Consider the following 51,621-nt stretch of genomic DNA (forward strand, 5'->3'; position numbering starts at 1 on the left):
TTTCTCGGGTGAGTTTTGTGGAAATATTGGTGTCTTTGGGTAAAACATCGGATTCCTGCGGTATAAGCAGAATGTCATCAAAGGTTAGAGCTTCCTTAATTTCTATATCTGTTTTTAGTTCCTGCATTTCTATCTCCTTTATAAGAGAAAACCCCTGCGCACAGGAGCCTTCTAGTTATTATTTTCTTTCAATGCCTCATTGTCAAAAAGCTCGTTGTAAACAGTATCAAACCGTTTATCTTCCATTGATTCCATAAACTCATCAATGGTTTTTATTTTGTTGAGTGCAAAGCCGACTTCAGCAATCAAAACGCAGTCGTTGCAGAGCCTGTAATCTTCATAAATCATCGATCCTGCAAATGTCTTTATTGCAGCGCAACAATCACACTGAAATTCTTCGTTGGCAATTTCAGGGTTTTCTTCCAGATCATCCTGAGTCATTTGCCTTACGGATTCCTGTATTTCTTCTATTTGTTTAAATAATTGATCTTTGTTCATTGATTTAAGCTTTTATTTGTTTGGAAAAACCGTAAAAAAATATTGCTATTCTGACCGCTATAAAATTTATTTTATCAGGAATATTAAATAATTAGTAATCTAAAAAAATAGAAATATAAAATCTGCTTGCGGAAAAATGTCCTAAATCTCTTTGATTACGCAATTATTCTTGAAAAATATTAAAAATTTGTTGATAAAATTCGATCAAATAATTTTTATTAAAAAAATAGTCTGTTGTCCTCTAATAATGCTAAAATAAAACAGGAAAGACTTATTGAGGATTTAGATTATTAAAGTTTTTGGCAAATTAACCGGTTTAAAAAAGCAGCAAATTGCTCGTCTTGAAAGATTATACAGAAAAAAAGTTCCTGTTAATCAGATAATTTCTTTTGAGCTGGCGGAATTGGTTGCAGAAATCAGCCATGAAATAAATAAAGAAATTGCGCTTTTAATCAACAGGCGCGGGCAAATTGTTAATATCAACGTTGGTGATCATAACAGCGTAGATATCGAAAAATTCAAAAACACAAGAGAAAGCCAGGCAAGGCTTTGCGGGTTAAGGTGCGTCCATACTCATCCGGGAGGGATTCAATTTCTAAGTAAGGCCGATTTAACTTCGCTTTCGTTATATAGATTTGATGCAGTTGCCTGTATAGGAGTAGATTCTACAGGATTATACAGCAAAAGCAGGGGTGATACGGTAAAATTTGCTGATTCAATGCAGATAGCTTTTCTTACCTCAAAGCAGGAATCGTGGCGGGTACTTGAATCAACCACCGTCAGAAAGGCTTGTGAAGAAAATTTTATAGAACTTCTGGAAGAAATCGAAAGAGAATTTGCATCGAATAAAGATGTAATAATTTTGGACAACAAAGAAAAAGCCATACTTGTCAGTTTGCAAACAGATAATTTTGGAGAAAATTCAGCGAAGGAATCAGTTTCAGAACTTGAACAGCTTACAGATACAGCAGGAGCGGAAGTTATAGGCTTATTATCTCAAAAAAGGCATTCTCCTGATTCTTCTACTTATTTAGGAAGCGGTAAAGCACAAGATCTGGCGCTTATGGTTCAAGTAAAAGGTGCAAATATTGTAATAGTGGATGCAGAACTTTCTGCCCGCCAGCAAAAAAATCTTGAGGCTGTTTCCGGGGTAAAAACAATAGACAGAACAGAATTAATTCTTGATATTTTTGCTCAGAGGGCAAAAACAAAGGAAGGAAAGCTTCAGGTTGAGCTTGCACAGCTTAAATATCTTTATCCGCGTCTTGTGGGATCAGGCTTGTCTCTTAGCCGTCAGGGCGGAGGAGGAACTGGCGGCGGAATAGCCACAAGAGGTCCCGGTGAAACAAAGCTTGAAATTGACAGGCGAAGAATCAAAGATAGAATTAACGCGCTGGAAAGCGAAGTTGACGAAATAAAAAGCCATAGGGCTCAACAGAGAAAACTTAGAGCATCAAACAACATCCCTGTTGTTGCAATTGTAGGATATACTAACACAGGAAAATCTACGCTCCTGAATGCACTGTCAAATTCTGATGTGCTTGCGGAAAACAAACTTTTTGCAACATTAGACCCTACAACAAGAAAAATAAAACTTCCTGAAATGTCTGATATTTTGTTGACAGACACAGTCGGATTTATTCAAAGGCTTCCTACTGCTCTGGTTAAAGCTTTTAGGGCAACTCTTGAAGAAGTTACTCAGGCTGATGTTATTTTGCATGTAATTGACCCGATACATCCTAATTGTGATGAGCATATTGGTACTGTTTATGATATTTTGAAGCAGCTTGATTCTGATAAAAAGCCTATCATTACTGTTATAAACAAGATTGATGCTGTTGAAGATGAATATTTGCTTGAAAAATTTATGCATGAACTTCCAAATCCGGTTAAAATTTCTGCTCTTCAAAGGAAAAGATTTGGGGATTTGCTGGTTAAAATTGAAGAAGTCATAAAAACCAGAGAACCAGTAGCTTAATAAATCTTTATTTTTCTTATTTTCTTGTTTATTATTAATTGAAATAAAGCATAAATGATTTTTTTAGGAGTTGGTAATGCGTATAATTTTTACAAGATTTTTAATTTTAATGTGTTTTTTATTATCTTTTTCCGCATCGGTTTTTGCAGAGCAGTTAAAGTTTGTGCAGGTAACGGATGTCCATTTGTCTTTAAACGGTTCGAATTATCAAGGCAGAGACCTTGAACATTCATTAAAAATTTTGCAAACCGCCATTGAGTCTATAAATAAACTTCAGGATATTAATTTCGTTGTATTTTCCGGGGACAATATAGATATTTCAAATGAAGATGATTTAGTAAAGTTTTTAGAAACGGTAAAAACCTTGAATAAACCTTACTATATTAGTGTTGGTGATCATGACATATTCAAATCAGGCGGTTTAACAAAAAGTGGATATATTGAAACAGTAAAAAAATATAATAAAAACCAGAAAAGTAATGATACCTACTATTATTTTTCCCCGAATAAAGACTTTGTAGTTATAGTTATGGATGGAGTTTTAAGCGGAACGATCACAAGTTCTCATGGCGGCTATTCGGAAGAAGCTATGGCATGGCTGGATGAAGTACTGACAAAAAATAACAACAAAAAGGCCATAATTGTACAGCACTTTCCTTTAATCGAGCCTTATGAAAGCAAAACCCACAGAGTCAGAAATCCTGAAGAATATTTTAATTTGTTATCTAATCATAAAAACGTAATTGCGTTAATTTCCGGTCATTATCATGGTGGCGATAAAGTTACTTTACAGGATGAAATTTATCATATAAGTTCGCCTGCACTGGTAAATTCTCCGGATAACAAATACAGAATTATTGAAATAAATTATGATCATGATTCTTTATTTCAGGAAACCCCTAAATTCGACTTGAAAACCGATATCATTCTTCTCAAGCCATAAAAACCTAATCAAATAAATTAAAACTTATTTTAGAGTGCGGATTTCTTTCGAAAGATACAAAATTTTTTACATTTATTTGAAAAATAATTGCCAGATAAGTGTAAACTACAATAATTGCTATTAAATAAAATTCTTTTTTAGTCAATTTCACCACCCGCCACTTCCTCTGTTTTTTGGGTTTTAAAAGAAAACAGCAAAGCTCTGCTCCAACCTTTATAGAGGAACAGAACTTTCTCTCATCCCTCACAATTTTACTTTTCTGTATGTAGGAAAGTTATGCTGTTTCGCGCCTTAACGTATATTATATTGGACATTGTTTAAATTCATTACCTTGAAAGATAATAAATCAGTCTTGTACTGGTATAATAATTTTTATGAATGATTATGATATAAAATTTATGAAAACTGCGCTGCGAGAAGCCAAGAACTCTGACAAAGATGTTCCTGTCGGGGCTGTACTTGTTTTTAATGATGAAATTATTGCAAAAGCACATAACTGTAAGGAATTTCAAAACGATGCCACTTTGCATGCAGAAATTATTGTCATAAAAGAAGCCTCTAAAAAAATCAAAAACTGGAGGCTGAATAATACTATTCTTTATGTTACTCTTGAACCATGCCCGATGTGTGCGGCTGCAATTTTATACAGCAGGATTCCAAAAATTGTTTTTGGTGCGTACGATTCATTATATGGTGCTTTCGGGTCTACTATAAATATGTGCGATTTGATTAAATTTAATCCCGAGATAAGCGGTGGAATTCTTGAGGAAGATTGTTCAAATCTTCTTAAGGATTTTTTCAAGAATCAGAGAAACTCAAAAGGCTAAAAAATGTTTCCATCTTATATAATTTTAAGACTCCTGATTATTCTATCTTCACTTATGATCTTTGGCACAGTGGGGTTTATGCTTATAGAAAAATGGAGTTTTCTTGATTCATTGTTTATGAGCGTGGAAACTCTTGCTACCGTGGGTTATGGTATCGTAAAACCGCTTTCCGAAACAGGAAAAATCTTCACTATTATCTACATATTATTTGGAGTAATATTGTTTTTGTATATTGCTGCTGAATTTGCAAACACCGTCGTTAATGTTAATTTTCAAAAAATACTTGGCAGGAAAAAAATGGAAAGCAAACTTAAAAATCTTAAAAATCATTTAATTCTTTGCGGTTATGGAAGAACCGGATTAGAAATAGCCAGCCAGCTCAAAAATAATAAACTTCCTTATGTCGTAATTGATAAAGATCACTCCATAGAAGAAATTGCGCTTGAGGAAGATTTTTTGTTCATTGCGGGAGATTCTACGGATGATCATATTTTGCAAAGAGCAGGTATCGAGAGGGCAAATGGTGTATTTTGTGCCTTAAGCGATGATGTGGACAATCTTTATCTTACATTGTCAGCAAAAAACCTTAATCCTGATTTGAAAATAGTTGCCAGATGCATTAAAGCCGCAAACGAAAAAAAATTCAAAAAAGCGGGCGCTACAACGATAATACTTCCTTATGAAATTAGCGGAAGAAGGATGGTTTCTTCAATTATAAAACCTGATGTGGTTGATTTTCTTGATGTTGTAATGCATAGTCAGGGCATAGACCTTGAGCTTAAGATGGAACAGTTTTCTGTGCCGGAAAATTGCTGTTTGGAAAACAAAACTATCTATTCATCAGAAATAAGACAAAAAAGCGGCGTTATCATTGTTGCAATAAAAAGAAACGGTAAATTCATTACAAATCCTGAATCGGATACTATCCTAAAAGCTCACGATTATTTAATAACTCTTGGAACAACTCAGCAATTGCAAAGTTTTGAAAAGTTTGTAAAATAAGGAATATTTGATAAATATATTTTAGGGAGATGAGGCGTTTATGAAGACAAAAATTATTTCAATTTCTATAATAACCCTTTGTTTTTTAAGTATTATTGTCGGAATTATAAATACTTCAGTAAAAACAAGGGAAGTTGAAAAAAAATCAGAGCAAAGATCTTCGAATTTTTTTAACAGTTTCTCTTCCGAAGGAAATAAAATAGCACTCATATCACTACAGGGACCTATTTCTGCCGATACATCAAGCAGTTTGATAGGCGAGCCCGATTCTGCGGAAGGGGCTTTAAAAGCTCTTGAAAGAGCTTCTGATGATGATTTCGTAAAGGGCGTAATCTTTAGAATAAATTCTCCCGGCGGAACAGTTGCGATGTCGCAGGAAATTTATGAAACCATAATAAGACTCAGGGAGAAAAAACCTGTTGCTGTCTCAATGGCAGATGTTGCAGCAAGCGGAGGTTATTATATTGCCAGCGCTGCAGATAGAATTTATGCTGATCCAGGCACTCTTACAGGAAGTATCGGTGTAATAATGGGGACTTTGAACGTACAGGAACTTATGACCCAAAAACTCGGAGTTAAATCTGTTGTTATAAAAAGCGGGAAATTTAAAGATACAGGCTCAATGTACAGACCAATGACCACAGAAGAGCAAAAACTTCTTCAAGATCTCGTGAATTCTGCTTATCACCAGTTTTTAAATGCGATTATAGATGGCAGAGTGAAGAGAAAAGACAATTATAAAACAGAAAAAGTTGCTCTTAGTGAAGATATTTTAAAAAAATATGCAGATGGACGAGTTTTGACGGGGGAACAGGCTAAAGATCTTGGCTTTGTTGATAATCTCGGGGGACTTTATAAAGTTAAAACAGATATACGCAAGATGGCAAAAAATAAATTCCCGTCAATAAATGAAGATATTCCGGTAACTTCTTATAATAAACCCACAGGTTTTGGCGAAATGTTATTTGGCGCGACAGAATCGATTATGCCGCATAAAAATATCGAATCATATATGCCGCTTAGCTTAAGTTACCCTCGCCAGCCTTTATTTATGTGGGAGTAACTATATGAATAAATTTATTGATAATTTTTACGGAGTTTTGTTTCATCCCGCTGAAACTTTTAATGAATTAAAAGAAAATCCTCGCATGATTCAGGGGTTTATAATAGTTGTTGTTATAAGTATTTTAAGCCCTGTTTTGAAATTTTCTATAAATTCAGGACAAAACCCTTTTCTGCAAGGATTTGAATTGATTAATGCTTCTTTTTGGGGGCTTTTAAGCTGGTTATTTTTTGCGTTATTCCTTGAAATAGTAGCAAGTATTTTTAAAAAAGGCGGTAAAACAAAGATTTTTTTGTGTTTATCCGCATTTGCTCTTATCCCGTGGCTGTTTTTAGCTCCTGCCTGTTTGTTTAAAACTGGAGGACTTTTATTTAAAGCTGTTGGGATTCTTATAGGTCTTGCGTGCTGGTTGTGGAGTACTGTTCTTATGGCTTTTGCGATTATGAAAACTTATGAAATATCTCCTCAAAGGGTTATTACTTTTATTCTTATTCCTTTTCTGGGTGGAATTTTAGGATTTTACTGGTTTTTCGGATTTTTCTCAACTTTAATTCAAATAATTCAATAAATTTTGACAGTTTGTTTTATAATTCAGATAAAGACTGAAACAGGGTAAAAGTTGAGAGAAAAAAGCTTATGATAAAAGAGTTGATTTTAAATCAAATTGAAGAAGCAATAAAAAAAGCTTACGATGAAGATAAAATGGGGCAACTTCAAGATACGGATATTTTAAATATATTAATAGTTGAAAAAACTAAAAATCCTGAATTTGGTGATTATGCCGTAAATATTTCGCCACTTTCGCGGCATGCCAGAATGGCACCTGCTCAAATAGCGGAAGCAATAAAACCTTACATAAATATAGACGATGTTGAAGTATCAATAATTCAGGGATTTATAAATTTCAAACTGGGAAAAAGCGTATTAAATGACGGAATTGCTCAAATAATATTAAAAAACAAAGATTTTGGCAGAAATAATCTCGGTAATTCTGAAAAAGTGCTTCTTGAATATGTTTCTGCAAATCCTACAGGACCTCTTCATATTGGTCATGGAAGATGGGCGGCTGTAGGAAGTACTCTTGCGAATTTACTGAAATTTTCCGGCTATGATGTTTCTCAGGAATTTTATATCAATGATGCCGGAAATCAAATAAATAATCTCGGAAAATCTTTATGGCTTAGAGTTTTGCAGGAACTGGGTATTGAGGCAAGTTTCCCTCAAACAGAAGAAGAGGGCTCAAAAAATTATTATTCCGGTGAATTCCTTATTGAACCAGCAAAAGAATATTTGAAAACCAATAAAGTAAAAGCTGAAGAGCTTTATAAAAATAACCCTGATCCTTTAAATCCTTCTGAGGAAATAATAAAAGAGTTGTCAGATTTTGCAAAAGCTTTAATGCTGCAAAGCCAGAAAGAACTTCTTGCAAAATTCAGGACTAATTTTGATATTTATTACAGCGAAACATCTCTTCATCAAAGAGGCGAAGTTGAAAAGACTATCGAAAAACTGAAAAGCTTCGATAAACTTTATGAAAAAGAGGGTGCTTTATGGTTTAAATCCTCTGAATACGGTGATGATCAGGATAGAGTTATTAAAAAGGGCGATGGTTCTTATACCTATTTGACAGCGGATATCGCTTATCATTACGATAAAATTGAAAGAGGCTTTGAGAGGCTAATAAATATCTGGGGTGCAGATCATCATGGATATGTAGCAAGAATAAAAGCTTCGATAGAAGCGATGGGGAAAAATCCGGACTGCCTTGAAGTCCTTCTGGGACAGCTTGTTAATTTAATTATATCCGGAGAACAGGTAAGAATGGGCAAAAGAAGGAAAATGCTCACTCTTGAAGATCTTATAGACGAAGTTGGTGTTGACGGAACCCGATTCTGGATGATTATGAGAAGTATTGATACAACTCTTGATTTTGATGTTGATCTTGCAAAGTCATGCTCTGATGAAAATCCTGTTTTTTATGTTCAATATGCACATGCACGGGTTTGCAGTATTTTAAGAACAGCAACGGCAGAAAAATTCGATCAGGACAATAAAACACAGCTTCCTTCTTTTATCACGAAAGAAGAACTTAAAGAGATTATAAATCCCGAAAAATTTAATAAAAACTTACTGGAATCCTTGTGGAAGACAAATAGTGAAAAAGAAATTGAAGCAACAAAATCATTGATTTTGAAGCTGGAATCTTTTGAAGATTTAGTTCAAACATCGGCAAAAATCAGGGCGCCTTATATGATAGCGAGATATACACTCGAACTGGCAAAAGATTTTCATTATTTTTACACTTTTACAAGAGTATTGAATGTTGAAAATGATTTAATGAAAGCAAGATTGTGCCTTATCAATGCGGTTAAACAGGTTTTTGCAAATGCTCTTGACCTTCTTGGAGTTTTGGCGCCTGAATCCATGTAATTTCAAATAAAATTTATTTTTCTTCCGTAAAATTTTAAAAACAGGTAAAATATAGAACAGAGCATTTTTGTTCGGGTTAAAAAATAATTGGAGAAAAAAATGGAAAATGAAATAAATCCTCTTGAAGACACTGGTTTGCCAAGATTTGAAATTCATTCATTTTTAGCCTTGTCAGTAAAACAAGGGGTTTCAGATATTCATTTAAGAGTAAATTCTGTTCCTGTTGTGCGGAAAGACGGAGTTATCCTTAAAACAAAATATAATCCGATTACAGAACAGGATATGGATGATATTGTAAAGGTGATAGTTCCTCAAAAGCATTATCATAAAGTAAAGACTACTTATGACTTTGATTTTTCAATGGAAATGGCTAATATAGCAAGATTTAGAGTTAATTTACTTCATGATTTGGGCAATGTCGGTCTTGTATTAAGAATAATTCCTCTGGAAGTTCCGTCTATAGAAAATTTATACCTGCCTCCTTCACTAAAAGAATTTACAAATTATAATAATGGTCTTGTTTTAATAACCGGACCGACAGGAAGCGGTAAATCGACCACACTTGCTACTATACTCAGTTATTTGAATAACAATACACAGAAACACGTTGTTACTCTTGAAGATCCTATAGAGTTTATTCATACTAACAAGAAAAGTATTTTTACTCAGAGACAGCTTAATGTTGATACTGATACTTTTCCCAATGGAATAAAATATGCGCTAAGACAGGATCCCGATGTCATTTTGATTGGTGAAATGCGTGATATGGATACAATATTTAGTGCGTTAAAGGCTGCGGAAACAGGACACCTCGTGTTTTCAACACTTCACACCACTGATGCCGTTCAAACAATAAACAGGGTTATTAATGCTTTTCAGCCTTATGAAAGAGATGCTGTAAGAATGCAGATAGCCTCTGTTTTGAGAGGAACTGTTGCACAAAAACTTGTTAAGAAGCGTGACGGCAAAGGGCGAGTGCCTGCAACAGAAGTTTTAGTTGTTACTCCGGCAGCAAAAGATTACATAGAAAGAAATGAAATTGACAGAATTTATGATTTAATAAATAAAGGCAGTTTTAATAATATGATGAGCATGAATATGTCTTTGTTAAAGCTTGTAAAAGCGGATTTGATTTCAGAAGAAGCTGCTATAGAACAGTCTAATAATCCAAATGAAATGCAGCAAATGATAAAAGGCATGTTCCACGGCGCGCAGAACATGCAATAGCATGTTTTTAAAGCCCGTTTAAAATTTTTAAAATTGCAGTACTCAAAACCGGTCTTTATTAAAATTATTTTATTTTGTCAAACCTGACGCTTAGATTATTTATAAATATTACAGGATTTTAATATTTCTGCAAATGTTAAAAATACAAGAACTGTAAGCCTCTTGGAAAAAATTTAAAAAATAATAAAAAATATTTTGAATTTACTATCAATTTTTTTTTTCAGTAAACTTAAAGTAAGTGAGAAGAAAAATAGGAAGCAGTAAAAACAGTATGGTTCAAAAATCTGATATAAATATACCTGTAGTTGATGCAGTCAGTGAAATTAAGAACAGGCTTGATATTGTTGATGTAATTTCAGGACATATTGCCTTGAAAAAATCAGGCAAAAATTACTGGGGCTGCTGTCCTTTTCATAAAGAAAAAACCCCGTCTTTTTCTGTAAGCCCTGATAAAGGCATTTTTAAATGTTTTGGCTGCGGTGCCGGCGGTGATTCCATAAGTTTTCTGATGAAGATTAACAATAATACTTTTTATGAAGTAATTGTTGAAATGGCGCAGAAATTTGGTATACCGATTCAAAAACAAAATTTTTCTTCAGAAAAAACGGAAATCAAAAATCGAATATTGGAAGTGAATCAAGAGGCAGTGAGGTTTTTCAACAAACTTCTTCTGAATGCCCCTGAAGCCGCAAAAGCAAGAGAATATCTTTTTAAAAGGAATATATCAGAAGATGTTATTGAAAAATTTAATATCGGTTACTCCATGAACAGCTTCGACAGCTTGATAAATCATTTTCAAAGCGGCAAAACACAAAACGAAGATTTAGCTTCAACCACAAGTGAACTGCTTTATCAGGCAGGACTTGTTTCAGAAAAAACTTCGGGTAACGGTCATGTTGATCGTTTTAGAAACAGGATAATGATTCCTATTCAAGATGAAAAAGGTGACTTTATAGCATTTGGAGCAAGATCACTGGAAAATAACCAGAATCCGAAATATCTGAATTCTCCGGATACATTGCTTTTTAACAAAAGCAGAAGCTTGTTTGCTCTCCATCAGGCAAAACAGTCCATAAAAGAGCAGGATAGCGTAATAATAATGGAAGGCTTTTTTGATGTAATTTCAGCGCACACTAACGGTCTTACGAATGTGGTTGCCACGTTGGGTACGGCATTGACAGAACAACATATAAAAATCCTCGCCAGATATTCTGATTCCAGAAGAATATACCTGGCATTTGATTCGGACGAGGCAGGAATTAATGCAACAGACCGTGGTGCTGAGATTATCAAATCAGTTTTTTCAGGACTGGGCGATATAAAACAGTTTGATGAAAATTTCTCTGAAATTTCCGATAAAAACAATCGTTCAGTTTGCGAAATAAGAGTTATATCAAATACTACAGGAAAAGACCCCGATGAATTTATAAGAACAGAAGGGCTTGACGCGTATAAAAAAGTTATAAACGATGCGCCGCTTTTGATAGATTATCAGATAAACAGGATAATGAAATCAAAAGAAAAAATTGAAACTCCTCAGGAAAAATCAAAAATCATACAGGAATTAATTCCAATACTTTCGGATATAAGAAATTCCATCATAAGAAACGAATACATCAAACTTGTTTCCGAAAAGCTAATGATAGATGAAGAATCACTTAATATTGAAGTCAAAAAGAGTTTACAAAATGTAATAAAAAAGGAGAAAAATTTAAATCAGGAAAAAAGGCAAAATTTAGAAGAAAATCACATTTCTGCACAGAAAAATTTACTGAGTTTGTATTTTCTGAATAGTGAAAAACTGTCACCTTTGTGTATTAATAATTACTTAAAGGAGGTTAATTTCACTGAGGAAAATATCTCGTTAATTCAAAACGAAATTAATAAATCATTAAATGAAATTACAAATCCTGAAAAATTGTCAGATGAGCTATTCACCAAATTAGCTGAGAACGAAGAAGCAAAAAAAATATTAGTGGATGTAATATGCTCAGTTGACGAGAAAAAAGGAATGAACACCAGTTTACTGGAACAATATATCAGAGATCACATAGCGTTTTTAAAACGATGCGCTTTATCAGAGCAACAAAACAAGTTGAAAATGCAATATTACGCATCCAATAAAGATGACAGCTCTTCTCTTAAACAGCAGCAATTGGTTAAGGAATTGATTTTGCAAAACAGATTAGAAGTTTGAGAATAATAATTAGTGTTGAAGATAATTTAAATAAGAGGATACATTTTTGGTTATGATTGATAAAGAATACAGTAAAAAACGCGGCGGCGCTGCTATTGATGAACTTCTCAGGGAAGAAGACAGTATTGACAGTGATCAGATAAATACTTTGTTTGGAAGACCTGATCCTGTAGGTCTTATCGATCAGGATGAAGATGATATTGATGTTAAAGATCAAACTGATGATGAAGTTGATGAGGTAGATATTACACCACCTAAAGGTGTGCCTCTTGATGATCCTGTCAGAATGTATTTAAGAGAGATTGGAAGAATTCAACTGCTTACAGCAGATGAAGAAATTGATCTTGCCAGAAAAATCGTAACAGGCGGAAATATCGGTCAAATAGCAAAACGCAAGCTGGTACAGGCAAATCTTAGACTGGTTGTCAGTATTGCCAAAAAATATGTCGGAAGAGGCATGTTGTTTCTTGACCTTATTCAGGAAGGAAACCTTGGACTTATCAGAGCAGCAGAAAAATTTGACCATGAAAGAGGCTATAAATTTAGTACCTATGCAACATGGTGGATTAGACAGGCTATTACAAGAGCAATTGCGGATCAAGCCCGTACTATAAGAATCCCTGTTCACATGGTGGAAACAATCAACAAGCTTAAAAAAATTACACGTAAACTGGCACAGGATTTGAGCCGTAAACCTACCGAAGAAGAAATTTCTCAAGCTATGGGGATTACAATAAACAAACTAAGAGAAATTATCAAAGTAGCACAGGAACCGCTTTCTCTTGAGACACCAATCGGAAAAGAAGAAGACAGCAGGTTGGGCGATTTTATCGAAGATAAAGATGCAGATGCGCCTGTAATGACAGTAGCACATGAGCTTCTAAGAGAAGACCTTGCCGAAGTTTTAAGAAGTTTATCTCCTAGAGAAAGAGATGTCTTAAGATTAAGATTCGGCATGGATGATGGAAGACAAAGAACTCTCGAAGAAGTTGGACAACTTTTCGGAGTAACGAGAGAAAGAATAAGACAAATCGAGGCAAAAGCTCTCAGAAAGCTTCGCCACCCTAACAGAAGTAAAAAACTTAAAGAATATATAGAATCATAGCTATTTACGTAAAGCGTGGTGCAAAATACCATTCAGCTTGAGTAAAAGCTTGTAAGACCGATACTATTAAGTATCGGTTTTTTTATTTAAAATTCATGATATTTTAAATAATATAAATATCTGACATCAGGCTTAATAAAATGAATAATCACGAAAATATCAGACAAATAGCTTTATACGGCAAAGGCGGCATAGGAAAATCCACTATTTCCAGTAATTTAACCGCTGCTTTGACATGCAAAAATATAAAACCGGCCCAAATTGGTTGCGATCCAAAGGCAGATTCGGTAAATACTTTAATGGACGGCAAATTTATAGAAACGATTTCCGATATAACAAGAGAATACGGGAATTCAAAAGAGGCGCTTCAGAAAGCTATTTACAAAGGATTTAACGACATTCTTTGTATGGAGGCGGGAGGACCTTTTCCCGGGCAGGGATGCGCAGGTAGAGGGGTTCTGGTTGCACTTGATTTGATTAGGCAGTATAAAATTTTTGAACAAAATAATATTGATCTGGTTGTTTATGATGTGCTTGGGGATATTGTATGCGGTGGTTTTGCCCAGCCTATCAGGCATGGATTTGCGGAAGAAGTTTACATTGTTACAAGCGGGGAGTATATGGCTCTTTATGCGGCTAATAATATTGCTTTTAGTATAAAACAATTTGCTCAGCAGGGATTAAAAGTAAGAGTCGGAGGAATTATAGGAAATCTCAGAAATATTCAAAACGAAAATGAAATTATTAATAATTTCGCTGAAAAGTTAAAATTACCTGTGATTCAAATGATTCCACGATCTGATTATGTACAAAAAGCAGAGATTAAAGGCAAAACAGTCGTTGAAGTCTTTCCTGATTCAGAGCAAGCTGAAGTTTATTTTGAACTTGCTTCTAAAATACTTGGTAATAAAAATAAATTTATACCTGAAGCTCTTTCTAAACAGGAACTTTTAGGAATAATAAATATTGAAAATAAGGTTCTGGCTAATTAAATGGAATTAAAAACTTCAAAATTGCAAAAAGCAGGATATAAATGGGTAAAAGTTTCTGAAATGTTTGATGAAACTCCTCCTGTAACTGCTAGTTGTGAAATTAATAAAAGATTTCCGGGCTACGAAGGGCTTTGGTGCAAGCTGATTATGGCTGTAACAAGTTATGCCATGACTAAAAATTCTATAGCAGTTATACATGGACCTACTAATTGTGCGTGGGCAGTAAGGAATTTTTGTTCTACAAATTATTCTCTTTATTATGGAAATCCCTTTTTACATATGCCTGTTACAAATATAGACCAGAATTCAGTAATTTATGGCGGGAATCAGGAGTTAATAAAAACGCTGTTAGAGGTTGATAAGGATTATAAGCCCGAACATATATGTGTTTTTGACACTTGCTCAACCGCACTTATAGCTGATGACATTGAAAGGGCTATACAAACTGCCCGAAAAGATTGCCATGCAAAGATTGATTATATTCCATCAGCAGGTTTTACGTCTATTCCTCTTGGCAAATCTATAGAAGAAATAGCAGTAAAATATGCAGATATGATGGAAGAACCTTCTGAAATATTTAAAAGTACCGTAAATATTCTCGGACAGTACAAAGAGCAACAGGATAGCTCACCTGTAAAATGCACTGGGAAGAGAGACGGAAGCGGAATGGGCTGCGGAAAAGGACGGGGGAAATATCCTGATGACGCTTCTGAATTATCGAGAATAGTTGAATCAATAGGTTTAAAAATTCACCGAATTTTAATTTCAGGGAATTATGATTATATAAAAACCGCACCACAGGCAGCCGTTAATGTAATTAGCTGCCCTACTTGGGGCGTGCCGCTTGCTGAAAAAATGAAAGAAAAGTTTAATACTCCCTATTTAAGACATTGTATTCCCGTAGGGATTGGACCAACTTCAAAATGGATAAGGGATTTGGCAGTTTTTACAGGTAAACAGTCAGAAGCTGAAGATTTTATAAATAAAGAAATTTTGCCATTGCAGGAAGTATTTGATAAAACGAAAAATCTTGTTAAAGGCAAAGCCGCCCTGATAGAATGTGGAAGAAACTCTCAAACAGCTTTTGCAAGACCGATGGCTTTAGCAAGAGCATTGCAGGAATTAGGCATGAATATATATTTATTTGGGCTTCATCCCGTAGAGTTGAAAGCAAAAGAAGTTGATGTGGATTATTTCTTATGGGATGGCTTTAATCCTATGATTCTTTCTGGCAATTATCCTAATCAACAGCCTTTAGATATAACAGAAGTTGCGAAAACACTTGATTTGGAAGAGAATCAATATATTTATTTTACTCAGGATGTTTTCCCAATGGCAAAAGCAGGAACTTTTGATGCGGAAAATATTCCAAGAGTTGAAACAGGTGTACATTTACGGCGTGTTATAAATGCACCTGCAAGAGGAGTAGGTTTCAGAGGGGCAAAAGCACTTTATGAAAGCATAATTGAAGCATCAATGTTCTCTTCAGGAAGTAAAAAAGCGACTTTATATGGAAGAGTGCATGGAGAATTTTATGAATTTGGGCGAAAACAATGAACATAATTAAATCAGATAGACAATATAAGGATTTAATGAAGCCGGGAAGCTTCATAGGTAGTACCTTGACAGCTTCCGGAATAAAAAACGCGCTTATAATATTTCATGGAATATCAGGATGCAACATTGAAGCAACGCACTTCCGCTCTGACCAGATACCGGGAGGAAGTTATGTCCCTGTGATTCCAACTGGATTAAATGAAGCAGACTGTATTCAGGGAGGAAATGAAAAACTTTTATTAACCCTGAGAAATTCCATAAATCAGGCTATTTCAAGAAAAAAACCCCCTGAAGTTGTTTTTATTTTGACAAGTGATGCAACTGCTATTGTCGGTGATGATATAAAAGTAGCTGCAAAAGTTGTGGAAGAAGAAACAGGAGTGAAAATAATCGGGTTAGATACACCGGGATTTGCAGGAGGATTAGTTCATGGAACAGATATTGCTTTGTCTGCATTGTTGGAGTGCCATTCTGAGAGCATAAGTCGAAATGGTAAATCAAACAATAAAAAATCAATAAATCTTATAGCGCCTCATTTGTTGGGTTCTAAAAACTGGACAAACGACACTGATGAAATTATAAGGCTGATACAGGAAACAGATATTCTGGTCAATTTAAATATGACCAGAAACTTTGATTTAAAAGATATTTCCGAATTTGCAAAAGCTGAATTTAACTATATTCTTTCTTCAGAAGAATTGACAAATTTTGAAAAAATATGTTCTGATTTAAACTCAAAAATTTTAAAAGAAAATTTACCTTTGCCTATAGGTGTTGCAAATACAGAAGAATGGCTGTTAAAAATTGCCGAAAAGTTCGGTAATATTGAGAAAGCAAAAGAAGTACTGGTCAAAGACCAGAAATTTGTTCAAAATCAGCTTAGATTAAATTATAATTTCAGTTGGATGTCGACTTTGATGTACGGAAAGCACTGCGGTATCCTTGCGCATGCAAAATTTGGGGCGTCTCTTGCACGCTGTTTGCTTTGGGATTTTGGGATTATTCCCAAAGTTATAGGGCTTGTTGCAGAAACCGACAGAGCTATGGATGAAGCGCTTGAGCTTCTTAAAGCAATTAAAAATCAGGCAAAATTCACTGTTTTGATTAATCCGTCATATTTTGACTATATAAATCATTTAAAAACAGCTGAAGTGGACTTTGCTATAGGCTCTATACAGGACAAACCGCTGTGCATAGGGCAAAAAATACCTCATTTGTCGCTGGCAGGGTTTAATTTTTTCAATCAATACAATTTTATTCCATGGCCAAATTTTGGAATAAGAGGGACTTTGGGGCTTTTAACAGAGCTCTCAGGTATTATGGAAGAAGCTTTTTACTTAAAAAACATGATTTCTTCAAATAATTATGAATTTAAAAAATAAACAAAATTATTATTTTGAAAATTTATCAAGTTCTTCTTTTAGTAAATAAATATTCTGGAATTTTGAATTATCGATCTGAATTTTTTTGTTTTTCTTAACAAGAAATAAAGACGGATATGATTGTATATTGAAATTTCTTACAATGCGTTCGTTTTTTGGATCTTCGCAGTTGATAAAAACAAAGCTGTATTTTGAGCCGGTTTGTTGTCTTAATTTATCAAGAATAGGAGCAAATCCCTGACAGAAATGGCACCAGTCTGCATAAAAATTAACGACTATGGGTTTATTAAGCTTTTGAGCTTTTTCCCAGGTTAGTCCTGTTGTGTAATCAGATGGTGTTAAATTTATTTTGGGAGGAACAGCAGATGCAAATTGGAAATTTGAAAATATTGCCGCGAAAGTTGCAGCTATTATTAAAATTGATATTAATTTTTTGTGCAGAATTCTCATAAAATTGCTCCTTTTGGTACTACAGTAATTCCAGAGTCAGTAACTTCAAAGCCTCTGGCAATATCATCTTCTCTATTATAACCTATTTCAGCATAAGGAGGAACAAATACTCCTTTATCTATAATAGCCTTGCTTATTTTAGCGTATCTTCCAATGTTAACGTCTTCCATTAATATAGATTCTTCAACATGGGCAAAGCTGTTAACCCTTACGCTAAATGAAAGAACGCATCGATTAATCTGACCGCCGCTTATTACACAACCTTCTGAAACAAGCGAATTGGTTGCCATACCTATACGTTCTGATTCATTCCAAATAAATTTAGCAGGAGGCAGGTTATGGTTTTCTGTTCTAAGAGGCCAGGCTTGATTATATAAGTCAAATTCGGGAAGTGCTTCTAATAAATCCATATTTGCTTGCCAGTAAGCATCTATTGAACCGACATCTTTCCAGTAACCTTTTTCTGTTTCGGTCATTCCTTGTATATGATTTCGGCTAAAGTCGTATGCATAGATATTAGCCCTCGTGTACATGTTGTTAATTATGTCATGTCCGAAGTCATGACTTGTTTCAGGATTTTGCGCATTAGTTTCAAGTTCTCTAAGAAGGACGTCTGTATTGAAAATATAATTACCCATTGACGCAAGAACCATATCAGGTCTTCCCGGAATTGTCGCAGGATTTTCTTTAGGTTTTTCCTGAAAGCCTATAAGTTTCCAATCTTCATCAATAACCATAACCCCGAAATCTTTTGCCATTTCAACAGGAACAGGAATAGCGGAAATTGTAAGGTCTGCATTTTTTTTCCTGTGATATTTCTGCATATGCCGAACATCCATCTTATAGATATGATCTCCGCCAAAGATACAAATATATTTTGGCTCGATATCATAAATTATATTCAGGTTTTGATAAATTGCATCAGCTGTTCCCTGATACCATTCGCCACCGGTTCTCATTTGTGCAGGAACAAGGTCAATAAATTGTCCGTAAATCGGTGTAGCAGGCCAAGTACGAGAAATATGTTTATTTAAAGAATCAGATTTAAATTGTGTCAGGACTTTTATTTTGTAAAATCCTGAATTGATAAAGTTATTCATTACAAAGTCGATAATTCGATAGCGTCCGCCAAAAGGCACCGCTGGTTTTGCTCTGTCTTTAGTTAGCGGATAAAGTCTTTTGCCTTCTCCACCGGCCATAATCATTACCAAAGTATCATCTGTATGCATGTTTTTATTCCTCTAAGCTTAAAACAGCCATAAATGCTTCCTGCGGAACTTCAACTTTGCCTACTGCTTTCATTCTTTTTTTACCGGCTTTTTGTTTTTCAAGCAGTTTTTTCTTTCTTGTAATATCGCCGCCGTAGCATTTGTCAAGAACGTTTTTGCGCATCGCTTTTACGTTTGTTCTTGCGATTACTTTTCCGCCAATTGATGCCTGAATTGGGACTTCAAACATTTGCCTCGGAATTATTTCTTTGAGCTTGCTTGTAAGTTTTTGTCCGATATAAGACGAATTATCTCTGTGTACAATTGTACTTAAGGCATCAACAATATCACCTGCGAGCAGGATATCAAGTTTTATCAGATCAGATCTTTTGTATTCGCTGAATTCATAATCCATGCTTGCATAGCCCTTTGAACGGGATTTCAGTTGGTCATAAAAGTCTGTAACAAGCTCGTTTAAAGGCATTTCGTATTCAATATCAACTCTTGTGTCATCAATATAGCGCATGTTTTTGAAGATAGCGCGTTTCCCTTGTGCTAAATCCATTAAAGCGCCAACATAGTCATTAGGTGTGAAGATATTTAACTTAACGTAAGGCTCTTCAATATGATCTAAGTATTGCGGCAACGGTAAATTTGCAGGGTTGTCAATCTGAATCATTGTCCCGTCAGTTTTATAAATATTATAAATAACGCTGGGCGCAGTAGTTATAAGTGAAAGGTTATATTCTCTTTCAAGACGTTCCTGTGCAATTTCCATGTGCAAAAGTCCGAGAAATCCGCATCTAAAACCAAATCCAAGAGCAGAAGACGTTTCCGGCTCAAAAGTAATACTTGAATCATTAAGTCGGAGTTTTTCAAGGGAATCTTTAAGTTCATGGTACTGGTCATTGTCTACGGGATACATTCCGCAAAAAACCATAGGAACTGCCTTTTTATAGCCTGGAAGAGCTTCTTTTGCAGGATTTTCGACTAATGTAACCGTATCTCCGACAAACTGACAAATTTCTTTTATCGATGCGGCAAGATAACCTACTTCTCCTGTTTTAAGTTCGTTTGCAGGGCATCTTTGCGGTTTCATATAGCCAAGTTCAATGATTTCAAAGTCTTTTTTGTTCGCCATAAATCTTATTTTATCGCCATTTTTGATATTTCCGTCCATGACTTTGAAGTAGGCGATTGTTCCTAAGAATGGATCGTAATAACTGTCAAAAACAAGCCCTCTTAGAGGTTTTTTTGATGTATCTTTAGGAGCAGGAACGTATTTTACGATTGCTTCAAGTACATCTTCTATTCCAACACCTGATTTTGCACTTACAAGAACAGCATTAGAAGTGTCAATACCTAATATCTCTTCTATTTCATGCTTAACCCTTTCAGTATCGGCACTTGGAAGGTCAATTTTATTTATAACAGGAATTATCTCAAGATTTTGTTCTATCGCAAGATAAACATTCGCCATTGTTTGGGCTTCTACACCTTGAGTTGCATCAACAACAAGAAGAGCTCCTTCGCATGCTGCAAGACTTCTTGAAACTTCATAACTGAAATCGACATGCCCGGGTGTGTCTATAAGGTTAAAAATATATTCATTTCCATCTTGAGCTTTGTAATTCATGCGAGCTGCCTGAAGCTTGATGGTAATTCCTCTCTCCCTCTCGATATCCATTGTATCAAGAAGCTGTTCCATCATATCTCTTTTTGCAATGGTGCCTGTTTTTTCAAGCAAACGGTCAGCCAGGGTTGATTTGCCGTGGTCTATATGTGCTATTATGCAGAAATTTCTAATATTTTTTATCATAGTCTCTTCTATTTACGAATAATTACTACCTTTCCCTTGTAGTATACAAGGAAAGAATAACTTTGACCATATTATTCTGTTTTAAGTGATTTTGAAACTGCATCTAAAGCATGTATTTGCAAAGTATTAAATAAAGGAATTGATGCGGATTTAATCAAAAGAGGAATTTCCGTACATCCTAAAATAACACCTTGGGCACCTTGCCCTTTCAGTTTATTTATTATTTGTAAATATTTTTCTTTGGAAGAGTTTTTTATAATTCCCTGACATAACTCTTCGTATATTATTCGGCTTATTTCTTCTCTATCCTCTTTTTCGGGAATTATAGTTTCAATGTTGTAATCTTTTAAAAGTTTTTTGCTGTAGAAGTCTTCTTCCATTGTAAATATAGTGCCAAGAAGCCCAACTTTATTGAAAGTATAATTATTAATTTCTTGAGCAACACTATCAACAATATGAATTATGGGAATGTCAATATTTTTTTGAATTTCCGGAGCAATTTTATGCATTAAATTTGTGCAAATTACAATATAGTCAGCATTGCATTTTTCAAGATTTTGAGCTGCTTTGGATAATTTTTTTGTTAATTCATCCCAATTATTTTGAAATTGTAAATCTTCTATTTCCTTGAAATTAAAACTTTCCATAATGATTTTAGCTGAAGATGTTTTACCTAAAATTTCTCTGACTTTTTGATTTATAATTTTATAATACTCAACGGTTGATTCACAGTTCATTCCGCCAAGTAAGCCTATTTTTTTCATCTTTAAGCCTTTTTGTCTTTTATAAAGCTATTCTTTGCTAATCATTGCTATAATTGAATCGCATTTGCCTAATTCAGCAAGTTTTTCTTCGTAAATACTTTGCAGTTTCTCATCATCAAGGAAACCCCATTCGATATGTCCGCCCGGTTTCCCTTTAGCCAGCCAATGAATATGATTTGCAAACGAGTATCTCTGGTACTGTTTTATATAATCGATTTTATAAGGTGTTTTTTCCAGTAAAGTTTTGAGAGTCTCATTATTAAACAAATATAAATGGCAGCTCCAGTAAGTAAAGTTAGAAAAGGGATCATTATCATACAGACTTAATAGGGCATCATCGCAGTTTGGAATTTCGATAATGATTTTTCCATGCTCATCCAACTTGTTATAGAGCGCCTGTAGTATTTCCAAAGGGTTTTTAAGATGTTCCATTACGTGAAACATCGTTATAAAATCAAGACTTTTGTCCGGAATTTCATCTATTGATTTATAAAGAGTAAAATTTGAATTTAAAAAGTTAAAATGCTTTTGATTAGGTTCAAGAGCATATAATTGAGAGGAAATATTTTCTTTTTTTATCCGAGAAAGAAAACTTCCGCTTCCGCACCCAAAATCCAGTACTCGCTTGTTTATAAGTTTTTTCTGATAAAGATTAATGCGTTTTTGTGTATCAACAGAATCTGTTTGAGCAAAATTACAGTTTAAGTTAATTGTTTTTTCCATGCCGTTATTTTCATAAAATTTATCGTCAATATGGCTGGAATCGTCAAGAAAAACAAGACCGCAAGAGCTGCATTTTCTGATTTTTATATCAAAGTTATCTCTAACTTGCCCTTTTACATATAAATGTTCAGTGTTTCCACACAAATAACATTTCATTAATACTGAACCATTGAAACCAATTTAACGTTTTTATTTTCTGTAAGTCTTTCTCTGCCGTTCAGAAAAGTTAATTCTACTGCAAAAGCAATGCCAACAGGGATTCCACCTATTTTTTCTATAAGATGATAAGAAGCTGCTGCGGTTCCTCCTGTTGCAAGAAGATCGTCTATAAGAAGAACTTTTTTGCCCGGTTCAATGGCATCTTTGTGGATTTCTACGCAATCTGTGCCGTACTCAAGTGCATATTCAACCTGTTCAACTTCGGATGGAAGTTTACCGGGTTTTCTTACTATTACAAGCCCTGCTCCAAGATTGTAAGCAACAGGTCCTCCAAAAATAAACCCTCTTGACTCGATACCGGCAACATAATCTATTCCTGCATCTTTAAATTCTGCTGTTATAAAGTCAATAATTCTCTTAAAAGCCTCAGGATCTTTAATAGCGGTAGTTATATCCTTAAAAACTATTCCAGGTTTTGGAAAATCAGGTATGTCTCTGATACAAGCTTTTACTAATTCCGGCATTAATTAATTCTCCTTAAGGTATTATTTTATTCTAAGAATAATATTTTACCTGAAAAACAATTTTTAGGGTTGTAAAGTTAAATGATTTTTTAAGTTTGTTCTTGTTTTTTATTAATGAAAATTGCTAAATAGTCAAAATCGTCATTGCGAGCATAGCGAAGCAATCTATAAAAAACAAAATGGATTGCCGCATCGAGTCTAAAGCCTCTCCTCGTGATGACGCATAAACTTAATCAACGATTCGAGTTAATTAATTCAAAAGATGACATTTTGCTATGTGATTATCCGAAATTTTAGTGTATTCAGGATTAATTTTAGTACAAATATCCATAACATAAGGACATCTTGTATGAAATTTGCAGCCTGAAGGCATGTTCACAGAGCTGGGAAGATCGCCTTTTAGAATAACTCTTAATGAGAGGTCTTTATCGGGATTAGGAACAGGAACGGAATTTAATAATGCCTGCGTGTAAGGATGTTTCGGATTTGAAAATAATTCCTGTGTCGTTGCTATTTCTACAATTTCACCGAGATACATAACCACGACCCTGTCGCACATATATCTTATGACGCTTAAGTCATGAGATATAAATAAATAAGTTAGCCCTAATTCGTTCTTGAGTTTTTGCATAAGATTTATTATTTGTGCTTGAATACTTATGTCAAGAGCGCTCACAGGCTCATCAGCTACGATAAATTCAGGATTAAGAGTCAAAGCTCTTGCTATTCCGATTCTTTGTCTTTGACCGCCGGAAAATTCGTGAGGGTACCTATTAAGCACGCTTTCGTTCATTCCTACCATATCAAGAAGTTCGTTTATTCTTTTATCTGTATCTTTTTTAGAAAGCGTTTTTTCATGTATTATAAAAGGCTCTCTCAGAATTTCTTTTACTGTCATTCTTGGATTAAGACTTGAGTAAGGGTTTTGAAAAATTATTTGCATCTTTTTTCTAAGATGCTGAAGTGTTTTTGAGTCTGCTGAAGTTATTTCCAGATTGTTTATTTTTACAGAACCGCTTGTAGGCGGTATCAAACCGAGAATACATCTGCCTGTGGTTGATTTTCCGCAGCCTGATTCTCCTACAAGACCTAAAGTTTCTCCTTTAAAAATATCGAAACTTATATTGTTTATGGCATGTACAGCGCCTGTTTGTTTATTAAAAAAGCCTTTTTTTATAGGAAATTCTTTGATTAAGTTCTTAACTTCTATAAATTTGTTCATTTTATTTTTATCTTTAAATTAAGTGTTCTCAATTTTATTATATCGTATTTATCGATTACTTTTTTAGTGCAATAGATAAATACCCCCTTAATTGACTTCTGCTTATTGATAATTAATATTATTTGTATACAACTTTTTTTGGAATTGTAACAAATAATTAACATTGGCATATATTTTTTAAATATATTAGCAATATTTTTTATCTCAATGACTTTATATAAGTATAAAGAACAGTTAATTAAAATTAATAACAAGGAGAAATAATCTAATGAAATCAAAAATGTTACTCGAAAAGATAATGCGTATGGATAATATTGTAGAAGCTAAAATTTATCACATTAATGAAAATTCTTATGATCTTAATACTCACCAAATTGGTTTAAACTCTTATATAAAAGAAACAATAAATAATAATCTCAAAACAGACAAAGCAAATTTTCTCTTTATATAATAAATGATTAAATTAAAATTTCTTATAATAAGGACTTAAATTAATAGAGCTTGAGTCCGAATAAAGTACACTAATCGGAAGTATATTTATTATGCTTCCGATTAGTTCTTGTTTGACCGAATTAAAAGACGTTTCGGACAGACATATTTCACTATTTTGTTTGTTTTCGGAATCAGCGGATTCGGAATTAAAATCATAAAAAGTTTTACCTGTAAAAATATCTTTAAAATTTCTGTAATTAACAGGCAAAATAATTCTGGTGTCTTTCCAAACTTCTTCTCCGATCGCAAAAGGTTTTTCCTCGGAAATCATGTGGAAAACAAGTCTGGGAACGACAGTTATAATTGTTTCATTTTCAAAACTTCTTGCAAAAGCAATTATATTTTCAGATTTTGCGCCTCTAACTTCAAGAGGAATATAATTTCCTTTTTTGAATAAATTAGAATGTGTTTGTCTAAAGTTTAAAAGTACTGAAGATATAAAAAGTTTTAATTTCCCCGATTCAAGAGGAAAAAGAAAAGAAAAATCTTCATTAGAATTGCGCAAAAAAGGTTTGATTTTTTTAAAAAGTTTCTGAAATTTGTTAAAGTCTACAGGGTTTCTGTTATCCGGATCGACAAGATTATATTTCCACAATTCGTTTCCCTGATAAATATCAGGCACTCCGGGACTGGTAAATTTAAGTGTTATCTGTGATATAGAATTGTTATAACCTCCTAACGCAATTTCTTTTTGAAAAGGCAAAAACTCTTTCCAGAAAGGATGGCTTTCTGAGGAGCTTAAAACTCTTCTTATAAATTCACTTAAAGCATTTTCATATTGAGTATTTATATTAATCCAGCTGGTGTGGGTTTTGGCTTCCCTAACAGCTTTAAGCATATAATTTTTAATTCTTTCAATAATTTTTTTGATTTTTTCATTATTAAAGTCTTCATCCGTCCAAAGTCCCGTTAAAATTTGATAAAACAGGTATTCATCGTTTTTGTCAGGGATAAATAAGTTATCAATTCTGGTTTTTTTTGATTTATTTATTCGGCTCCATTTATTGATTTTTTTTCTCCATACCTCAGGAATTTCTGAAATGGATGATATTCTTGCCCTGACATCTTCTGAAAGTTTTGTATCATGGGTGGAAGTTGCAAGAAGCCCATGAGGAGTTGCATTTAGTCTGTACATATTTCCATTATGAAAGTCATTGACTGATATTCCAAAAGTTGCAGGGTTTCCGCCTACTTCGTTCAGGGAAATAAGCCTGTTGTAATTATAAAAACTTGTATCTTCAAGTCCTTTTGCCATTAAAGGACCTGTGTATTGCTGAAATTTCATAGTGAAATTTAAAATTTCACCATAAATATCCGATTCTTTATTTGATTCAAATTCACAAAGCAGGATTTTTTCTATAAAATCATAAATAGACGGATCTGTTGACATACTCCTCTTTTTTGCCATTCTGACAGCCCATTTGATATAATCTATATCTTTATTGTTTTTTTCTTCCTGCGAAATATAAGTCCTGTAAACAGGAAAGCAGGCGATAATTTCAGTAAGTGCTTCTCTGAGGCTGTTTAGCGTATAATCTCTTGCGCTGTAATATTTTTCGGAGAGCAGGCTCAAATGATTTGAAAGAGTGCTTAATTCGCTGGTTAAGGCTGTTCTCATTATTGTTTTTTTGCATTTGATTACTAACTCATTGAAATCAATTTCTTTGTTTATGAATTTATGATAAGTTCTTGAAATTTTTTTTAAATTTTTATTATCCAGAAAAAGGTTATTTACGTTGTTCAAAAATTCATACCCGATAGTGCCGTGAATTGCCCAGTTTTGCGGAAGTTTTTCAAAAGGAGCAATAATTTTTTCGGCGACTACATAAAATGGCAGCAGCTCGGAAGACAAGTGCTTTTCGTTTGAACTATCAAAGTCTATTCCGAGTCGTTTACCTGCTTCTTTTTGAAGAGTTATGAAATAACCTAATGGGTCTAAAAGTCCGTCAGGATGGTCTATTCTCAACCCTTGAATTTTTTTCTGTTCTATTAAGTCAAGAATTACAGAATGAGTTTCATTAAACACATCATTATTTTCAGCACGTAATCCTATAAGCGCATTTATATCAAAAAATCTCCTGTAATTTATTATGTCAGAGGAAACTCTCCAATATGCAAGTCTATAAGCCTGATTTTCGAGAACTTCATGTACTCTTTGACATGCTGTAACATCATCTGGGCTGCATCTAAAGTCTAATAGATTTTCTTCTATAAAATTTGCGATAAAATTTTTTCTTTTACAAAGCTCAGAAAATCTTTTGTAGGCAATTTCTTTTTCTCTGTTTCTTTCTTTTATTTTTTCAAAGTCTGTTTCATTTATTTTCGGCAGATTTTTAAACACTGTCATTATGCTCTGGTATTCAAGAAAGTCATTATGAGCAGAACCAAGTGTAGATTCCAGTTTATCAATCCTGTGTTCCATTATTATGGTGTAGGAAGATGGATTTATCGGGAATTCATGGTCGAAATAAATCAGCTTTAGCTTGCCATTATCCCTGTCAAAATTTATTTTAAATTCGCCGCCGGCAAGAATATTCCCGTAATGATCGTGAAGAACAGGGACAAGTATTTTGCCGTAAAGCTCTTTTTTAATAGGTTTCCAGTCAATATCAAAGAAATTTGCGTATTGAGAGGCTTGACCGTTTTCCAAAACATCAACCCACCACTTGTTTTTGCGGCATATACCCATGTGGTTAGGCACAATATCAAGTATTATACCCATTTTGTTTTTTTGAATTATTTTCACAAGTTCATCAAAATCTTTAGATGAGCCAATTTCCGGGTTAAGTTTGCTGTGGTCGATTATGTCATAACCATGAAGGCTTCCGGTTTTTGCCCATAGGATTGGAGATGAGTAGCAATGAGAAATCCCTATATCTCTCAGATAAGGAATGATTTTTTGAGCATCTTTGAATGTAAAATGCTTGTTAAATTGCAATCTATAAGTAGAAATTGGAATTTTAGTATTATCTTGCTGTTTTTTTGAAGTTTTCATTTTATCCAACTCTAATTTGTGTTTGTGAATCAGGAGTAGAAATCAGCATAGGCACCAGTAAACCCCCCAAGGTGTAATGATTTTCTGTTCTTTAAAAAGCCGCAAACTGTTTTCTTGTGATTCAGCTATTAATAGTGAGTTGCCAAAATTATTCCCGCAAAAACCGGACAGATTATTATTACTTTGTGCTTCTTCGTAATGAAAATCATAAGATTGGTCGCTTAAATTTGCTAAAAGCTCTAAAGATTTTCCGTTACGTCCTTTCCATCTGACATGAAACAAAGCGTTGCCAAGAATTTCAAATTTTGTCTTAGAATGATAAAGTTTAGGAATAAGCGGAATTATGTATTTTTTTCGAATGGCCAGCATTTTTTTGTAAAAATAAAAAAGCTCTCTATGGTGGCTTGTTTCAGTTTTGCTCCAGTCAATTTTGGATTCATTAAAAGCTTCTTGCGAAGTTGCATCAGGAATTTTGGTTAAAATATTTGTGTCAAATAATTTTGAAAATTCTTTTATTCTTTCTTCTTTTACAGACTTTGCAAGGTTGTCTTCAAAGTTGCAAAAGAAAAAGAATGGTTGTTCACATCCGAATTCTTCTCCCATAAAAATCATAGGGATTGCAGGAGAAAGAAGATATATGCAGGCAGCGGCTTTAATGGCTTTAGGAGATGCAAGCCGATTTACTCTTTCGGCTAAAAAGCGGTTTCCTATCTGATCATGATTTTGCAGAAAGTTTATAAAGCTTGTAGTAAAAAGAGTTTTGCTGTCTTCTCCATGAGCTTTTCCGCCCCTGTAAGCGGAACTTTCTCCCTGATAGGCAAAACCCTCTGCCAGGGTTCTCGCAAGATAATAAACAGGTTTATGCGGTGATTTTTCGCCGGAAAAATCTTCATAATAATCTGATTTTTCTCCCGTTAAAAGTACATGCATTGAATGGTGAAACCCGTCATTCCATTGAGCCGTAAAATTATTTTTTAAATATTTCGCATCATTATTATCGTTTTCGAGAATCAGATGCACATTTCTATCTTTGATCTGTTCTTTTACTTTTGTTGCAATTTCTTCCAAGATATGAATCTTGGAAGAATCTTTTATGGTATGTACCGCATCAAATCTCAATCCGTCAAAATGGTATTCTTCGAGCCAGAAGAGGGCATTTTGAATAAAAAAATTCCGAACATTTTTATTTTTAAAGTTTAAGGAATCGCCCCATGGTGTTTTTTCTTTGGAATTAAAGAATTTTGACTTTGCATAAACATGTAAATAATTTCCTTCCGGTCCAAAGTGATTGAAAACGACATCCAGAAAAACCATTAAGCCTTTTTGGTGAGCGGTTTTTATAAGTTCTTTAAGATCATCAGGTGTTCCGTAAGTATTATCTGGAGCAAACGGCAAAACTCCGTCATAACCCCAGTTTCTTTTTCCCGGAAAATCTGATACAGGCATAAGTTCTATAGCAGTTATACCAAGGGATACAAGATAATCAAGTTTTTCTGTAACGGCGTTAAAAGAGCCTTCTTTGGAAAAAGTCCCTGTGTGAAGCTCATAAATTACAGCTTCATTCCATGGACGGCCTTTCCATTTATAATCATCTTCCCAGTTAAATTCTGCGGGATTTATTACAACGCTTGATTCATGCACATCCTGCGCCTGATAACGGGAAGCAGGATCTGGAACTAACAGTCCTTCGTCCAGTCGAAACTGATAAGTGGCTCCGGATTTTACATGGTCTGTAATTAACTGAAACCAACCGTCTTTTTTTTGTTTCATCGGAATTTCAAAATTCAGGTGAACATTAGGATTTTTTACACATAAAGCTACTGTTTTTGAGTCAGGAGCCCAAAAATTAAATTCTATTCTGTTATCAGGCAGAAATTTCGTTCCAAAATCCATAATATTTTTTAACTCAGACCTTTTTTGGCTTGTTTTTTTATTTTTTAATTCTTCGAAGTCAGATTATACAGAACTGGCAGAATTTAAAAAATTACACGGCAAGTTAAAAAAAATATTTTATCAGCTAATTTTTTTGACCATATCCGGAACAAGAATTTATCTTATCGGCTAGTTGATATTTAATTGTTAACTAATGTTTCAATTTTTATTAATATCTTCTAAAAAACCTAAAGTAAAAATAAAATTGAACCGATTAAGTTTATGTGGGATATAAAAACAAAACTGATAGATAATCAAACAAGGGAGTATATAAAAATGGAGTACAATAAATTAGTTCCAAATACAAATGTTTCAGATGCAGTTTTATTTTTGCTTAGAGGTGCTAAAAAAAGAAGATCAATGGCAGTTGCAAAAGCAAAAATGATACAAGGCCAGTTAGGAGTTATTCCCCGTATGGTTGCGGTTAAATAATTTAAAATAGGGAAAAAGCAAGCAAGATTTGGGAAAGTTGTTTATCTCGTCTAAAAAATTTAATCTGCCTGTCAGGCAGATTTTTTTTTATTAATTAATCCCGGTCGCCAATTAATTTATTTTTACAAATTGTCATTCTGAGGGTTTTAACCCGAAGAATCTGTCCGGTAAGCATTTTTAGCTAAAATCATAAATTGGACAGATCCTTCGCTTTGCTCAGGATGACATTCTCAAAAATCAATATTTGCAATAATTTTAGCTAATTAGAGATTCGGGTTAATTATTCACACCGGCAGGCTGGTTTTTTATAAGAACCAAAATTTCGTCTTTGCCGACCATTTTAAGGTTATTTCTGGCTAATTCCTCTATTCCCCGGCAAGAAGAGTATATTTTAAGCTGCTCTCTCAGTTGGATATTTTTTTTGGTAGCATCCTGATTTAACTCTCTAAGTTCATGAATCTGTTTATTCAGAGTTATAAATCTTGTTATGTTTATACCTGTTCCGCATATAAGCTGAAGAAAACACACCATTATAATAAAAGAAAGAAAAACGTGGTAAATTCGTTCTTTATAGATTTTTCTGACTTGTTTTTTATCAAGAGCCGCTTTTTTAGGTTTCATGTTAAAACATCCGCTTTGAGTAAAACTATTTTTTATTTTAAAGAATAAATATTTTTGTGTCTATTAATTTTTATTAATATCGAGATTTTTAGTATTATATAATTATAAATATTAAGTTGGCTCGTGGATGTGAAAATGTTAAGTATTATACTTTTTATAATATCTTTCTGTCTGGTAATATCCTCTTCTTATTTTATTACAGCTATTATAAAAAGCAAAAGATCTGAAAATTCAGTCATATTTTTTGTTCTAAATCTGGCAGCACAGATTATTATCAGTTTTGAGTTTCTTTCACTTTTAAAAGCAATAGATTTATATAATGTTTTGAAAGTGAACATTGTTGTTTTTATTTTTGCTCTTGTGCTTTGGAACGCAAAAAACAAGCCGAAATTGAAATCAGGAGAATTTGAACTATCATTTGAAAAAATAAAAACAGCGCTAAAACAAGACAAAGTGCTTTTCGTATTGAGTATTTTCTTTTTATTTTCAGTTGCGGTAAGTTTTTATCTTGCTTTTTATGCACCGGTAAACTTGTGGGATTCAATGACATACCACACGGCAAGAATTGCTTTTTGGATACAGAACAGAAGTTTTGAACATTTTGAAACCAGCTCTGTAAGACAGGTAATGTTTCCGCCGAATTCCGAAATTTTTTATCTCTGGCCGTTGGTTTTCATAAAAAAAGATTTTTTTGCCGGCATGGTTCAATTTATATCTTTTTGCGGGAGTTTATGGATTTTATCCGGTTTTTTATCTTATATAAAAATTTCTAATAAAAGGATTTTGTGGGCTGTATTTGTTTTTGCATCACTGCCGGAAATAATTCTTCAATCGTCAAGTACACAAAATGACCTTGTATTGGGATTTTTTCTTTTTGCTTCTTTGTATCTTTTTATATACGGTGTAAGAGAAAAAGAAAAAAAATCGCTTATTTTTTCAGCAATGGCAATGGGAATTTCTGTAGGCATAAAAGGGTCTGTTTTTATGTTTTTGCCTGCTCTTGGCTTGATTTGTACCGTAATTGCAATCAGGAGCGAAAAAAGGCAATTTTATAAGCCGTTATTATTGCTTGGAAGTTGGACAGTATTATTTTTTATTTTGCTGAGTTCTTATAATTACATATTAAATTATCTGGATTTTCATAATCCGCTTGGTCTTGAGTCTTATATGAACTTTTATATGCCTCCTGATAAAAGCATAAAGTCTTTTATTGCAAATTTAATAAGATATAATCTTATTTTTATTGATTTTACAGGTTTTGAAATTGCAAAAATATTATGCTTGCCGTTTTTATTTTTGAAAACCCTATTGTTTGGGATTTTCAGATTAAGCGAAAATCAGGGTTTAACTTATGCGGATATAAGTTTTTTAAATACAAAAATTCACGAAAATTTTGCAACTTACGGACCTGTGGGCTTTCTTGTTTTTATCCCGTTGGTTTTGAGGAATGGACTGAAAGGTATTTTTTCAAAAACGGATAAAATAAAGACAATCGCGCTTTTTGCGTTAATTCCACTGGTATTTATTCCTATTTTAGCTACATTATTGGGATTTACGTTGTGGAATATGAGGTATTTTGTTACTGCAATGGTTCTTTGCTCTCCTGTATTTGCGTTAAGCTACAGCTACAAGCTAAAGCCATTAAAATTAATTATATCAGTTATTGTTATTGGTTGTTTTATAAATATTTCACTCTGTAATTCTCTGCGGCCGGTTCTGCCTGTAAATAATAAAAGTTTGCTTGCTTCTCCAAGAGAGGATATAAGGTATGAAGTCGGTTCTGTTTGGGATGATGCTTTTCGGCAACAGGTTGATTATTTGAATCAAAAGGCGAAGAATAATTCAAAAATAGGACTTATTTTCTCGGATAAAATGTGGTATTACAATTTTTTTAATCAAAATCCGGGCTGGAAAATTTTCCCTTTAAGATACGAGCTTTTAACAGAGAAAAAACTTAAAACCCTTGATTATATAGTCATTTGCAACAATAGCCAGAAGGTTTTTAATCTTGATAAATCAAAAAACTATATTAGAACAAGTAAAATAAATTTCAAATTGTTTAAAGACTTTGAACTTGTATACAAAAAAGGCGTAAATTATTCTATTCAAAGCGATTATCCATCAGAGAATCCGGAATGTTTTTATATATTTAGAAACAAAAAAATCTTGAATAACTGATTTTATTTTATAGATTGCTTCGCTCTTTTTACAATGACGCTTTTGGTGATTTAGCAATTCGAGTTAATCAATGAATATTATTAATATTTTATTATTTGTTTCAATTTTATAATAATCTTGCTCCTAAGAAGTTATTACTATAAAATTGTTATTTAAATAGTATAAATTTAGGTCATTGTGGAGATAATAATGCAAACTAAAATAAATATAACCCCGTCAAAAAAACTTTTAAGCCTGCCTACTTATGTTTTTGCCGAACTTGATGAATGGAAGGAAGAAGCAAGAGCAAAAGGCATGGACTTAATTGATTTAGGCATAGGAAATCCTGATGGGGCAACACCTCAGCCTGTAGTAGAGGCTGCTATAAAAAGTTTACAGAATGTAAAAAATCATGGTTATCCTGATTTCAAAGGAAAACTGGAATTAAGGCAGGGAATTTCCGAATGGCTGTTTAACAGGTATGGGATTAATATAGACCCGAAAGATGAAATTCAAACACTTATCGGTGCTAAAGAAGGGCTTGCTCATTTGGCACTTGCTTTTACAGATCCGGGAGATATAAATATCGTTCCTGATCCTTATTATCCTGTACTTTCAAGAGGAAGCTGGATTGCGAGCGCCGATGTTTATCATGTAAAATTAGAAGAAAAAAACGATTTTCTTCCTGATTTATCTTCTATACCGGAAGAAATAGCGCAGAAAGCAAAAATTTTCTTTATTAATTATCCTAACAATCCCACAGCAGGCGTGGCAACATTAGAATTTTTCAAAAAAATGGTGGATTACTGTAAAAAATATAATATTTTGCTTTGCAGTGATCTTGCCTACACAGAAATATCATTTGAAGGCTATAAACCGCCGAGTGTGTTCCAGGTAGAAGGAGCAAAAGATGTAGCTATAGAGTTTTATTCTTTTTCAAAAACTTATAACATGGCAGGGTGGAGAATAGGCTTTGCTGTAGGAAACAAAGATATCATCAAAACTTTATACAATGTCAAAACTAATATGGATTACGGCACATGTTCCGTGATTCAGGATGCAGCTCTTGCTGCATTAAAGATGCCGTCTTCTTATTCAAAAGAAATTACCGGCAATTATCAAAGAAGACGCGATTTTATGATAGAAGGTTTTAACAAGCTCGGATGGGATCTTAAAAAAACCAAATCTACCATGTATCTCTGGCTTCAAGTGCCTGAGGGTTATGATTCAAAAGGCTGGTGTAAAACAGTTTTAGAAAAAACAGGGGTGGTCTTTACTCCTGGTGTTGCTTTCGGGAAGTACAGCGATAATTATTTCAGGGTTTCAATCGTACAGCCTGATGAAAAATTATACGAAGCACTTGGTAGGCTTGAAAAAGCAGATATAAGATTTGTATAATTAATTATTTAAAGCCTTATGTGTGAGTATTAAAAAATCACCCTTAAAAGTGATTATCAAATTTTTAAATTAAGTTATAATTAAATAGTAATGTTAAAAGAATTTAATTAACAGGAGTTTAAGTGAGTAATGAGAAGAATCTGTAAAAATAGAAAAAGCAAAGGACAAAGTCTTGTTGAGTATGGTCTTATCTTGGCGTTAGTTTCTGTAGTTGCTATTACAGTATTACAAACAATGGGCGGACAAATTAAAACAACAGTTAGCGGTTTGACAGCTAAACTGCAACAGGCTAACCAGATATCGCAACAGGCTTCAACATAGTATAATTAAGTATGAAACAATTTAATATAATGAAAAAAAAGGCTCAATCTATAGCTGAATGGGGCGTAGTTGTTGCATTGATTTCAGTTTTTTCCATGTATGTATTATTCATTATGGGAGATAAATTGAAAGAACTTCAGCAACGGATAGGAATTGCCTTAAATCAATCTGATCAAGTGTCAAATACCACTCTTAGTCCCACTCCTAGTGCGGGTTCTGCTCATACACCTGTTTCCAGTCCTTGTCCTCCGTAGTTAAACAGGATATTTAAACATTTTTTATTTCATATAAAGCATTTACTATTGCCGGATCCCACTTGATTCCGGCTTCTTTTTTGAGAATATCGAGAATTTCTTTTTGAGAAAGAGGTGTTCTGTACGATCTCTGTGCGTTCATTGCTTGATACGCATCAGCCACAGCTATTATGCGCGCACCAAGAGGGATACTCATTCCGGAAAGACCTTCTGGAGTTCCTTTTCCATCCCATCTTTCTTTGTGATAATGAACATAAGGAATAACTTCGGATAGGAAATTTATTTTCATCAGTACATTTACACCGATGTTAGGGTGATTTTGAAGTTTTTCCCATGTTTCTTGAGAAGGTTTTTCTGTACTGGAAAAGATTTCTTCAGGTAAACTTATTTGACCGATATTGTGCAGCAAACCTGCATAATATATTAAGTCCAAAGTTTTTTCATTTAAGTTGATATGCTCAGAGATATCTCTTGCAAGTTCAGCAACATTTTTTGAATGTGCATGTGATTGGCTTTTAATATCTACAGCACATGCAAGTGCCTCAACAAATTGCTGTTGTTCATCTCCGAGATCACCTATACTTGCAGTCAAGTCTGTTCTTAGTTGTCTTAATTCAACAGGGCTTGCCTCTTCATCTTTCAAGGCAGCAGCAGTTTGTTCCGTCAATTTTTGCAGTCTCATTGAAGTTACGAATAAGCTTGCAGTTATTTCAAGAAGATTAATATATTCTTGAGAAATGTTTTTTAATTCTTTATTTTCAACACAAACAACGCCGACATTACCCCAGTTATTAGCCATAGGAACGGCTAATAAAGTTGAAACGTCTTCTTTATAATTTTTAATGTAAATAGTCTCACATGTTAAAAAAGATTGAATAATGGGATTATTTTCTTTGCTTAAGAAGCATCCGATAGTGCTGTCATCTATGCAGGAAGCCCCCATTGTAACGAGCAAACCTTTTTCTTTTGATGTTTTTATAAAGTCAGGGGTTAAATAAATACGACAACTGTCTACATCCAACATTTGTGCCATTGTTTTTGCAATAGAGTTGTACACGATACATTCATCTTCACTGTTAAATCCCAGCAGGGTAAGTGTATTGTCGAGAGAATAAATAGAAATCAGTTCGCTCAATTGTTTTTTAAGTCGATCAATTTTCCCTTTGACGGAAGTATCTATTTTTTTTAATAAATCCTGTGAAATTAAGTGTTCTGTTAAAAAATCGCCCATGTTTAAGGCGAAAATAGCCTCGATAGGGTCGTTATCTATTGTAATTCTTTGACTCTGACTCAACTTCAATAACTCCTTAAATTCTTTGTAGCCCTAGAATGAGTTCAGCTTGCACAGTCTGTTTGCAACAGCCGTTATTGCCTTCATTCCCTTCTCTTTCTGAATACTTACCAAATTTTGTACGTTTTTAAAACAGGATTAAAATTTGGATACTTTTAATAACTTTTTTTCTTATTACTAATATCGGACGTTTTTAAAAAAACTTTGATAAAATTTCAAATTATTTACAAAAAGAATTACAGTGATAGTTTTTAAATTTCAATAAGGTTGTTTTCCATAGTCCAAATGCCGCATGGGCAAATCCCCGAGCATATACCGCAGCCGATGCATTTATCAGGATTGCTAATATATTCAAAAGCACCGTCAGAATTTATATTTCTGGTAATAGCCTGCTCAGGGCAAATTTCTTTGCAGTATTCACAATCTCTGCAAAAACCGCAACTCATACAACGATCAGTTTCTTTTTCAGGCTCCATTCCAATAATTTTTTGTGGGTTTATAGGGTTATAGTACTCGTCTTTTATTCGATTTTTCGGAATCATAGGCGATTTCTCGAATTTATCCGGAGGTTGCCCGGAAAGCATTTTATCGATATTAATTGCGACTTTTCTGCCATCCGCAAGCGCGTTAGTAAACAAACCGAGCTTTACAGCATCTCCAAGAACGAATATTTTAGAGTTATTTATTGTTTGCATATATTCGTTAACTTTTATAAGTCCTTTTTCATCAAGATAATCTCTTTCTGTGAATGAAAAATCGGGTCTGTCACCTACAGAAATTATTACTGTATCCGCTTCTAAAGTTCTTCCGTCTTTAAGATGCACTCTTTTATCGGTGATTTTTTCCGTAAAACATGGCCAGAGGATTTTTGCGCCTAACGCCTCGACATGTTTTATTTCTTTATCAAAAGCAGCCGGTTTTTGAATATCTATTGCGGTAACTTCTTTTGCGCCCAGATTGTAAGCACCGATTACAACGTCCATTGCAGCATTTCCTGCTCCAATTACAACAACTTTTTTGCCGATGGGAGGTTTTTCGCCTTTGTTTACGGCTTTCAAGAAATCCAGACCTTTTATAAATCTTTCATGACCTTCAAAAGGAATAACTACAGGGTTATGAGCGCCTATCGCCACAACAACGGCATCATAATCTTTTTCCAGCTTGATGAAAAGCTCTTTATTTACTTTAGTATTTGTTTTTACATTAATTCCTGAGTCAATAATTCTTTGAAGTTCGGTATCCAGAATATTTCTTTCAAGCCTATCTTCAGGAATAACCTGTTTTAGCTTTCCGCCAAAAACAGCATCCTGTTCTAAAATATCTACTTTGTAACCCGATTTTCTTAAATGCCAGGCAGCTCCAAGACCTGCTGCACCTGAACCTATAACAGCAATCTTTTTGTTTTTTTCTTTAACAGAGAAGTTTATTTTGATGTCTTTGGAAAGTTTTCCTAACTCAGCCATTTTTATTGGCTGGTCTATGTATTTTCTGCTGCATTCGTTAATACATAAGTTTGGGCATACTTGTCCGCAAACAGAGGCCGGAAACGGACTGTATTCAAGTACAAGCTCAAGAGCTTTTGAAATTTCTCCTTGCCTGAGAAGAGAAATTCTCTTTTGTGTCGGAATTCCTATAGGGCAGTTGTATTCGCAAGGTGCGCTGTAAAGAGCATTTTTCCATACAGGGTATTTAAGTCTTAAATCCCCTGTTGAAACTAAATCCGAGATTGCATAATCATCTTCAATCAAGTCGCCAAAGATTCCGCCTTCAACCCATTTGCCTAACCTGAATTGTTTTAAAGGCATTAATGATTTAGTTTTGTTTTCTTCATAAGTTTTTGCGACTATTTTGTGCCATTGCGAAGCCGGTGAAGAGAAAGATGAGCTTTGATTCTCATTATTTATTTGAAGCTCTTTGCTTAATTCGTTTATTAATTCCGTCTTGCCTATTTTATTTAGAAAAACAGGAAGTCCTTTAAGTAAAAAATCTTTATCGCCATCGTTTAAGTCCATAAGCCAGACTTGACTGGAAAGGTCTTTTACGTTTCCGCGAACGTATACAGTTCCTCCTACCATACCGACACAGCTTCTGTATCCAAGAACAGAATTCGAGTTTTCACAGCCGTAACCGCAAATTACTGCGGTACCACCGCCCATAAATTCAAAACTGAATGACCCCGTGTTTTTAAGAACCCAGAATTCCGGCGGTGGAAACTTAGGATCGTGTTTCATAAGAGCACCGGAGCGTGTTCCTGTTCTTCCTGCTATATAAATTTTTCCACTGGCGGCGCAGTGTGCTGTTGTGTCGCCACCATCGCCTATCACCGTGATTTCTGCACCGTCATTAAGCCAGCCAACATCGGCAGGAGCAGAGCCTTCGACTAAAATTTCTGTTCCGGTCATTCCCATAGAGCCTACGCGTTGGCCTGGGTTTGTAACTTTAAATTTTAAAGGGTGATTTTCTTTATCCCATAAAGGACCGCCAATATTATGATGCCCTGAGGCGTTAATTTCAAATTCTTTATAGCCTTCTTCAAGTTTATTATATAATTCCTGTAATAACTGTTGCGTAGATATTCTCTGTCCGTCAACAATACCATTTATTACAGCTATTTTATCCGTTTTTATGTTCTGTTCAGGCACGATTTGTTTCCTTGATGCAATGTAATAATTGTTAAAGCTCAACCAGTAAACACAGATATTATAATACAAATTAAGTTAAATAAATATTTTTTAAATTATTAAGAAATATTAAAATAAAATATTTCCAATAATAACAGGTTTGTATTTTATGTTTTAAAAAACAGGAATCAGCAAAAGTATCAATTTTTTTTGAGGGTTTTTAAGTATATGTAAAACAAATTAACAAATTTGAAATAATTTAACAAAAAAAGGAAGGTTGAAAATGACAAACAGTATTCAGTCAAATTACAGAAATCGGCAAATTGGCTTTGGGATGTCTCAATTCAGGGATTTGGAAGTATTGGCTAAAAATCCCGAAATAACAACAGGAGCAGCAGAAGCTATTGCTAAGTACATAAAAGAAGAAGCGCCTATAGACGGGAAAAATATTCTTCTTTATCTGGTACCTTCAAGAAGATTATATAATGACATAAGTGCTTCTGTTAAAAGAAAGCCTGTTGGATTATGGCAAAGTGTAAAATCATTATTCAGTGGTGGTAAAATTTTATCAGTAAAATATAATTCGTCAAATCCTGTCGCGTCATTTAAAGACTTGACTGATAATGCTTTAAAGTTCTTTGAAGAAAAAGAAGCAAAAGAAATTGATACAAATGATAAAGCAAAAATTTTTAATGTAAGGTTATGATAACAACTAAATTCCTATATCAGCAAAGCTTTTACCATTTGTCTTTAAAGCTCTTTCAAGCCTTAAACAGGATTCGCACTTGCCGCAATGTTTTTCTTCATCCGTATAGCAGCTTCTTACGAGATTCAAAGGGGCTTCAATCTCAATGGCAAGCTTTATAATCTCTGTTTTATCCAGATTTATAAGAGGAGCAAATACTTTTGGCTTTGCAAGGGTTGAAAATTCAAAAGCTGCATTAATTTTATCGATAAAGTCCTGTGTATTGTCCGGAAATGTAGTTCCTTCTTCTTTGTTTGCTCCAAAAATTATATGAGAAAAATCCATGCTGTCAGCGAAGCATGCCGCGATATTTAAAAATACCCCGTTTCTGTTTGGAACCCAGACATTTTTTGCAGAATTTAATGTTAATTCAGGATTGTCCAGTTCTTCTGAGTCAAGCTCAGGTAAATCCTGATCAGTGTTAACAAGTGAAGTCTCTGTTATTTCCTGTAACCATGGCGTTTTTATAACTTTATGTTCAATATTAAAATAATCAGCGATAGTTTTCGCTGCTGCAATTTCTTTTTTTACAGATCTTTGACCATAGTCAAAAGTTAAGGCAAGCTGAATATTATATTCATCTTTTGCATAAGCAAGACTAATAAACGAATCAAGCCCGCCTGAGAGCAAAACAATACTTTTATTCATCTTCATCCTCTTCGTCTTCTTCAAGAATTTCGTGTATTTCGTTTCTGCAGCAATCGAGAAGGTCTTTTTTCTGCAGTAAATTAATGACATAATCTCTTCCCGCAATATTATAAAGAGCGTTAACAGCACTTATTGCAACATTTTCGTCTTTGTCATAAATCATAGGTTCAATTAAAGACAGGACTATTTCGTCATCAATTTCGCAAAGAGCCTCCATAGCACTGATTCTGACTTGAGGTGATTCATCCACAAGAGTATTTTTAAGGGCTCTAAGTTTTTTATCTTGATTGAATCCTAATTTAGCGAGTGCTTCAATAGTTTTTTCCTTTAAGAAGGTAAATTTGTCGATGATTCCTTTTTTTGTTTCGATAATACTTATTAAAGGGTCTACAGCTCTCTCATCGCCAAGCATCCCAAGTGCTTTTGCTGCTGATTCTCTTAAGTATACTGACTTTTCCTCTTCGTCAGTTACGATGTTTATAAGCGGTGCAACTGCATAAATATTGCCAATCCTTCCAAGAGCTTCTGCTGCAGAGAGTCGTATCTTATAATATTCGTTTTTATCGTTCATTATATACATTAAAGGAACAACAGCACTGTCGTCTTTTAGTTCCCCAAGAATATTAGCGGTTGCGCATCTTACTTTTAAGTATTTATCGTGGGCATCCGGGCTTTTATAATCCGTTAAAAGTCTTATTAGTACGTCCACAGAACTTTTGTCTTTGTATTTCCCAATCATTTGAATGATATGAAGAAGAATTTTGGGATGTGTTTCTTTGCAGGCAAAGAAGTTTAAGATTGATACAGCTTCTTTTTCGGTTAAATTTTTCAAATGATTAATTTTCTTGATAGCATCATCAGGGTTACAATCCTGATCTATCAAGAATTCTTCTAAAAGTTTTTCAAATTTTTCTTTATTTTCTTCGAACATAACCACAGAGAATATAATATAACCTTTACAGATTTCATTATATTTAAAAAATCAAAATAAAGCTTTAATTTAAAAAAAGTTTATATGTTATTTTACAAGATAGGCTCTAAATATAAAAAATCCGGTCTTTTTACAATTAAAGAAAAACCGGATTCTTTTTTATAAGATTATACTGGTGAAAGTGTCGGCGCTACTGTAGGAGCTATAGTCGGAGTTATAGTTGGTGCAATAGTTGGTGTCGGCGTTGGTTTTGGAGTTGGTTTTGGAGTTGGTTTTGGAGTTGGCTTTGGTATTGAATTATGACATTTGTCTGCAATACAATCAAAAATGCTATGCGAGCAGTTATTATTTACTTTTGGAGTGGGTGGGCATTTTGTATTTTTAGCAGGTAAAAGATTTGCATTATTAATCTTGCTGATTCCGGAACACATAAATAATCTCCTTTTTGATTAAATATATAAATTCATCTTATCGATAAATAAAGAATGTTTAATTATATTTATATAAAAAAAGATGTTTATATAAAATTGCTATAAAAATGCGATAAGAAATACTTATTGTTACAATACGAAATATATCAAACCCTTGTAAGGGTCAATTTTATTTGTTATATAAAGATTTTTGCCTTAAAAAATGTGTTAAAATTAGAATTATTTTTTGTATTAATATAAAAATCTTTAAAAGAGTTTCATGAAAATAAGACGTCTTAAAATTTCTCAACAATTAATGCTGGTGTTTTTCATAGGGGTAATTTTGCCTTTATGTATAACAGCGATGATTGTTGTTAATGTAAATCAGCATGCTGTACGTGCCGAGTTGAGATATTCTGCGATAATTACAACAGACAGTGTCTATCAGCGTCTTGAAAAAACGCTGGAAGAAAAAAAACTGGCACTTTTGTATATTGCCAAAAGTATGAATTATATAATTCCAAAAAACAAAGTTAAAAATTATTTAAGTGAAATAATTGATTTTTCTGATGAAACGGTACAATTAGACATCATAAAAAATGATGAAAATATAAATAAATCTAACAAAAAAAAGCTTTTTAACAATACAGATGTTGAAATTTTTATCAATTCAAATTCAAAAAAAAATATAATGGCAATGTATGTAAAACTTAATGACGGAGAGTATTTAAGAAAATTTATAAACATTGATAAACTCAAAAACGACCTTTTTAAATATCTAATAAATGATAAAAGACAGGTTTATATAATTGATTCAAAAAATAATATAGTCATGTCGTACAATGAAGATAAAGAGCTTTTTCGTAGACTTATTCCTTTTATCCCTAAAGAATACAAAATTAGCGAACCTGTTATGTTCGGCAAAATAAAAAACGAGCCAAATGTGTTTTTAAAGCTTAATAAGCCTGATTGGGCAATTGTTGTCACAACTCCAAAACAATTAACCCATTATGGAATCATAGATGCAAGACTTAAAATAATCGTATCTATTCTTGCATCGGCTATTTTTATAATTGTTTTCGGGATTTTATATTCTTATTCGCTAAATACAAATCTGGCACAGCTTTTCAAGTCTATAGCCGCTATAGGAAAGGGAAATTACAGAAGAAAAGTCCGTCTTCTAAAAGATTTTTTTACTCCTTATGAAATAGTTTTTCTCATGTCAAAATTTAATGATATGGCGCAAAAAATTGATGAAGGCTATATGGAACTCCAAGAAGCTAATGAACAATTATCAAAGTTGGATAAAATGAAATCAAACTTGATAGATACAGTTAGTCATGAATTCAGGACCCCTTTAACTTGTATAAAAGGTTATACTTCAAGGCTTTTGAGAAGTGATATCAATGTTAACGAAGAAATGAAGATAAAATCATTAAAAGTGATAAAACAACAGACAGAAAGATTGAGCAGGCTTGTTGATGACCTTCTTGTAGTGCCTGAGATAGAAGCAGATTTTTTACGGGTGTTCCCCTCAGAAATTGATTTAAAAGAAGTCTTTGAAAACTGCATTTTTTCTATGCAACAAAAGCAAAACAGGGTTATAAATTTTGAAGTAGTTGAAAATCTGCCGTTTGTTTGGGCTGATCCTGACAGGGTCGTTCAAATAGTCATAAATCTTCTTGAAAATGCAATAAAGTACTCTCCTGAAAATTCCGAAATAGATATAAAAGTTATACAAACAGCTGATTTTGCCGTTGTTAAAATAAGAAATGACAGCCCGGTTATCGAAGAAGAGAAACTTCATCGTCTTTTTGAAAAGTTTGTAAGGCTTGAAGATGATCTTACAAGAACAACACGCGGAACAGGATTGGGATTGTTTATCGTTAGGGGTTTAATTCAGGCTATGGGCGGAACAATTTCACTTTCAGCAAATCAAGGATTCGAGGTAAGCTTTACACTTCCTCTTGCATGTTAAAATTCAGGCAGTTTTAAAATATTAAGAAATGTAAACGATATTAGGTCTGTTATTTCTGAAATAATGCAAAATTCTCAAAACAGTATTATAATTGTAGTAGTTGATAAGCTAAATTAAATATAGAATAAGGTTTTTGGATAAGCTCTTTGTTTTAAAGTTAATAATCCATTTCATATAAATTAACTTAACGAGAAACAAAAAATAAAATGAACAGAGCTTTTTTGAAAAATTTTCTGATTATACCGATTATTCTGCTTATGTGCTCAGGATGTAAGCAAAGCAGCATAATTGGAGAAAGTTTTTTATCAGAACAAAACAATTCTATGGTAGTTAAATACAAAAGCGGAGCGGTACTATTAAAAAACACTGAACAATATGATGATACAAACCGAAGAAATTTAGTTAATCCTGCCGTTAAAGTCGACGAAATAAAATTTGGACCCAAAAACATAAACTTTTAAAATTAATAAATAATCTTAATAGATAAATACCTAAAATTTGGTTGAAAGAAGGAATGGCTGTTTTGAAGACTTTTACTGTCTGTTTGAATAAGCCGTCAGTCTGAAAATTAGGGTTTAACTGTTTAAGAAAAAGATACTTCCTCATCCTCCTTTTTTATATTTAGTTTGAAAAAAGGCTTTCGTTTCAGGGATGACAGAAACCGGTAAATAAATTAATTGGTGAGTTAATTATTAACGATATAAAGAGAAAAATTATAGTTTAATTAAGAATATACGAGGTATTTATTATGGATCTTAAGCAAGGTGACTTTGAAAATGTACTTATGAATGCTATTTGGGACATGGAAGATTCGGATAATGAAGAAATAGACGTGTCAGAAGTGCAAAGAAAAATAAATTCCGAGGATCAGAGTTGGGCATATACAACTGTAAAAACAGTTCTGGACAGACTTGTAAAGAAAGATTCTCTTGAAAGAATTAAATTTAATAAAAAATTCTTTTATAAATCTAAAATTTCCAGAAAAGAAGCAGGCATCAATGCTATTGAAAAACTTGCAAGGCAATATTTTAAAGGCGAAATAAGAGATCTTATTAAAGCAGCCGATAAAGTTGGTGCAGGTGTTTTAGTTTATAGATAATGAAAACTTCTTTTCAAATACAAGATGAAAAAAAAATTGTTGCAGAGCTTATTTTTAAGGTTCTCTCAGGTGAAATTTGCGTAAGAGAAGCTTTAGAAAAATTTCCCTGCCAACCTGATGATGATTCTCTTCAATGTGCCTGGCATGCGCTTATTCATTTCGAAGCAGATGAGGATTTTAGAAAAAAAGACATTGAGTATGCTCAAGAGCAGGATAATTATATGAAATCTCTGGCTTTAAGTTTACAAAAAGGAGATTTTTTGCCTAAAAATATCATAGAGGAATATAATAAATATTATGATCCTGTTATTAAATCTGAGACAAAAAGTCTTTTAAGCAAGATTAAAAGTATTTTCAGGTTTATTATTTAGTTATATTGAAAGAAAATTGATTTGAAGAGAACAGCTCAAAATTTAGTAGAATTTGTTTTTATTTTTCCACTTTTGATTATTATTCTTTTTGGAATACTTGAATTTGGGATATATTTCAGAAATACAAATGTGGTTGAGGATATTGCAAAGGAAGCATCTTCATCAGCCTCAAGAAAACTTGTACTCGATACTATGACCTCCAGTACTATCACAGATACTTCAAGTACAGGTTTTAATAAAGCAGTTAAAGCAGCTATAGATGTTGTAAACAAAAGAAGAGAACAACTTGGTCTTACTACTCTGGGTTTTGCATATACTAATTTGGGGGGAACAAGACCTTATGCTGTTTATCAAATAAATAGTACACAAACAAGAATGATAGGCGGAGTGGCAACTCCTCTTGTAACTCTTATAGTTGATTATAGTGCCCCTACAGAAAGTGGAGTTACGGTTCAACTCGTTTATCAATATAGAACTTTGCTTCTTGGTGCTGAATTTCCTGTGTTGGGCGGGGCTCCTATTGTTATAATCCCGAGAGATATGCCGATAAGTAGTTCAAAAATCAGACAATATGTAACATATTAATAATTTGAGAAGTTTAAAATGAAAGAATGGTCGAAAAATTTTAATATTTCCTTGCCGGAATGCAATCAATGCGGAGCTTGTTGTAATAGTGCTTCTCCTTCAGCTTCGTACATTAAACTTCTTGAAAAAGCAGCTTCCGGAGAAGATTTTGCAAAGGATTTTTTTTCAATATTTATTCCATACCAAAACATTGAAGAAGTCGAAATTCTTTATCCTGATTTAGTAGAAAGAAGTTTAAAGTCATCGCCTGAAAATTTAGTTTTTTATAAATGCCGGTATAATTCTGAAGAAAAACAATGCTTTATATATGAAGACAGACCTGCATTATGCAGGGATTTTCCTGGTTCTCCCTACGCTATTCTTGGAAAGCAGTGCGCTTATTACAACTGGGCTCAAGAATGCAAGCAAAAACATAAAGATTTAATGAAAGAGTTAGAAAATTTAAAAAAATACAAGAAAGAGTTGGATAATTTGAAATATCAGCAGAAATTAATAAGATTAAATAGTCAATTAAAACAAATTCCTCAGGAATACAAATTTATGTGGCTGTTTCCTTCAATGAGCCTTGTTTCTCCGGGAAAATCATGGATAAAGATTTATTGAGAATAGAAAAAGAGATGACATTTGTCACCTCTTTTTCTATTCTATGAATGATTACGAACGTCTTTTGCGTGCTGCTTCAGACTTGCGTCTTTTTTTAACGCTTGGTTTTTCGTATCTTTCTCTTCTTTTAATTTCAGATAAGATTCCGGCTTTCTGGATTTTTTTCTTGAAGCGTTTAAGTGCGCTTTCAATGCTTTCGTCTTGACCAACTTGTATTTCGGACAATTGTACTAACCCCCCTTCAGGTTTTGAGGTTTATTTTATTTGTAAATAACTGTTTTATTACTAATTGTGAATGGAATGAGTTTAAACCTTTCAAGATTGACTTTTTTACCTGTCATTTTTCAGGATTTTACCCATGTTTCGCAATGCTATCACATCATTATGTTAATTACAATAATAAATGTAAAATATTATTAAGTACTATTTAGATTTATCCCGGAGGCCAATTTAAAGGTCTTCCTCCAAGTATATGGATATGTACATGAAAAACAGCTTGTCCCGCGCCTTTGCCTGTGTTTATTACAGTTCTGTAATTTTCTTTTATGCCTAATTTTTCCGCTGTTTTTTGTACTCCCTCAAGAAGTTTTCCCATTAATTCTATATTTTTAAGCTCATTAAGAGAAGAAAAGTGTTCTCTGGGAATAATAAGCGCATGAAAAGGAGCCTGCGGCGTAACGTCTTTGAACGAAACATAAGCATCCGTTTCTAATATAAATTCTGTTTGAATTTCTTTGTTTGCAATTTTGCAAAAAATGCAGTCTTTGGTCATTATTTTTTATTCTCCTGAATTATAGTTTTTCTACGATAAATTCTGCTTCTGCTATTGGTTTAGCAAGGTTTTTTAGAGAAAAAATCCTTATAAAATAAGTTCCGTCCTGATGCAAAATAAAATAATCAGTTACGGCATGAGGATTTGGACCTCTTTCTATTTCTACAGCATAAGGAATTTCTATCTGCGGAAGAGGGTAGTCGTACTTATTATCAAGTTTTATAGTTTGCAGCCTTAAAACTGGGCTTTCAATAGCTTGTTTGCTTAACAGTAAAAAATAAATTTTTTGTCTTACTTTAAAAACAGGTTTTTCCTGCAAAGACTCCAAATCGCTTAAACTTATAGGACTATCGTTCAAAAAAATTGCCACATCTTCTTTGTTACAGGCTGAAAGCAGGATTATAGGTATGAAAAATATTAAAAACAGAAATTTTCGCATTATTGGTCATCACTAAAGTTAAAAAGGACTTGGTTGATTACTTGGAAGAGCCGGTATTCTCTCCTTGAAAAGCTTTGTCTTCTATAATAAGAGGGGGTAGTTCAGTTGTATTGTTTTGATTTACTTGAGGTTCAGCGGGTATGTACTTGTTAATAGCAGTATTTGGATTTTGAACAGAGTTTATTTCCTGAATTTGTTTTTCAGTTTTAGGATTTTTGGACATTACCTGATTTAGTTGCTGTTCTGAAGGAAATGATTTTAAATTCTCGGTCTCTGCTGCTTTTACGTAGTTGCTTTGTTCTGCAGGTAATTTCCCTTTTAATTCTTTAATTTTATATTCGATACCTCTGGCATTTTCATCATTAGGGGATAATGTTAAATATTGTCGATAATTTTGCAATGCTGCTTTATAATTTTGAGCCTGTTCCTCAAGAAGTCCCAGCGCATAGTAAGCATAAGAAAAATCAGGAGTAGAAAAAATTACTTCGTTGTAATATTTTCTGGCTTCTTCAGTTTTTCCCATTTCCGCAAAAGTAAGACCCAGATTGAATTTGGCATTTGAATTTTCGGGCTGTACAGCGAGAGCTTTCTGGTAATATTCAATTGCTTTGTTGTTATTTAATCTATCTTTATGGACATTTCCTGTTTTTATAAGTGTTTCAACGTTTTTGGGGTCAAGTTCAAGAGCTTTGTTGTATTGAACTATAGCTTTGTCAAAATGGTCTGTCTTGTATAAAGAGTCTCCAAGCCCGATATAAGCTTGAACCTCTTTAGGATCAATTTCTATTGCCTTTTGATAAGCTCCCTGTGCTTCTTCAAATTTGTTTGATTGAGCAAGTGCTTTTCCGTAATCAATAAATATTGTTTTGTTTGTATTGTCTTGTACTATTGCTTTTTCATAATTAGAAATCGCTTCATCAGTCCTGCCCATTTTTTGATAGGTATTTGCAAGTCCTGAAAGCGCTTGAAAATCAGAAGGCTTTGACTTAAGAGCTTCATTATAATAAGTAATAGCGCTGTTATAATTTTTATTTAAATTTTGTTGATTTGCTTTTGCGATTAATGCACCTGTATAATTCTGTCTTACCTTGTTGTTATCCTTTAAGGCAAGGGATTTTTTGTACATTTCTATGGCTTTATCCATATCCTGTTTTGAATGATAAGCAAGTCCTGCATCATAATAAAGCTCAGGGTCGTCTTTTTCAATGGTTAAAAGCTCATTATAAAGAGATATCGCTTTGTCATAATGCTTCGCTATATGATAACTTCTTGCAAGATCTTCTTTTATGTCTGTATTATCAGGTTTAAGAGCAAGAGCTTTCTCGAAATTTTGTATAGCCTTATCTGTTTTGTTTTGATGGCTATATAGAAGACCTACGTTATATAAAGCGTTTACGCTGTCAGGAACATCTTTTAAATAATCTTCATAAGATAAAACAGCTTCATCTTCTCTTTTAAGATCGGTTAGAAGTGCTGCAAGATCGTATTTAAGTTGAGAAAGTTTCGGGTTAATTTGTAAAGCGTTTTTAAATTCGTCTACAGCTTTGTCTTTTTGATCTGTATTTATGTAAGCAATAGCTAAATTTGAATGAGCAGAAGGATCTGCAGGATTTTTTTCTATGCCCTGTTTTAAAATTATTATTGCTTTATCATAATTTTTATTTTGGATTAAAGCCTTGCCATAGCTTGTATATTCTTTAAATTCATCCGGCATGTTGCTCATAATAAATTCATATTGAGTTATTGCTTCTTTAGGCTGTTTGTTTTTCATATACATAGAAGCCAGATTTTTTCTGGAATCAGCGTGGGCAGGGTAATAATAGATAAATTTATTGTAATAATCCACCGCACCGTTGGTATCACCCATTAAAGACTTAACATTGGCGATGTTTAAATAATTGAATTTATAATCGGGAAAAATATCCGAAGCCTGCATGTATGATTTAAGGGCGTTTTCGTACTGGTTTTGTTCTTGATAAATATTGCCGATGCTTATGTAAATAAACGAATCAGTCGGATTAAGCTTAGAGGCTTCATTGTATTCTGCTATTGCATCCTGCCAAAACCCAAGTTTGGAAAGAACATCAGCCAGTTTTATATGCAAATCAGGGTCATTGTTTGCATATTCAAGAGCTACTTCCAGTTCTTTTTTCGCACCTTGCATGTCATCGGTTTTGTATAGCATCAAAGCGTTATTATAGTGAAGCATTGCTTGAGGAGACATTGCATAGCATTGATTTGAAGCAAGAAATGCTGCAACAGCACATAGCGAGATGATTTTTATTTTAACCCTATTCATAACCCGTCCCCGAATCATATTTTTTATTACAAATATTTGTTTAGTATTTTTAATAATTATAATACCTTAAAAAGCTGTTTTAAGGAATATTATGAAAAAAGATTCAAAACTTTTTCTGCTATAGGAATATCGGGAAGAGTGAATTTATATTCCAGAAGTTTGTCAGGCAATACCCATTTTGCTTCTTCATGGTCGACCAGCTTTAGTTTTCCGCTTATATATTTTACATTATAAGCAACCAGTTCTATTTTTTTATCACCGCAAAAAAATATGTTTGAATCTATATAATTTATAATTTCCACTTCTATATCAAGTTCTTCTTTTAATTCTCTTATCAGGCATTCTTCGAGGGTTTCGCCTTCTTCAAGCTTTCCTCCGGGAAATTCCCAATTTGCTCCGACACATTTGCCGGATTTTCTGCGTGCAATAAGAATTTTGCCGTCTTTATGTATAACTCCTGCCGTAACTTTTTGAATCATTATTAAATCCCGAATTTGATTTTATAAATACAATAATACAGCATATTCTTTATATTATAATTATCTTATGAGAAGAATAATTGACGCAAATTTAAATAGAGCCACCGAAGCGCTCAGGGTAATAGAGGAAATCGCAAGATTTTACCTTGATAACGAGAATTTATGCACTCAAATAAAATATTTTAGGCATGAATTGGCTGGAGTTATCGATTTAAACTATGCAGCTTTGCTTAAAAGCAGAGATACAGAAGGCGATGTTGGGACTGATGTTGTAAATAATACCGAAAAACTGGATATTTTAGATATTTTCAAGGCAAATTTTAAAAGATTGCAGCAGGCGCTCAGGGTTTTAGCCGAGTACGGTCAGGCAGAGGGCATTGATATATCGGTATTTGAAAAAACAAGATATGAATCTTATACTCTGGAGAAAAATATGTTTGAAGAATTATCCAAAAAATTAAAATTAAAAAGGCTTGAAGACAAAAAATTATATCTGGTAACTGACAGAAAGAGCTTTTCGTCTGTTGATGAGTTTTTAGACGCTGTAGCTGCTTCGCTTAAGGGCGGAGTTCAAATAGTTCAGCTAAGGGAAAAAACAGCAACCGCAAAGGAACTTATTGAACTTGGCAGAAAAGTAAAAGAACTCTGCGCACTTTATGATGCGCTTTTTATTATAAATGACAGGGTTGATATTGCTCATATAGTGGGCGCAGACGGTGTGCATTTAGGGCAGGATGATATTAATATTGATTCTGCAAGGCATATACTCGGCAAAGATACCATAATAGGGATTTCCACCCATGAGCCGGAACAGGCAGAAAAAGCTGTTAAGTCAGGAGCTGACTATATAGGAGTAGGTCCTGTTTTTGAAACCCCGACCAAGCCGGGAAGAAAGTCCGTAGGTCTAGAATACGTTGAATGGGCGTCTGAAAATGTTAATATTCCCTGGTTTGCAATAGGCGGAATAGATTCAGAAAACATTTCCGAAGTTTTAAAGGCAGGTGCTTCTCGAGTTGCAGTTGTAAGGGCAATAATTAACGCCGAAAACCCTGAGGCATCGGCGTTGAATTTTTTAGAAAACTTGTCTTGATTTATTTAGTTCGAGATTCTATTTTTTGGAAGAATTTTTCAAGCAGACCAATAGCTTCGGTTTTTCCATACAAAGGATCTCCTTGGCAAAAACCTACAGTACCTTTTACCATCTTTCTTAAATCTTCTGCAAATTGCTCACATCCATCTTTTGCTTTTACCGCTATTTCCGGCAAAGTACCTTTATCAGAACTACCTGAAAGCAATTCAATATTTAAAAATTTTGCAGGATTTTTTAAAAATGACAAAAACGCTTTATCTGAAATCGCTGCATCTATATAAGCGTCAACGCGTCCGTTAAATAATTTAGCATTTCCGCATGGATTACCAATTTTATAAGTACGTGCTTCACTTGCTGAATAAACTAATGCTTTCGCCAAATTTTCTGCAACTTCTCGTTTTCCGCTAAAAGATAGCTGTTGTTTGTTCTGTTGAATTGGATTAAATGCTACATTCATCATTTTTTGTTTTTCCTTTTTTTATAAATTTTATTTATCAACTTCTGTATATTTAAAATAACCTCAAGAAAAAAGTTGCTAGTGTTCAGTTAAGTTAAAAGTTTAGAACAAATTTTCTTTTTTCACGTCTT

50 protein-coding genes (1 of these 50 cut by a window edge) are annotated in these 51,621 nt (G+C 33.6%); 27 read left to right on the forward strand and 23 right to left on the reverse strand.

The window, feature by feature from the left end; translation table 11 throughout:
- Together guaB and WCG23_00980 are read right to left on the reverse strand one after the other, a co-directional pair.
- Positions 1-127: the 5' end (the start) of an IMP dehydrogenase gene (gene guaB, locus WCG23_00975; protein ID MEI8388432.1), read on the reverse strand. Its footprint begins 1,349 nt before the window's first position; 127 of the gene's 1,476 nt are visible here — the first part of the coding sequence; it begins with the start codon at positions 125-127; the stop codon falls past the left edge of the window.
- Positions 128-171: 44 nt separating this feature from the next.
- A complete protein-coding gene (locus WCG23_00980) occupies positions 172-498 on the reverse strand; it encodes a hypothetical protein (protein ID MEI8388433.1) in 327 nt (108 codons plus the stop codon).
- Between the two features lie 403 nt (positions 499-901).
- Between WCG23_00980 and hflX the strand changes: the two genes are divergently transcribed.
- From hflX to WCG23_01045, 13 genes are all read left to right on the forward strand, one after another.
- Positions 902-2,476, forward strand: coding sequence for a GTPase HflX (hflX, locus tag WCG23_00985; GenBank protein MEI8388434.1), 1,575 nt, complete (start codon positions 902-904; stop codon positions 2,474-2,476).
- Between the two features lie 76 nt (positions 2,477-2,552).
- Positions 2,553-3,419 carry a metallophosphoesterase gene (locus WCG23_00990; protein MEI8388435.1) on the forward strand — a complete coding sequence of 289 codons (867 nt, stop codon included), beginning with the start codon at positions 2,553-2,555 and terminating at the stop codon, positions 3,417-3,419.
- Positions 3,420-3,793: 374 nt separating this feature from the next.
- On the forward strand, positions 3,794-4,246 hold the full coding sequence (locus tag WCG23_00995; GenBank protein ID MEI8388436.1) for a nucleoside deaminase: 453 nt from the start codon (positions 3,794-3,796) through the stop codon (positions 4,244-4,246).
- Positions 4,247-4,249: 3 nt separating this feature from the next.
- Positions 4,250-5,248: a potassium channel protein gene (locus WCG23_01000; protein ID MEI8388437.1), complete on the forward strand. Its 999-nt coding sequence runs from the start codon at positions 4,250-4,252 to the stop codon at positions 5,246-5,248.
- Positions 5,249-5,288: 40 nt separating this feature from the next.
- Positions 5,289-6,311: a signal peptide peptidase SppA gene (gene sppA, locus WCG23_01005; GenBank protein MEI8388438.1), complete on the forward strand. Its 1,023-nt coding sequence runs from the start codon at positions 5,289-5,291 to the stop codon at positions 6,309-6,311.
- Between the two features lie 4 nt (positions 6,312-6,315).
- The gene (locus tag WCG23_01010; protein ID MEI8388439.1) at positions 6,316-6,879 is read left to right on the forward strand and encodes a Yip1 family protein; all 564 of its coding nucleotides are present in this window, start codon (positions 6,316-6,318) and stop codon (positions 6,877-6,879) included.
- Between the two features lie 68 nt (positions 6,880-6,947).
- Positions 6,948-8,741 carry an arginine--tRNA ligase gene (argS, locus tag WCG23_01015; protein MEI8388440.1) on the forward strand — a complete coding sequence of 598 codons (1,794 nt, stop codon included), beginning with the start codon at positions 6,948-6,950 and terminating at the stop codon, positions 8,739-8,741.
- A gap of 99 nt (positions 8,742-8,840) precedes the next feature.
- Positions 8,841-9,968, forward strand: coding sequence for a PilT/PilU family type 4a pilus ATPase (locus WCG23_01020; GenBank protein ID MEI8388441.1), 1,128 nt, complete (start codon positions 8,841-8,843; stop codon positions 9,966-9,968).
- A gap of 238 nt (positions 9,969-10,206) precedes the next feature.
- Positions 10,207-12,165, forward strand: a complete 1,959-nt coding sequence (gene dnaG / locus WCG23_01025) for a DNA primase (GenBank protein ID MEI8388442.1) — start codon at positions 10,207-10,209, stop codon at positions 12,163-12,165.
- A gap of 52 nt (positions 12,166-12,217) precedes the next feature.
- Positions 12,218-13,270 (forward strand): RNA polymerase sigma factor RpoD, encoded by a 1,053-nt coding sequence (rpoD, locus tag WCG23_01030; GenBank protein ID MEI8388443.1) that lies wholly within the window; start codon positions 12,218-12,220, stop codon positions 13,268-13,270.
- Between the two features lie 140 nt (positions 13,271-13,410).
- Complete coding sequence (locus WCG23_01035; protein MEI8388444.1) at positions 13,411-14,262, forward strand: nitrogenase iron protein NifH; 852 nt, start codon at positions 13,411-13,413, stop codon at positions 14,260-14,262.
- Positions 14,263-15,819, forward strand: a complete 1,557-nt coding sequence (locus WCG23_01040) for a nitrogenase component 1 (GenBank protein ID MEI8388445.1) — start codon at positions 14,263-14,265, stop codon at positions 15,817-15,819.
- Positions 15,816-17,201, forward strand: coding sequence for a nitrogenase component 1 (locus WCG23_01045; protein ID MEI8388446.1), 1,386 nt, complete (start codon positions 15,816-15,818; stop codon positions 17,199-17,201). Before WCG23_01040 ends, WCG23_01045 begins: the two co-directional genes overlap by 4 nt.
- 9 nt (positions 17,202-17,210) lie before the next feature.
- Here WCG23_01045 and WCG23_01050 read toward each other — a convergent pair whose 3' ends face one another.
- From WCG23_01050 to WCG23_01080, 7 genes are all read right to left on the reverse strand, one after another.
- Positions 17,211-17,651 carry a thioredoxin domain-containing protein gene (locus WCG23_01050; protein ID MEI8388447.1) on the reverse strand — a complete coding sequence of 147 codons (441 nt, stop codon included), beginning with the start codon at positions 17,649-17,651 and terminating at the stop codon, positions 17,211-17,213.
- The gene (gene glgC, locus WCG23_01055; GenBank protein ID MEI8388448.1) at positions 17,648-18,880 is read right to left on the reverse strand and encodes a glucose-1-phosphate adenylyltransferase; all 1,233 of its coding nucleotides are present in this window, start codon (positions 18,878-18,880) and stop codon (positions 17,648-17,650) included. Before glgC ends, WCG23_01050 begins: the two co-directional genes overlap by 4 nt.
- A gap of 4 nt (positions 18,881-18,884) precedes the next feature.
- Positions 18,885-20,678, reverse strand: a complete 1,794-nt coding sequence (gene lepA / locus WCG23_01060) for a translation elongation factor 4 (protein MEI8388449.1) — start codon at positions 20,676-20,678, stop codon at positions 18,885-18,887.
- A gap of 71 nt (positions 20,679-20,749) precedes the next feature.
- A complete protein-coding gene (locus tag WCG23_01065) occupies positions 20,750-21,442 on the reverse strand; it encodes an aspartate/glutamate racemase family protein (GenBank protein MEI8388450.1) in 693 nt (230 codons plus the stop codon).
- 27 nt (positions 21,443-21,469) lie between these two features.
- Positions 21,470-22,321 carry a class I SAM-dependent methyltransferase gene (locus WCG23_01070; protein ID MEI8388451.1) on the reverse strand — a complete coding sequence of 284 codons (852 nt, stop codon included), beginning with the start codon at positions 22,319-22,321 and terminating at the stop codon, positions 21,470-21,472.
- Entirely contained in the window at positions 22,321-22,848 is a 528-nt protein-coding gene (locus WCG23_01075; protein ID MEI8388452.1) for an adenine phosphoribosyltransferase, read from the reverse strand. The genes WCG23_01070 and WCG23_01075 overlap by 1 nt, the downstream gene beginning before the upstream one ends.
- 250 nt (positions 22,849-23,098) lie before the next feature.
- A complete protein-coding gene (locus WCG23_01080) occupies positions 23,099-24,070 on the reverse strand; it encodes an ABC transporter ATP-binding protein (protein ID MEI8388453.1) in 972 nt (323 codons plus the stop codon).
- A gap of 268 nt (positions 24,071-24,338) precedes the next feature.
- Between WCG23_01080 and WCG23_01085 the strand changes: the two genes are divergently transcribed.
- The gene (locus WCG23_01085; protein ID MEI8388454.1) at positions 24,339-24,521 is read left to right on the forward strand and encodes a hypothetical protein; all 183 of its coding nucleotides are present in this window, start codon (positions 24,339-24,341) and stop codon (positions 24,519-24,521) included.
- A 12-nt stretch (positions 24,522-24,533) separates the two neighbouring features.
- Here the strand turns inward: WCG23_01085 and treY are convergent, their stop codons facing one another.
- Together treY and treZ are read right to left on the reverse strand one after the other, a co-directional pair.
- The gene (gene treY / locus WCG23_01090; GenBank protein ID MEI8388455.1) at positions 24,534-27,557 is read right to left on the reverse strand and encodes a malto-oligosyltrehalose synthase; all 3,024 of its coding nucleotides are present in this window, start codon (positions 27,555-27,557) and stop codon (positions 24,534-24,536) included.
- Positions 27,558-27,599: 42 nt separating this feature from the next.
- Positions 27,600-29,450, reverse strand: a complete 1,851-nt coding sequence (gene treZ, locus WCG23_01095) for a malto-oligosyltrehalose trehalohydrolase (GenBank protein MEI8388456.1) — start codon at positions 29,448-29,450, stop codon at positions 27,600-27,602.
- Between the two features lie 315 nt (positions 29,451-29,765).
- Between treZ and WCG23_01100 the strand changes: the two genes are divergently transcribed.
- Complete coding sequence (locus WCG23_01100; protein ID MEI8388457.1) at positions 29,766-29,921, forward strand: hypothetical protein; 156 nt, start codon at positions 29,766-29,768, stop codon at positions 29,919-29,921.
- 276 nt (positions 29,922-30,197) lie between these two features.
- Here the strand turns inward: WCG23_01100 and WCG23_01105 are convergent, their stop codons facing one another.
- On the reverse strand, positions 30,198-30,542 hold the full coding sequence (locus tag WCG23_01105; GenBank protein ID MEI8388458.1) for a septum formation initiator family protein: 345 nt from the start codon (positions 30,540-30,542) through the stop codon (positions 30,198-30,200).
- A 135-nt stretch (positions 30,543-30,677) separates the two neighbouring features.
- Between WCG23_01105 and WCG23_01110 the strand changes: the two genes are divergently transcribed.
- The 4 genes from WCG23_01110 (at position 30,678) to WCG23_01125 (ending at position 34,672) form a co-directional block, all read left to right on the forward strand.
- Entirely contained in the window at positions 30,678-32,720 is a 2,043-nt protein-coding gene (locus tag WCG23_01110; GenBank protein ID MEI8388459.1) for a hypothetical protein, read from the forward strand.
- A 189-nt stretch (positions 32,721-32,909) separates the two neighbouring features.
- Positions 32,910-34,097, forward strand: a complete 1,188-nt coding sequence (locus tag WCG23_01115) for an LL-diaminopimelate aminotransferase (protein MEI8388460.1) — start codon at positions 32,910-32,912, stop codon at positions 34,095-34,097.
- Between the two features lie 129 nt (positions 34,098-34,226).
- Positions 34,227-34,418: a Flp family type IVb pilin gene (locus tag WCG23_01120; protein MEI8388461.1), complete on the forward strand. Its 192-nt coding sequence runs from the start codon at positions 34,227-34,229 to the stop codon at positions 34,416-34,418.
- A gap of 29 nt (positions 34,419-34,447) precedes the next feature.
- Positions 34,448-34,672: a hypothetical protein gene (locus WCG23_01125; GenBank protein MEI8388462.1), complete on the forward strand. Its 225-nt coding sequence runs from the start codon at positions 34,448-34,450 to the stop codon at positions 34,670-34,672.
- Positions 34,673-34,685: 13 nt separating this feature from the next.
- Here WCG23_01125 and WCG23_01130 read toward each other — a convergent pair whose 3' ends face one another.
- Both WCG23_01130 and WCG23_01135 read right to left on the reverse strand, forming a co-directional pair.
- Positions 34,686-35,966, reverse strand: coding sequence for an HD domain-containing phosphohydrolase (locus WCG23_01130; GenBank protein MEI8388463.1), 1,281 nt, complete (start codon positions 35,964-35,966; stop codon positions 34,686-34,688).
- Between the two features lie 248 nt (positions 35,967-36,214).
- Positions 36,215-38,605, reverse strand: a complete 2,391-nt coding sequence (locus WCG23_01135) for an FAD-dependent oxidoreductase (protein MEI8388464.1) — start codon at positions 38,603-38,605, stop codon at positions 36,215-36,217.
- Positions 38,606-38,867: 262 nt separating this feature from the next.
- Here WCG23_01135 and WCG23_01140 point away from each other — a divergent pair, with 262 nt between their 5' ends.
- Positions 38,868-39,290: a hypothetical protein gene (locus tag WCG23_01140; protein ID MEI8388465.1), complete on the forward strand. Its 423-nt coding sequence runs from the start codon at positions 38,868-38,870 to the stop codon at positions 39,288-39,290.
- A 6-nt stretch (positions 39,291-39,296) separates the two neighbouring features.
- On the opposite strand, the gene queC is transcribed toward WCG23_01140, so the two are convergent.
- From queC to WCG23_01155, 3 genes are all read right to left on the reverse strand, one after another.
- A complete protein-coding gene (gene queC / locus WCG23_01145; protein MEI8388466.1) occupies positions 39,297-39,977 on the reverse strand; it encodes a 7-cyano-7-deazaguanine synthase QueC in 681 nt (226 codons plus the stop codon).
- Entirely contained in the window at positions 39,970-40,908 is a 939-nt protein-coding gene (locus tag WCG23_01150) for a HEAT repeat domain-containing protein (GenBank protein MEI8388467.1), read from the reverse strand. Before WCG23_01150 ends, queC begins: the two co-directional genes overlap by 8 nt.
- 167 nt (positions 40,909-41,075) lie before the next feature.
- The gene (locus WCG23_01155) at positions 41,076-41,339 is read right to left on the reverse strand and encodes a hypothetical protein (protein MEI8388468.1); all 264 of its coding nucleotides are present in this window, start codon (positions 41,337-41,339) and stop codon (positions 41,076-41,078) included.
- Positions 41,340-41,598: 259 nt separating this feature from the next.
- Between WCG23_01155 and WCG23_01160 the strand changes: the two genes are divergently transcribed.
- The 6 genes from WCG23_01160 to WCG23_01185 all read left to right on the forward strand — a co-directional run bounded on the left by WCG23_01160 (position 41,599) and on the right by WCG23_01185 (position 45,954).
- Entirely contained in the window at positions 41,599-43,296 is a 1,698-nt protein-coding gene (locus WCG23_01160; protein MEI8388469.1) for a HAMP domain-containing sensor histidine kinase, read from the forward strand.
- Positions 43,297-43,502: 206 nt separating this feature from the next.
- Positions 43,503-43,757 (forward strand): hypothetical protein, encoded by a 255-nt coding sequence (locus WCG23_01165; GenBank protein ID MEI8388470.1) that lies wholly within the window; start codon positions 43,503-43,505, stop codon positions 43,755-43,757.
- Between the two features lie 287 nt (positions 43,758-44,044).
- Positions 44,045-44,395 (forward strand): BlaI/MecI/CopY family transcriptional regulator, encoded by a 351-nt coding sequence (locus WCG23_01170; protein ID MEI8388471.1) that lies wholly within the window; start codon positions 44,045-44,047, stop codon positions 44,393-44,395.
- Positions 44,395-44,766, forward strand: coding sequence for a hypothetical protein (locus WCG23_01175; protein MEI8388472.1), 372 nt, complete (start codon positions 44,395-44,397; stop codon positions 44,764-44,766). Before WCG23_01170 ends, WCG23_01175 begins: the two co-directional genes overlap by 1 nt.
- A 21-nt stretch (positions 44,767-44,787) precedes the next feature.
- A complete protein-coding gene (locus WCG23_01180; GenBank protein MEI8388473.1) occupies positions 44,788-45,351 on the forward strand; it encodes a TadE/TadG family type IV pilus assembly protein in 564 nt (187 codons plus the stop codon).
- Between the two features lie 18 nt (positions 45,352-45,369).
- Positions 45,370-45,954, forward strand: a complete 585-nt coding sequence (locus WCG23_01185) for a YkgJ family cysteine cluster protein (GenBank protein ID MEI8388474.1) — start codon at positions 45,370-45,372, stop codon at positions 45,952-45,954.
- 51 nt (positions 45,955-46,005) lie between these two features.
- Here the strand turns inward: WCG23_01185 and rpsU are convergent, their stop codons facing one another.
- From rpsU to WCG23_01210, 5 genes are all read right to left on the reverse strand, one after another.
- Positions 46,006-46,179, reverse strand: a complete 174-nt coding sequence (gene rpsU, locus WCG23_01190) for a 30S ribosomal protein S21 (protein MEI8388475.1) — start codon at positions 46,177-46,179, stop codon at positions 46,006-46,008.
- A 208-nt stretch (positions 46,180-46,387) separates the two neighbouring features.
- Entirely contained in the window at positions 46,388-46,726 is a 339-nt protein-coding gene (locus WCG23_01195; protein ID MEI8388476.1) for a histidine triad nucleotide-binding protein, read from the reverse strand.
- Between the two features lie 19 nt (positions 46,727-46,745).
- Positions 46,746-47,165, reverse strand: coding sequence for a hypothetical protein (locus tag WCG23_01200; GenBank protein MEI8388477.1), 420 nt, complete (start codon positions 47,163-47,165; stop codon positions 46,746-46,748).
- A 37-nt stretch (positions 47,166-47,202) separates the two neighbouring features.
- On the reverse strand, positions 47,203-49,464 hold the full coding sequence (locus WCG23_01205; GenBank protein MEI8388478.1) for a tetratricopeptide repeat protein: 2,262 nt from the start codon (positions 49,462-49,464) through the stop codon (positions 47,203-47,205).
- Positions 49,465-49,553: 89 nt separating this feature from the next.
- Positions 49,554-49,943 (reverse strand): (deoxy)nucleoside triphosphate pyrophosphohydrolase, encoded by a 390-nt coding sequence (locus WCG23_01210; protein MEI8388479.1) that lies wholly within the window; start codon positions 49,941-49,943, stop codon positions 49,554-49,556.
- 67 nt (positions 49,944-50,010) lie between these two features.
- On the opposite strand from WCG23_01210, the gene WCG23_01215 reads away from it, so the two are divergent.
- On the forward strand, positions 50,011-51,033 hold the full coding sequence (locus WCG23_01215) for a thiamine phosphate synthase (GenBank protein MEI8388480.1): 1,023 nt from the start codon (positions 50,011-50,013) through the stop codon (positions 51,031-51,033).
- Between the two features lies 1 nt (position 51,034).
- On the opposite strand, the gene WCG23_01220 is transcribed toward WCG23_01215, so the two are convergent.
- On the reverse strand, positions 51,035-51,493 hold the full coding sequence (locus tag WCG23_01220; GenBank protein ID MEI8388481.1) for a hypothetical protein: 459 nt from the start codon (positions 51,491-51,493) through the stop codon (positions 51,035-51,037).
- Positions 51,494-51,621 lie beyond the last annotated feature (128 nt).

The organism is bacterium (genome assembly GCA_037147175.1).
Taxonomy (GTDB): Bacteria; Cyanobacteriota; Vampirovibrionia; order Gastranaerophilales; family UBA9971; genus UBA9971.

Excerpts from the sequence above, each read along its gene's own strand:
- WCG23_00980 (MEI8388433.1), bottom strand. The coding sequence starts at position 498 with ATGAACAAAGATCAATTATTTAAACAAATAGAAGAAATACAGGAATCC.
- WCG23_00990 (MEI8388435.1), top strand. The coding sequence starts at position 2,553 with ATGCGTATAATTTTTACAAGATTTTTAATTTTAATGTGTTTTTTATTA.
- WCG23_00995 (MEI8388436.1), top strand. The coding sequence starts at position 3,794 with ATGAATGATTATGATATAAAATTTATGAAAACTGCGCTGCGAGAAGCC.
- WCG23_01000 (MEI8388437.1), top strand. The coding sequence starts at position 4,250 with ATGTTTCCATCTTATATAATTTTAAGACTCCTGATTATTCTATCTTCA.
- sppA (MEI8388438.1), top strand. The coding sequence starts at position 5,289 with ATGAAGACAAAAATTATTTCAATTTCTATAATAACCCTTTGTTTTTTA.
- WCG23_01010 (MEI8388439.1), top strand. The coding sequence starts at position 6,316 with ATGAATAAATTTATTGATAATTTTTACGGAGTTTTGTTTCATCCCGCT.
- argS (MEI8388440.1), top strand. The coding sequence starts at position 6,948 with ATGATAAAAGAGTTGATTTTAAATCAAATTGAAGAAGCAATAAAAAAA.
- WCG23_01020 (MEI8388441.1), top strand. The coding sequence starts at position 8,841 with ATGGAAAATGAAATAAATCCTCTTGAAGACACTGGTTTGCCAAGATTT.
- rpoD (MEI8388443.1), top strand. The coding sequence starts at position 12,218 with ATGATTGATAAAGAATACAGTAAAAAACGCGGCGGCGCTGCTATTGAT.
- WCG23_01035 (MEI8388444.1), top strand. The coding sequence starts at position 13,411 with ATGAATAATCACGAAAATATCAGACAAATAGCTTTATACGGCAAAGGC.
- WCG23_01040 (MEI8388445.1), top strand. The coding sequence starts at position 14,263 with ATGGAATTAAAAACTTCAAAATTGCAAAAAGCAGGATATAAATGGGTA.
- WCG23_01045 (MEI8388446.1), top strand. The coding sequence starts at position 15,816 with ATGAACATAATTAAATCAGATAGACAATATAAGGATTTAATGAAGCCG.
- WCG23_01050 (MEI8388447.1), bottom strand. The coding sequence starts at position 17,651 with ATGAGAATTCTGCACAAAAAATTAATATCAATTTTAATAATAGCTGCA.
- glgC (MEI8388448.1), bottom strand. The coding sequence starts at position 18,880 with ATGCATACAGATGATACTTTGGTAATGATTATGGCCGGTGGAGAAGGC.
- lepA (MEI8388449.1), bottom strand. The coding sequence starts at position 20,678 with ATGATAAAAAATATTAGAAATTTCTGCATAATAGCACATATAGACCAC.
- WCG23_01065 (MEI8388450.1), bottom strand. The coding sequence starts at position 21,442 with ATGAAAAAAATAGGCTTACTTGGCGGAATGAACTGTGAATCAACCGTT.
- WCG23_01070 (MEI8388451.1), bottom strand. The coding sequence starts at position 22,321 with ATGAAATGTTATTTGTGTGGAAACACTGAACATTTATATGTAAAAGGG.
- WCG23_01075 (MEI8388452.1), bottom strand. The coding sequence starts at position 22,848 with ATGCCGGAATTAGTAAAAGCTTGTATCAGAGACATACCTGATTTTCCA.
- WCG23_01080 (MEI8388453.1), bottom strand. The coding sequence starts at position 24,070 with ATGAACAAATTTATAGAAGTTAAGAACTTAATCAAAGAATTTCCTATA.
- WCG23_01085 (MEI8388454.1), top strand. The coding sequence starts at position 24,339 with ATGAAATCAAAAATGTTACTCGAAAAGATAATGCGTATGGATAATATT.
- treY (MEI8388455.1), bottom strand. The coding sequence starts at position 27,557 with ATGAAAACTTCAAAAAAACAGCAAGATAATACTAAAATTCCAATTTCT.
- treZ (MEI8388456.1), bottom strand. The coding sequence starts at position 29,450 with ATGGATTTTGGAACGAAATTTCTGCCTGATAACAGAATAGAATTTAAT.
- WCG23_01100 (MEI8388457.1), top strand. The coding sequence starts at position 29,766 with ATGGAGTACAATAAATTAGTTCCAAATACAAATGTTTCAGATGCAGTT.
- WCG23_01105 (MEI8388458.1), bottom strand. The coding sequence starts at position 30,542 with ATGAAACCTAAAAAAGCGGCTCTTGATAAAAAACAAGTCAGAAAAATC.
- WCG23_01110 (MEI8388459.1), top strand. The coding sequence starts at position 30,678 with ATGTTAAGTATTATACTTTTTATAATATCTTTCTGTCTGGTAATATCC.
- WCG23_01115 (MEI8388460.1), top strand. The coding sequence starts at position 32,910 with ATGCAAACTAAAATAAATATAACCCCGTCAAAAAAACTTTTAAGCCTG.
- WCG23_01120 (MEI8388461.1), top strand. The coding sequence starts at position 34,227 with ATGAGAAGAATCTGTAAAAATAGAAAAAGCAAAGGACAAAGTCTTGTT.
- WCG23_01125 (MEI8388462.1), top strand. The coding sequence starts at position 34,448 with ATGAAAAAAAAGGCTCAATCTATAGCTGAATGGGGCGTAGTTGTTGCA.
- WCG23_01140 (MEI8388465.1), top strand. The coding sequence starts at position 38,868 with ATGACAAACAGTATTCAGTCAAATTACAGAAATCGGCAAATTGGCTTT.
- queC (MEI8388466.1), bottom strand. The coding sequence starts at position 39,977 with ATGAATAAAAGTATTGTTTTGCTCTCAGGCGGGCTTGATTCGTTTATT.
- WCG23_01150 (MEI8388467.1), bottom strand. The coding sequence starts at position 40,908 with ATGTTCGAAGAAAATAAAGAAAAATTTGAAAAACTTTTAGAAGAATTC.
- WCG23_01155 (MEI8388468.1), bottom strand. The coding sequence starts at position 41,339 with ATGTGTTCCGGAATCAGCAAGATTAATAATGCAAATCTTTTACCTGCT.
- WCG23_01160 (MEI8388469.1), top strand. The coding sequence starts at position 41,599 with ATGAAAATAAGACGTCTTAAAATTTCTCAACAATTAATGCTGGTGTTT.
- WCG23_01165 (MEI8388470.1), top strand. The coding sequence starts at position 43,503 with ATGAACAGAGCTTTTTTGAAAAATTTTCTGATTATACCGATTATTCTG.
- WCG23_01170 (MEI8388471.1), top strand. The coding sequence starts at position 44,045 with ATGGATCTTAAGCAAGGTGACTTTGAAAATGTACTTATGAATGCTATT.
- WCG23_01175 (MEI8388472.1), top strand. The coding sequence starts at position 44,395 with ATGAAAACTTCTTTTCAAATACAAGATGAAAAAAAAATTGTTGCAGAG.
- WCG23_01185 (MEI8388474.1), top strand. The coding sequence starts at position 45,370 with ATGAAAGAATGGTCGAAAAATTTTAATATTTCCTTGCCGGAATGCAAT.
- WCG23_01195 (MEI8388476.1), bottom strand. The coding sequence starts at position 46,726 with ATGACCAAAGACTGCATTTTTTGCAAAATTGCAAACAAAGAAATTCAA.
- WCG23_01200 (MEI8388477.1), bottom strand. The coding sequence starts at position 47,165 with ATGCGAAAATTTCTGTTTTTAATATTTTTCATACCTATAATCCTGCTT.
- WCG23_01205 (MEI8388478.1), bottom strand. The coding sequence starts at position 49,464 with ATGAATAGGGTTAAAATAAAAATCATCTCGCTATGTGCTGTTGCAGCA.
- WCG23_01210 (MEI8388479.1), bottom strand. The coding sequence starts at position 49,943 with ATGATTCAAAAAGTTACGGCAGGAGTTATACATAAAGACGGCAAAATT.
- WCG23_01215 (MEI8388480.1), top strand. The coding sequence starts at position 50,011 with ATGAGAAGAATAATTGACGCAAATTTAAATAGAGCCACCGAAGCGCTC.
- WCG23_01220 (MEI8388481.1), bottom strand. The coding sequence starts at position 51,493 with ATGATGAATGTAGCATTTAATCCAATTCAACAGAACAAACAACAGCTA.